At 64.8% G+C, this 51,512-nt stretch carries 45 protein-coding genes, 3 tRNA genes and 2 pseudogenes; 33 read left to right on the forward strand and 17 right to left on the reverse strand.

The annotated features are described in order from the left end of the window. The 5 genes and pseudogenes from Q0X68_RS06125 to Q0X68_RS06145 form a co-directional block, all read left to right on the forward strand. On the forward strand, positions 1 to 451 hold a 451-nt coding region (locus tag Q0X68_RS06125; protein WP_297749029.1), incomplete at its 5' end, for a terminase TerL endonuclease subunit. A 218-nt stretch (positions 452 to 669) separates the two neighbouring features. After that, positions 670 to 1,455: a hypothetical protein gene (locus tag Q0X68_RS06130; protein WP_297749032.1), complete on the forward strand. Its 786-nt coding sequence runs from the start codon at positions 670 to 672 to the stop codon at positions 1,453 to 1,455. 285 nt (positions 1,456 to 1,740) lie between these two features. Next, complete coding sequence (locus Q0X68_RS06135) at positions 1,741 to 1,926, forward strand: hypothetical protein (RefSeq protein WP_297749034.1); 186 nt, start codon at positions 1,741 to 1,743, stop codon at positions 1,924 to 1,926. 36 nt (positions 1,927 to 1,962) lie between these two features. Then, positions 1,963 to 2,223: pseudogene (locus Q0X68_RS06140) on the forward strand (phage portal protein); the annotation flags it as partial. A 52-nt stretch (positions 2,224 to 2,275) separates the two neighbouring features. Then, positions 2,276 to 3,602: pseudogene (locus Q0X68_RS06145) on the forward strand (IS3 family transposase). A 252-nt stretch (positions 3,603 to 3,854) separates the two neighbouring features. Here Q0X68_RS06145 and Q0X68_RS06150 read toward each other — a convergent pair. After that, on the reverse strand, positions 3,855 to 6,380 hold the full coding sequence (locus Q0X68_RS06150; protein ID WP_297749040.1) for an RNA helicase: 2,526 nt from the start codon (positions 6,378 to 6,380) through the stop codon (positions 3,855 to 3,857). Between the two features lie 101 nt (positions 6,381 to 6,481). Between Q0X68_RS06150 and Q0X68_RS06155 the strand changes: the two genes are divergently transcribed. Further along, on the forward strand, positions 6,482 to 6,898 hold the full coding sequence (locus Q0X68_RS06155) for a GNAT family N-acetyltransferase (RefSeq protein ID WP_297749044.1): 417 nt from the start codon (positions 6,482 to 6,484) through the stop codon (positions 6,896 to 6,898). A 62-nt stretch (positions 6,899 to 6,960) separates the two neighbouring features. Here Q0X68_RS06155 and Q0X68_RS06160 read toward each other — a convergent pair whose 3' ends face one another. Continuing rightward, on the reverse strand, positions 6,961 to 7,611 hold the full coding sequence (locus Q0X68_RS06160) for a YigZ family protein (RefSeq protein WP_366127871.1): 651 nt from the start codon (positions 7,609 to 7,611) through the stop codon (positions 6,961 to 6,963). After that, positions 7,608 to 8,087, reverse strand: a complete 480-nt coding sequence (locus Q0X68_RS06165) for a peroxiredoxin (RefSeq protein WP_297749048.1) — start codon at positions 8,085 to 8,087, stop codon at positions 7,608 to 7,610. The genes Q0X68_RS06160 and Q0X68_RS06165 overlap by 4 nt, the downstream gene beginning before the upstream one ends. Before the next feature lie 50 nt (positions 8,088 to 8,137). Between Q0X68_RS06165 and Q0X68_RS06170 the strand changes: the two genes are divergently transcribed. Together Q0X68_RS06170 and Q0X68_RS06175 are read left to right on the forward strand one after the other, a co-directional pair. After that, positions 8,138 to 8,470, forward strand: coding sequence for a DUF3618 domain-containing protein (locus Q0X68_RS06170; RefSeq protein WP_297749051.1), 333 nt, complete (start codon positions 8,138 to 8,140; stop codon positions 8,468 to 8,470). 23 nt (positions 8,471 to 8,493) lie between these two features. After that, a complete protein-coding gene (locus Q0X68_RS06175) occupies positions 8,494 to 8,790 on the forward strand; it encodes a co-chaperone GroES (RefSeq protein WP_366127873.1) in 297 nt (98 codons plus the stop codon). 118 nt (positions 8,791 to 8,908) lie between these two features. Here the strand turns inward: Q0X68_RS06175 and Q0X68_RS06180 are convergent, their stop codons facing one another. The 3 genes from Q0X68_RS06180 to Q0X68_RS06190 form a co-directional block, all read right to left on the reverse strand. Next, a complete protein-coding gene (locus Q0X68_RS06180; protein WP_297749057.1) occupies positions 8,909 to 9,817 on the reverse strand; it encodes a carbohydrate ABC transporter permease in 909 nt (302 codons plus the stop codon). Next, a complete protein-coding gene (locus Q0X68_RS06185) occupies positions 9,817 to 10,707 on the reverse strand; it encodes a carbohydrate ABC transporter permease (RefSeq protein WP_297749154.1) in 891 nt (296 codons plus the stop codon). Before Q0X68_RS06185 ends, Q0X68_RS06180 begins: the two co-directional genes overlap by 1 nt. Positions 10,708 to 10,793: 86 nt before the next feature. Beyond that, positions 10,794 to 12,095, reverse strand: coding sequence for an ABC transporter substrate-binding protein (locus Q0X68_RS06190; RefSeq protein WP_297749060.1), 1,302 nt, complete (start codon positions 12,093 to 12,095; stop codon positions 10,794 to 10,796). Positions 12,096 to 12,443: 348 nt separating this feature from the next. On the opposite strand from Q0X68_RS06190, the gene Q0X68_RS06195 reads away from it, so the two are divergent. Genes Q0X68_RS06195 through Q0X68_RS06210 form a run of 4 tightly spaced genes read left to right on the forward strand, consistent with a single transcriptional unit; the run spans position 12,444 to position 18,676 of the window. After that, entirely contained in the window at positions 12,444 to 13,172 is a 729-nt protein-coding gene (locus Q0X68_RS06195; protein ID WP_297749158.1) for a DeoR/GlpR family DNA-binding transcription regulator, read from the forward strand. Beyond that, the gene (locus Q0X68_RS06200) at positions 13,169 to 14,554 is read left to right on the forward strand and encodes a 6-phospho-beta-glucosidase (protein ID WP_297749063.1); all 1,386 of its coding nucleotides are present in this window, start codon (positions 13,169 to 13,171) and stop codon (positions 14,552 to 14,554) included. Before Q0X68_RS06195 ends, Q0X68_RS06200 begins: the two co-directional genes overlap by 4 nt. A gap of 1 nt (position 14,555) precedes the next feature. Further along, positions 14,556 to 17,669 carry a glycoside hydrolase family 38 C-terminal domain-containing protein gene (locus Q0X68_RS06205; RefSeq protein WP_297749066.1) on the forward strand — a complete coding sequence of 1,038 codons (3,114 nt, stop codon included), beginning with the start codon at positions 14,556 to 14,558 and terminating at the stop codon, positions 17,667 to 17,669. Beyond that, complete coding sequence (locus tag Q0X68_RS06210) at positions 17,666 to 18,676, forward strand: alkaline phosphatase family protein (RefSeq protein ID WP_297749068.1); 1,011 nt, start codon at positions 17,666 to 17,668, stop codon at positions 18,674 to 18,676. The genes Q0X68_RS06205 and Q0X68_RS06210 overlap by 4 nt, the downstream gene beginning before the upstream one ends. A gap of 149 nt (positions 18,677 to 18,825) precedes the next feature. Here the strand turns inward: Q0X68_RS06210 and Q0X68_RS06215 are convergent, their stop codons facing one another. Beyond that, positions 18,826 to 19,764 (reverse strand): carbohydrate kinase family protein, encoded by a 939-nt coding sequence (locus tag Q0X68_RS06215; protein ID WP_297749071.1) that lies wholly within the window; start codon positions 19,762 to 19,764, stop codon positions 18,826 to 18,828. Between the two features lie 139 nt (positions 19,765 to 19,903). Here Q0X68_RS06215 and Q0X68_RS06220 point away from each other — a divergent pair, with 139 nt between their 5' ends. From Q0X68_RS06220 to Q0X68_RS06230, 3 genes are read left to right on the forward strand one after another with little or no spacing between them, the layout of a single operon-like run. Further along, a complete protein-coding gene (locus Q0X68_RS06220; protein ID WP_297749074.1) occupies positions 19,904 to 20,581 on the forward strand; it encodes an HAD family phosphatase in 678 nt (225 codons plus the stop codon). Continuing rightward, positions 20,581 to 22,116 carry a beta-N-acetylhexosaminidase gene (locus Q0X68_RS06225; protein ID WP_297749077.1) on the forward strand — a complete coding sequence of 512 codons (1,536 nt, stop codon included), beginning with the start codon at positions 20,581 to 20,583 and terminating at the stop codon, positions 22,114 to 22,116. The genes Q0X68_RS06220 and Q0X68_RS06225 overlap by 1 nt, the downstream gene beginning before the upstream one ends. Continuing rightward, the gene (locus Q0X68_RS06230; protein WP_297749080.1) at positions 22,098 to 23,366 is read left to right on the forward strand and encodes a glycoside hydrolase family 125 protein; all 1,269 of its coding nucleotides are present in this window, start codon (positions 22,098 to 22,100) and stop codon (positions 23,364 to 23,366) included. Before Q0X68_RS06225 ends, Q0X68_RS06230 begins: the two co-directional genes overlap by 19 nt. Before the next feature lie 67 nt (positions 23,367 to 23,433). On the opposite strand, the gene Q0X68_RS06235 is transcribed toward Q0X68_RS06230, so the two are convergent. After that, positions 23,434 to 23,509: transfer RNA gene (locus Q0X68_RS06235), tRNA-Lys, on the reverse strand. 100 nt (positions 23,510 to 23,609) lie between these two features. Between Q0X68_RS06235 and Q0X68_RS06240 the strand changes: the two genes are divergently transcribed. The 4 genes from Q0X68_RS06240 (at position 23,610) to Q0X68_RS06255 (ending at position 25,889) form a co-directional block, all read left to right on the forward strand. Continuing rightward, complete coding sequence (locus Q0X68_RS06240) at positions 23,610 to 24,329, forward strand: AzlC family ABC transporter permease (protein ID WP_297749082.1); 720 nt, start codon at positions 23,610 to 23,612, stop codon at positions 24,327 to 24,329. Then, on the forward strand, positions 24,322 to 24,654 hold the full coding sequence (locus tag Q0X68_RS06245) for an AzlD domain-containing protein (protein ID WP_297749085.1): 333 nt from the start codon (positions 24,322 to 24,324) through the stop codon (positions 24,652 to 24,654). Before Q0X68_RS06240 ends, Q0X68_RS06245 begins: the two co-directional genes overlap by 8 nt. Positions 24,655 to 24,939: 285 nt before the next feature. Continuing rightward, positions 24,940 to 25,134, forward strand: a complete 195-nt coding sequence (locus Q0X68_RS06250; protein ID WP_297749088.1) for a hypothetical protein — start codon at positions 24,940 to 24,942, stop codon at positions 25,132 to 25,134. Then, a complete protein-coding gene (locus Q0X68_RS06255) occupies positions 25,131 to 25,889 on the forward strand; it encodes a DUF3800 domain-containing protein (RefSeq protein WP_297749090.1) in 759 nt (252 codons plus the stop codon). The genes Q0X68_RS06250 and Q0X68_RS06255 overlap by 4 nt, the downstream gene beginning before the upstream one ends. Positions 25,890 to 26,264: 375 nt before the next feature. Here the strand turns inward: Q0X68_RS06255 and Q0X68_RS06260 are convergent. After that, positions 26,265 to 26,340, reverse strand: a tRNA-His gene (locus Q0X68_RS06260). A 72-nt stretch (positions 26,341 to 26,412) separates the two neighbouring features. Beyond that, a complete protein-coding gene (gene orn, locus Q0X68_RS06265) occupies positions 26,413 to 27,054 on the reverse strand; it encodes an oligoribonuclease (RefSeq protein WP_297749161.1) in 642 nt (213 codons plus the stop codon). Positions 27,055 to 27,128: 74 nt separating this feature from the next. Here orn and Q0X68_RS06270 point away from each other — a divergent pair, with 74 nt between their 5' ends. The 7 genes from Q0X68_RS06270 to Q0X68_RS06300 all read left to right on the forward strand — a co-directional run bounded on the left by Q0X68_RS06270 (position 27,129) and on the right by Q0X68_RS06300 (position 35,418). Further along, positions 27,129 to 27,794 carry a hypothetical protein gene (locus tag Q0X68_RS06270; RefSeq protein WP_297749093.1) on the forward strand — a complete coding sequence of 222 codons (666 nt, stop codon included), beginning with the start codon at positions 27,129 to 27,131 and terminating at the stop codon, positions 27,792 to 27,794. A 46-nt stretch (positions 27,795 to 27,840) separates the two neighbouring features. Beyond that, a tRNA-Arg gene (locus tag Q0X68_RS06275) sits at positions 27,841 to 27,916 on the forward strand. Positions 27,917 to 28,126: 210 nt separating this feature from the next. Continuing rightward, complete coding sequence (locus Q0X68_RS06280) at positions 28,127 to 29,461, forward strand: PrsW family intramembrane metalloprotease (RefSeq protein ID WP_297749096.1); 1,335 nt, start codon at positions 28,127 to 28,129, stop codon at positions 29,459 to 29,461. Continuing rightward, positions 29,458 to 31,131 (forward strand): ABC transporter, encoded by a 1,674-nt coding sequence (locus Q0X68_RS06285; RefSeq protein ID WP_297749098.1) that lies wholly within the window; start codon positions 29,458 to 29,460, stop codon positions 31,129 to 31,131. Before Q0X68_RS06280 ends, Q0X68_RS06285 begins: the two co-directional genes overlap by 4 nt. Further along, positions 31,128 to 32,657 carry a GTPase gene (locus tag Q0X68_RS06290; RefSeq protein ID WP_297749101.1) on the forward strand — a complete coding sequence of 510 codons (1,530 nt, stop codon included), beginning with the start codon at positions 31,128 to 31,130 and terminating at the stop codon, positions 32,655 to 32,657. The genes Q0X68_RS06285 and Q0X68_RS06290 overlap by 4 nt, the downstream gene beginning before the upstream one ends. Positions 32,658 to 32,698: 41 nt before the next feature. After that, positions 32,699 to 34,378 carry an energy-dependent translational throttle protein EttA gene (gene ettA / locus Q0X68_RS06295; RefSeq protein ID WP_297749105.1) on the forward strand — a complete coding sequence of 560 codons (1,680 nt, stop codon included), beginning with the start codon at positions 32,699 to 32,701 and terminating at the stop codon, positions 34,376 to 34,378. 179 nt (positions 34,379 to 34,557) lie between these two features. Then, a complete protein-coding gene (locus tag Q0X68_RS06300; protein WP_297749108.1) occupies positions 34,558 to 35,418 on the forward strand; it encodes an endonuclease domain-containing protein in 861 nt (286 codons plus the stop codon). A gap of 73 nt (positions 35,419 to 35,491) precedes the next feature. On the opposite strand, the gene Q0X68_RS06305 is transcribed toward Q0X68_RS06300, so the two are convergent. The 4 genes from Q0X68_RS06305 to Q0X68_RS06320 all read right to left on the reverse strand — a co-directional run bounded on the left by Q0X68_RS06305 (position 35,492) and on the right by Q0X68_RS06320 (position 39,887). Then, positions 35,492 to 36,211, reverse strand: a complete 720-nt coding sequence (locus tag Q0X68_RS06305) for a hypothetical protein (RefSeq protein WP_297749111.1) — start codon at positions 36,209 to 36,211, stop codon at positions 35,492 to 35,494. 1 nt (position 36,212) lies between these two features. Then, positions 36,213 to 36,557: a PadR family transcriptional regulator gene (locus Q0X68_RS06310; RefSeq protein WP_297749114.1), complete on the reverse strand. Its 345-nt coding sequence runs from the start codon at positions 36,555 to 36,557 to the stop codon at positions 36,213 to 36,215. A 97-nt stretch (positions 36,558 to 36,654) separates the two neighbouring features. Next, complete coding sequence (locus tag Q0X68_RS06315; RefSeq protein ID WP_297749117.1) at positions 36,655 to 39,402, reverse strand: FAD-binding and (Fe-S)-binding domain-containing protein; 2,748 nt, start codon at positions 39,400 to 39,402, stop codon at positions 36,655 to 36,657. 11 nt (positions 39,403 to 39,413) lie between these two features. Further along, on the reverse strand, positions 39,414 to 39,887 hold the full coding sequence (locus Q0X68_RS06320) for a MarR family winged helix-turn-helix transcriptional regulator (protein WP_297749121.1): 474 nt from the start codon (positions 39,885 to 39,887) through the stop codon (positions 39,414 to 39,416). Positions 39,888 to 39,980: 93 nt separating this feature from the next. On the opposite strand from Q0X68_RS06320, the gene Q0X68_RS06325 reads away from it, so the two are divergent. The 4 genes from Q0X68_RS06325 (at position 39,981) to Q0X68_RS06340 (ending at position 44,547) form a co-directional block, all read left to right on the forward strand. Continuing rightward, a complete protein-coding gene (locus Q0X68_RS06325; RefSeq protein ID WP_297749124.1) occupies positions 39,981 to 41,834 on the forward strand; it encodes a long-chain fatty acid--CoA ligase in 1,854 nt (617 codons plus the stop codon). Between the two features lie 2 nt (positions 41,835 to 41,836). Continuing rightward, the gene (locus tag Q0X68_RS06330; protein ID WP_297749127.1) at positions 41,837 to 42,664 is read left to right on the forward strand and encodes a thioesterase family protein; all 828 of its coding nucleotides are present in this window, start codon (positions 41,837 to 41,839) and stop codon (positions 42,662 to 42,664) included. A gap of 153 nt (positions 42,665 to 42,817) precedes the next feature. Further along, a complete protein-coding gene (locus Q0X68_RS06335) occupies positions 42,818 to 43,765 on the forward strand; it encodes an Abi family protein (protein ID WP_297749129.1) in 948 nt (315 codons plus the stop codon). A gap of 77 nt (positions 43,766 to 43,842) precedes the next feature. Beyond that, positions 43,843 to 44,547: an NAD-dependent deacylase gene (locus Q0X68_RS06340; RefSeq protein WP_297749132.1), complete on the forward strand. Its 705-nt coding sequence runs from the start codon at positions 43,843 to 43,845 to the stop codon at positions 44,545 to 44,547. 4 nt (positions 44,548 to 44,551) lie between these two features. On the opposite strand, the gene Q0X68_RS06345 is transcribed toward Q0X68_RS06340, so the two are convergent. Both Q0X68_RS06345 and Q0X68_RS06350 read right to left on the reverse strand, forming a co-directional pair. Continuing rightward, on the reverse strand, positions 44,552 to 45,238 hold the full coding sequence (locus Q0X68_RS06345) for an exonuclease domain-containing protein (RefSeq protein ID WP_297749135.1): 687 nt from the start codon (positions 45,236 to 45,238) through the stop codon (positions 44,552 to 44,554). Between the two features lies 1 nt (position 45,239). Then, the gene (locus Q0X68_RS06350) at positions 45,240 to 47,087 is read right to left on the reverse strand and encodes a putative nucleotidyltransferase substrate binding domain-containing protein (RefSeq protein ID WP_297749138.1); all 1,848 of its coding nucleotides are present in this window, start codon (positions 47,085 to 47,087) and stop codon (positions 45,240 to 45,242) included. Between the two features lie 35 nt (positions 47,088 to 47,122). Between Q0X68_RS06350 and Q0X68_RS06355 the strand changes: the two genes are divergently transcribed. After that, positions 47,123 to 47,371, forward strand: a complete 249-nt coding sequence (locus tag Q0X68_RS06355) for a hypothetical protein (protein WP_297749141.1) — start codon at positions 47,123 to 47,125, stop codon at positions 47,369 to 47,371. A gap of 54 nt (positions 47,372 to 47,425) precedes the next feature. Here the strand turns inward: Q0X68_RS06355 and pepN are convergent, their stop codons facing one another. After that, the gene (pepN, locus tag Q0X68_RS06360) at positions 47,426 to 49,978 is read right to left on the reverse strand and encodes an aminopeptidase N (protein ID WP_297749144.1); all 2,553 of its coding nucleotides are present in this window, start codon (positions 49,976 to 49,978) and stop codon (positions 47,426 to 47,428) included. 51 nt (positions 49,979 to 50,029) lie between these two features. Here pepN and Q0X68_RS06365 point away from each other — a divergent pair, with 51 nt between their 5' ends. Together Q0X68_RS06365 and Q0X68_RS06370 are read left to right on the forward strand one after the other, a co-directional pair. Then, positions 50,030 to 50,470, forward strand: coding sequence for a ribose-5-phosphate isomerase (locus Q0X68_RS06365; RefSeq protein WP_297749147.1), 441 nt, complete (start codon positions 50,030 to 50,032; stop codon positions 50,468 to 50,470). A 94-nt stretch (positions 50,471 to 50,564) separates the two neighbouring features. After that, positions 50,565 to 51,386 carry an Fpg/Nei family DNA glycosylase gene (locus tag Q0X68_RS06370; RefSeq protein WP_297749148.1) on the forward strand — a complete coding sequence of 274 codons (822 nt, stop codon included), beginning with the start codon at positions 50,565 to 50,567 and terminating at the stop codon, positions 51,384 to 51,386. Positions 51,387 to 51,512 lie beyond the last annotated feature (126 nt).

A 51,512-nucleotide genomic window follows, 5' to 3' on the forward strand; every position in this document is an offset into this window, starting at 1 on the left:
CAACCCCTACACTGGCGGCATAACCCCGGACGTCAACCAAACCTTCAGCAGACCCTTCATCGAAGAGTTAGGTACCCGGTTTGATATTCGCGAGATCGCCTACGACCGGTGGGGAGCAGTCCAAATGAGCCAAAACCTCGAAGACGCAGGCTTCACCGTCATCCCGTTCGGGCAAGGCTTCCGCGACATGAGCCCGCCCAGCAAGGAACTGATGAAACTAGCCCTCGAAGGACGCTTGGCGCACGGCGGGCACCCAGTCCTTAGTTGGATGGTGGACAACATCCACGTGCGCACCGACCCAGCCGGCAACATCAAACCCGACAAGGCCAAATCCACCGAGAAAATCGATGGCGTCGTCGCTTCGATCATGGCCCTCGACCGAGCCATCAGAGGCGGAGGGCAAACAAGCGGGAGTGTGTACGACGGGCGGGGCCTACTGGTACTGGGATGAAACTACGCTTATCTCTTGCCTCCTCCCGGAGGCGTGTTAGCCTCGAGAGCACAATTGAATAGTTGTACGGCGTAGCAGGGTCAGACCAGAAGATCCTGTCAAGCATGAGAAGACCCAGTGACGGGTTTTGTTGTGTTCCGACACACATGACAACGTCGGGCGTGGATGACTCCCCAGGAATCACCAGTTTTCTGGAACGAAACGCAAGGAGAAACATCATGAAATTGAAGATCGCGAATATTGCGGTATCTGGTCTTTGCACCCTGGCGCTCTCTATGACGGCGGTAGGGATGGCAAATGCTTCGGGGGAACCCTTTCCAGCCGGGGCTTCTACTGAAAAACGTCAGTGTTCAGTTGCTGACAATGCACCTGATCACTCCCGCGAACTTACCGGATCGCAGAGGGAAACTGCACTCGATCAAGTGCAGAAGGACATTTCGTCAAATCAGATTGACCTCTCCTCGACCGTAGAGCAACTAAAATTTGATTCTGCTGTAGCTCTGGAGATGGAGAAACAGGGACAAAGCTTCACCACCGTCGCCGTTCCTATAGAGGGTTACAGTCCGATCAGTAATTTCACTGTGGTCTATGAAGAAGACGGTAGTCTATCCAACTATGCCGAGACTCGGTACTACGAAGGGGATAACGGCAACCTGTGGATGGATCAATGGATAGATGGCGATTTCAACCAATCTAAAGATCTCGGTGTAGAGTTCATCGATAACGACGCGATGAAAAAAGAGATGCAAGAGCTGAAAGAGGCAGGAGATGATGCTGCAGCACTCCTAGCTAAGGAGAGGTCTGTAGGCAAAATTGCCGCATGTCTAGCTGCCGCGACAGGCGTTGGAGGGGTAGCAGCATGGGCTATTGCTGGAGCATGTGCAGGCGCTTGCACTTTCCCGGAGCCTACGGCATCTAAAGTGGTCTGCGCGGCATGCATTGGCGGATACGCCACTCTGGGCGCCGGCGGGATGGCGGCAGTAGTTCAGTGTTTCCAGTTGTAGGAGATGATCCAAATGGCAACTTCTCCTAAACCGAGACAACCCTACCGAGATGCCTTGACGGTCATAGCGATCGCTATTCTTGGCGTAGTTGCAGTCATATCTGTTCCGCTCGCTTTTCTACACCAAAAGGAATGGGCATTGCTATCTTTGGTATGCATCGTCCTAATGGTGCTTTTGCGACCTAGAGGTACTGCACAATCTCGGACGTAAGGCCATCGTGCGCTTGGTCTTCCGAAGATGGTGGGTGATCCCCTGTTTACTACGCGGGATCACCCACCATTTATAGTGCGAACAGAAGGTGTCTCTCTAAATCCGAACCGATCCGGCCGGCAACCCAAACCCGACAAGGCCAAATCCACCGAGAAAATCGACGGCGTCGTCGCCACCATCATGGCCCTCGACCGCGCAATCAGAGGCGGCGGGCAAACAAACGGGAGCGTGTACGACGGGCGCGGACTACTCGTGCTCTAGACCCGAATCAGACGAAAAGGAAGGGAGGAGAGGCCAATGGGCTGGTTTGACTGGCTGCGCGGCACCAACACCCGCGAGGCAACTGATCACGCGCTGGGTAGTTCGTACTCTTTCTTGTTTGGCCCCACCACCGCTGGCGGCAGGCCTGTGACGGAACGCTCCGCGATGCAGCTCACCGCCGTATACAGTTGTGTGCGGATTTTGGCTGAGGCGGTCGCTGGCCTGCCGCTACACGTGTATAAGACGGATGCTTCTGGGTCGCGGGTGAAAGCCACCGATCATCCGTTGTATCGGCTTTGAATCGCCCCGGGTCTGGTGGAGGCTCTCAAGCCAGTGAAGGATGAGAGTTATGGCACCACCGAGGAAGTACAGCGTCGAGCTGCAGCAGCGGGCGACGCGGATGGCGTTGGACGCGCGGAAGGACCCGGAGACGAGTCGTGGAGCGATCCGGCGCGTCGCTGACCAGTTGGGGGTCCACCCCGAAGCGCTGCGCAACTGGGTCCGCCACGCCGAGGTCGATGACGGTCTTCGTCCTGGGATCACCACCGATGACCAGGCCCGGATCACAGAGTTGGAACGCGAGGTCCGGGAGTTGCGGCGGGCCAACGAGATCCTGAAGACCAGCGCAGCTTTTTTCGCGGCTGCGGAGCTCGACCGCAAGATCAGGTAGCGGCTCGTGAGGTGCCGGTCGCGGTGGTCGTCGACTACATCGATGCCCACCGTGGCCGCATCGTGGAGGGCCGTGAACTCGGAGTCGAGCCGATCTGTCGGATCCTGCGGGAAGCAGGCGTGCAGATCGCTCCGAGCACCTACTACGCCAACAAGCACCACACGCTCCTCGGCGCGCGCAGTCCGCGACGCTGCACTGGTCAAGGAGATCCGAACCGTGCACAGCCGCAATCTGGGCGTATACGGTGCCAGGAAGGTCCATGCCGAACTCCGGCGGCAAGGCCAACAGGTGGCGCGCTGCACCGTTGAGCGGCTGATGAGGGCTGAAGGGTTGCGTGGCATCACCCGCGCCAAGACCCTCCACACCACCCGCTCCGACGGCGCGGAGACGCCCCGCCCGGAGGACCTGGTCGAGCGGCAGTTCGTCGCCGAGGCCCCGAACCAGTTGTGGGTGGCGGACCTGACCTACGTCCGCACCCACGCCGGCTGGGTCTACGTCGCGTTCGTCCTGGATGTGTTCTCCCGGATCGTGCTGGGCTGGCAGGTCTCCACCTCCCTGCGCACCGATCTGGCCCTGGATGCCCTGGACATGGCCTTGTGGGCGCGCCGACGCACTGGAGCCGACCTGACCGGCCTGGTCCATCACAGCGACCGCGGAGTCCAGTATCGAGCCATCCGCTACACCCAGCGCCTCGCCGAAGCCGAGGCTGTCGCCTCCGTGGGCAGCAAGGGCGATTCCTACGACAACGCGATGGCCGAGGCGCTGAACTCACTGTTCAAGGCAGAGTGCATCCGCAACCCAGCCATGCGCCCCGCAGGCGGCTGGAAGAACGTCACCGACGTCGAGATCGCAGTGGCCGAGTACATCGACTGGTACAACCACCGACGACTCCACGGAGAACTCGGCCACGTCCCCCCCAGCGGAGTTCGAGACCAACCACTGGTCCGAACACCCGACCACCCACTACCCTGAGAACAAGGTCCTCACCAATACCGGAACCAACTAACCGAGTCTCCACCGAACCCGGGGCGATTCAAAGAAACCCCGCACGAAACTTCAAAATCCGTACGCAGATTGATCAAACCCTCTGATTTTGGGGGGTTAAGCGCATCTGCGTACGGATTTTGAAGTTTTCTTCATGCGTCTCGATACGGCGCTTCGCGCCTACTCGACGAGCGGGGGAGTGTGCGCCGCCTACTCGACGATCGGGGGAATGCAGGCCGCCTACTCAATCATCGGGGAGCGGCCAGGCCACACCTCAGTCCTGGCGGGAGAAGCTCAGCGACTGCATCACCAGCTCGCCGGCGTCGTCGCTGGCGTCGAGGTCGACGCGCGCGGTGACCGACCAGTCGTGGTTGCCCTCCGGGTCGTCGATGATCTGCCGGACGAGCCACACGCGTGACCCCTTCTGGCGCTCCACATCGAAGAACTGCGGCCCGCGGGCGTCGGCGTCGGTATACAAGTCGTCGTGCTCATCCCAGTACTCGCCGAGCGCCTCGTCCCACGCCATCTTCGTCATGGGGCCGCCCGCATCCAGCGCGGCCAGCGCGTCGACGTCGTCGGCAGACATAAGCTCAACCCGCCGCCACATCGCGTTGCGCACGAGCACCCGAAACGCCCGCTCATTACCGGTGACGGGGCGCGACGGCGGTGCCGGCGCGTCGACCATCTCCAGCTCGGCGCCTGACATAGCCGTGAGCTGCGCCCATTCGTCGAGCAGCGACGAATCCACCAGTCGCGTGAGCTCGCCCAGCCACGCGATGAGATCGGACAGCTCCTCGGTACGGAACCCCTCGGGCACGGTTTGGCGCAACGCGCGGTAGCAGTCGGTGATGTACCGCAGCAGCAGACCCTCCGAGCGCTGAATCTTGAGGTGCGCAACGTACTCGGCGAACGTCATGCCGCGCTCCACCATGTCGCGCACAATCGACTTTGGGCGGATCGGGGTCTCCAGCAACCACGGATGCTTCTCGCCAGCTTCCCGGTGCGCCTGCTCCAGTTCCTCGCCGAGTGGCTTTGGCCAGGTCACCTCCTCGACGATGCTCATGCGCTCGTCATATTCCACGCCGTCGGCCTTGAGCTCACGGATCACCTCGCCACGCTCACGGTGCTGCTGGGCCAACAAGATGGTGAGCGGGTCTTCGAGGGTTGCTTCGATGACGCTGATCGTGTCCAGCGCGTAGCCTGGCTCGGTATCGTCCATCGTCTCCATGTACGCCAGCGCGAGCGCCGACAGCGGCTGGTTCAGCGCAAAATCGTTCTGCAGATCGACATCGAGCTGGTAGACGCGCCCGCCCGGCTGAGGATTCGGCACCCGGGTGATGATCTCCGCCGCGAGCAGGGAGCGCGTGAGCGACACCGCCCGGCGCAGCAGACGCCGCCGCATGGCCTTGTCGGGAGACACCGAATCCACCAGACGAATCACCGCCTGGCTGATGTCGTCGTCACGCTCCAACAAGTTGAGTATGAACGAGTGCGTGATCCGCATCCTGGGATGCAGCTCTTCCGGCGCAGATTCGATGAGCTTCGTGAACGTCGCCTCCGTGTAGTTGACGAACCCCTCCGGCGGCTTCTTGCGCCGCACCGATTTCAGCTTCTTCTCGTTGCCAGCAAATTTCTTGAGGATGCGCTCGTTCTCCACCTCGTGCTCGGGCGCCTGTGCGATGACGTAGCCGATGGAGTCGAAGCCCGCCCGCCCAGCCCGCCCCGCGATCTGGTGGAACTCGCGCGAGCGCAGATGGCGCTGACGGCGCCCGTCGAACTTCGTCAACGTGGTGAACAGCACTGAGCGGATGGGCACATTGATACCGACGCCTAGGGTGTCGGTGCCGCAGATCACCTGCAGCAATCCTTGCTGCGCGAGCTGTTCTACCAGGCGGCGATACTTCGGCAGCATGCCCGCGTGATGCACCGCGATGCCCTGCAGCAGAAGCTTCCTCAGCGTCGTGCCGAAACCACTCGAGAACTTGAACCCCTGGAGGGCTGCCTTGAGCTGTTCAGCCCGTTCTTTCGATGGTTTCGCCGCCCCCAAGCTGAGCACCGACTGCGCCTGCTCAACCGCGAGAGACTGCGTCGAATGCACGATGTAGACCGGCGCCTTCTGCTCCTCGACCAGCGTTTGGATGGTCTCGTGGATGGGTGTCGTCTGCCACGCGTAGGTGAGCGGCACGGGGCGCCTAGCGTCGGAAATCTCGACGATGTCCCTTCCCGTGGTGCGGGTCAACGTGGATTGCAGCGACGTGGTGTCGCCCAGGGTGGCCGACATGATGATGAACTGCGCCTGGGGGAGTTCCACCAGCGGCACCTGCCAGGCCCAGCCGCGGTCGGGGTCGGCGATGAAGTGGAACTCGTCCATCACCACCTGGTCGACGTCGGCGTCGCGGCCTTCCCTGAGCGCGATGTTCGCGAGGATTTCCGCGGTGCAGGCGATGATGGGTGCCTCAGGGTTCACCGACGCGTCTCCCGTCACCATGCCCACCAGATCCGCGCCGAACTGGTCGACGAGCGCGAAGAACTTCTCGCTCACGAGGGCCTTAATGGGGGCCGTGTAGTACGTGCGTCCCCTGCCGGCGAGCGCCGAGAAATGCGCGGCGGTGGCGATCATCGACTTGCCCGAGCCCGTAGGTGTCGTGACAATCACGTTCGCACCCGACAGGATGGCCAGCAGCGCCTCGTCCTGGTGCGGGTACAGGCTGAACCCGCCCTGCTCCGCCCAGCCCACGAACGCGTCGTAGAGCGCGTCGGGTGTGTTGGGGGTGTGTTCGAGCAGGCTGGTGAGAGTCATGGTGCCTCCATCGTCCCATGCCCGCGCCCGCGGGGAAAGCAACGGCGAGGATGGCCCATGCTCGCGGATACCGAGCGGTGGCAAGCGCATAGACTCCCGCCATGACGAATTTCCAGCTTCACGCCAATGACATCCCAGCCCGGGACGAGGTGCTTCGCCTCTACGACGCGGTGGGCTGGAGCGCCTACACGAACGACCCGGAGAAGTTGATGCGCGGGCTGCACCACAGCCTGCGTGTCGTCACTGCCCGGGCCGATGGGAGACTCGTCGGGCTCGCGCGGGTGGTGGGCGACGGCGAGACCATCGTGTATCTGCAAGACATTCTGGTGCTCCCTAACATGCAGAGAACGGGGATCGGCAGGCGACTGTTCGAGGCCGCGTTTTCCCCCTATACAGGTGTGCGACAGCACGTGCTCATCACCGATCAGGAACCGCGCCAGCGTGCCTTCTACGAGGCGATGGGGTTCAAGGAGATTGGTGAGGCTGACGGCCGAGCATTCGTGCGCTACCAACACTGACTCCTCGAGCGCACGCCCGCACGCTGGGCTGCTTCCGATGCTGCGGTTGGAGGCCTGCGTGCTCACCCGATCCAGCGCTCGCCCGCGGGCTGCGCGTCGAGCGAGCCAGCGGAGAGGGTTTGCAGCGCGGCGTGGAACTCGTCGACGCACTCCGCGTCGACGCCGACGGTGATGTGGGCCTGGTTGCCCCACGCCACGTCGGTCACCTCGACGGGCCTGCCGGAGGGCAGCTGGAGGGTACGCAGCTGATTCTCGACGGTGCCCGCATCGGCGTAGGGCACGTCGACGCGCAGCAGGCGGGCGAGCCGCACCTCGCGCACGCCGGCCGCCTCAATGCCTTGCTGGACCGCGTCGGAGTACGCCCGAACGAGCCCGCCGGCGCCGAGCTTGATGCCGCCGAAATAGCGCGTGACGACGGCCACCACGTTGGTGAGGTTGTTGTGCTGCAGGGTGGTGAACATGGGCATGCCGGCAGTGCCGCCGGGTTCGCCGTCGTCGGAGCTGCCGCCGGTGCGCCCGTCGGGGCCGAGGATGAACGCCGAGCAGTGGCGGCGCGCGTCGTGCATGGCGGCGCGACGCTCCTCGACGATCTTGCGCGCGGAGGCTTCGTCGTCGACGCGGCGGATACGGGTGAGGAACCGGCTGCGTTTGATTTCGAGTTCGACGTCGACCCCGCCGCCCAGCGGGGCGTCGACGGTGCGGTAGCTGGTCAGACGCCCAGCTCCCGACGCAGTTTCGCGACGTGCCCCGTCGCCCGCACGTTGTACTGGGCCACGCGCACCGTGCCGTTGCCCTCGTCGTCGACGTCAATCACGAATGTGGAACGGATGATGCCCTCGATCTCTTTGCCGTACAGCTTCTTGGTGCCGAACGCGGCGTAGGCGTTGGTGACCTCAAGGCTGGGGTCGGCGAGTAGCGTGACGCTGAGCTCGGATTGTTCCGTGAACTTGGCAAGCTTCTCGACCGTGTCCGGCGAGCAGCCGAGCACCGCGTAGCCTGCGCTGGCGAGCTCTTCGAGCGACGCGGAGAAATCGACGGCCTGGGTGGTGCAGCCGGGCGTCATTGCTGCGGGGTAGAAGTAGAGGATGACGGCTTGGCTGGCGAAGTCGGTGAGCGACACCTCTTCCCCTCGTTGATTCGGCAGGGTGAATGCCGGTGCGGGGGATCCATGAGTCAGACGAGCAACCATGTGTCCAATTGTACGGCTAGGCTGGGGTAACCAACGTTGAAGGAGTGTTGATGGCTAAGGAGCGCACCGTCGAAGACATTCGCGCTGAGCTCGCCGGGACGCGAGCGAACTTGAAGTCTTCGGTTGCGGGATTCCGTGAATCCGTCGAGCCGAAGAACGTCGCCAAGCAGAGCGTGGCTGACGTGAAGCAATTTGCTCAAAACGAGTTCAACGAGGCGAAGAAACAGTTCGTGCACGAGGATGGCCGTATCCGCACCGAGCGCATCCTCGCGATTGCCGGCGCGGTTGTTGGCGTCGTGGCGTTTGCGGTGACGCTCAACGCGCTGTCCAAGCGCGGCCAACTCAACTCGGCCAAGGCAAAGAAGGCGATCACGGCCAAGTGAGCGACGCCCAGCTAGCCATTCGGATGCTGCACGATCGGGTGCTCGTCGATGCCGAATCCGGCGATCACGAGCGCACAAGCGGTGGAGGCATCCTGATTCCAGCCACCGTCCAGATGGGCAAGCGCCTGGCCTGGGCGAAGGTGGTGTCCGCCGGGCCGAGCGTGCGCGCCGTCGAAGTGGGGGACAGAGTGCTGTTCGACCCCGAAGACCGAGCCGAGGTGGAGCTGAACGCCCGCCGCTACGTGCTGCTGCGCGAGCGCGACATCCACGCCGTCGCCGCCGAGCGCCTCGACGACGCCGGCACCGGGCTGTACTTGTAACCCGTAGCAATCACAACGCTCGACGGAGCGCACTCCAGATGCCGATTCTGGCCCCTCAGGGGCGGTTTTCGCCATCTGTTGTGCGCTCCGTCGAGCATTGGGGAGCGATGAGCGTTCGTTATCCCTTGACTGCACCTTCAGTAATGCCGGCAATGAACTGCTTCGAGCCGAGCGCGAAGATGATGATGAGCGGCACGACGGAGATGAGCGACGACGCCATCAGCATGCCGTAATCGGTGCCGTGTGCGGTCTTCAACTGCGACAGTGCCACCTGCAACGTGAGCTTGCTGGGATCGTTCAACACAATCAACGGCCACATGAAGTCGTTCCATGCGCCGATGAACGAGAACATGCCCAGGAACGCGAGAGCAGGGCGAATGGTGGGGAGACACACGTGGAGGTACTGCCGCCAGAATCCGCAGTTATCAATGCGGGCGGCTTCCAACAGCTCGCGCGGAATGGCATTCGACGCGTACTGACGAAGCCAAAACACACCAAATGCGCTCGCCAGGGAGGGAAAGATGAGGGCCTTGAGCGACCCAACCCAGCCAAGTTTGCTCATGAACAGGAACTGGGGAATCGTCGCGAGCTGCGCCGGGAGGAGAAACGTCGCGAGCACGATACCGAACAGAAGCCGTTTGCCCGGGAACTCGTACTTGGCAAAAGCGAACGCTGCCAGCGACGAAATGAAGAGCACGAGGAAGGTCACGCTAATCGCCACGAATGCGGTGTTCGACATGGCCGCCCAGATGTTGATCTTGTCCATGATCGCTCCGACGTTGTCGTCGAGGCGATCACCGGGCGTCATAACCGGCGGGAATTTGTAGATCACCGATGAGGGCTGAGATGCCAATACAAACATCCAGTAGAAGGGGAATACGGAAACAAGTGCGCCCAGGATGAGCAGGATGTGGCGCACGACCGCACCCCGGCGGCGGCGCCACGACGGCCTACGCTTCGGGCGACCGCCCGTTTCGATGGCCGCGCCTGCCAGAGCTGCCGGCACTGCGCGCTGGTTGATAGACATCAGCCCTTCACCTTTCGTTCGCGGGTGACCAGCCAGTTGATGATGGAGAAGAACATCACAACGACGAACACACCCCATGCGATCGTCGCGCCGTAGCCGTAGCGGTTCTCCTGGAACGCGACGGAGTAGAAGTAGAGCACCATCGTCATACCTGAGTTGCCGACGCCGCCCGCCGCGGCCGCGCCAGACGCCTGCGACGAGGTGAGCACCTGGGATTCGGTGAAGCTCTGGAGTGAGCCGATGGTGGACATCAGTGTGATGAACAACACAATGGGGCGCAGCTGAGGCAGCGTGATGCGGAAGAACGTCTGGAAGCCGTTCGCCCCGTCGATTGCAGCGGACTCGTACTGCGTCTTATCAATGGCCTGCAAACCAGCGAGGATGAGCAGGGCGTTGTAGCCCACGAATGACCAGGTGGTGAGGGCAGAGATAGCAATCTTGATGCCCCACTCGTTTTGTAGCCAAGCGATGTTTTCGAACCCAAACAGGTTGACGATCACGTTGGCCAAGCCAAACTGGCTGGAGAACAGCGAGCTAAACAGAATGCCCATCGCCACCATGGAGGTGACGTTGGGAATGAGGTAGACCACGCGGTACGTGGTGGAGAAGCGCATCGTGGAGTTCAGCATGAGCGCGACGATCGTGGCCAAGACGAGCGTCGGCACCGTGCCCATCACCCACAAGATGAGCGTATTGACCAACGACTTGTAGAACAGTGGGTCAACGATGAGGTACTTGAAGTTCTCAAACCCGATGAACTTGATGTCGCCGAGCCCGGACCAGTTCGTGAACGCCAGCGCCATGGTGAACACCATGGGCATGGCGCCGAACATGAAGAAGAAGAAGAAATACGGGGAAACCGCAAAGTATTGCGGAAGTGAACGCTTCATCCGTTTCCCCAGCGACGGTGTTCTCACCTCAGCAATGGGAGGGAGGGTGGCGGTGGCGCCACCCTCCCCGGCAGTTGTTCCCGGATTCATCGAACCGTGAGCCCCACTTGCTTTGCGATTCGCTTCGCCTGTGTCACGGCGTCGTTCCAAGCCTTCTCACGATCCTTCTTCGACGACTCGATGAGATCGATCTCGGCGAGGAAAGGCGCCTGCACAGCGCTGGACTGCGGGTCTTCGTACAGCGGGCGTACGGTCTCCGCAGCGTGGCCGAACACCTCGGCAGCTTTCTGTCCACCCAGGAACTCGACGGGGCCAGCCACTTCCTCCATATCGAAGGATTCCGGCGTTGCCGGGAAGTTGCCCTTGTCCTGGTACTCGTAGGCCTGGTTCTTCGGGTTCAGGATGTACTTGATGATCTCGAACGAAGCCTCCGGATCCTTCGCGCCCTCGGGGATGGTGAGGAACGAGCCACCGCTGTTGGTGGCTTCACCCGGGTGCTCACACACGCGCCACTTGCCTGCAGTTTCGGGCGCATCCACCATGAGGTCTGCCAGGTGCCAGGACGCACCGAAGTCGGCGGGCAGCTTGCCCTCGTTGATGGCAGCGGCGGAGTCGGCGGTGTTCGACTCGATGCTCGCGACGATGCCGGCGTCGTAGGCCTTCATCATGGTGTCCCAGGCGCTACGGATGTGGTCCTGGTCGCCGATGAACACGCCCTCTTCGTCGATGAAGCCCATGCCGGATTGCGGCCAGACGGTGTCAAACAGGCTGGCGCAGTTGCGGATGAGGTAGGTGTCGGGCTTCTTCGAAAGGAGCTGCTTGCCGAGCTCGAAGTAGGCCTCCCACTCGCGGATTTCCTCAGCAAGCTTCTTCGGGTCGTAGGTGAGACCGGCGCCCTCGAACACGTCGGCGCGGTAGAACAGCGCGGTGGGGCCGATGTCGATCGGGATGCCCAGCTGCTTGCCGTCCTTTGTGGTGGCCTGGTCCCACTTGTACTCCAAGTAGGTGTCCTTGATGTCCTTGGCGCCAATTGAGTTGAGGTCGACGAAGTACTTGTCCTGGGAGAGGAAGAAGGGGATGTCCTGACCCTTCACGCCGGTGATGTCCGGCAAGCCGCTGCCAGCTGCGAAGGTGGTGGTGAGCTTCTGCTTGAAGTCGCCGCCAATCACGTCCTGGCGAAGCTTGTACTGCTTCAGATCCTTTGCGACGCCCTCCAGCACCTTCTTGCCAAAGCCCTCAGGCCAGGTCCACAGCACCATGTCCTTCACATCGCCGTTGCCAGAGGAGCCTCCGCCGCCAGTGGAGCTCTGGGTGGAACATGCGGAGAGCCCGAGCAAGCCGAGCGTGGCAGCCCCTCCGCCGAGTAGGTGTCGCCGTGACAAGTTCATTGTTCGCTCCTTGAGGTAGCTCGCCGTGGTTCCCCTTCCATGGTTGTCACGGCGTTGTGTCTAGTCGATCAAATTGCTTCAACAAAGCGTGATGGGGAGTGCTGGCCTGGGCTTCGTGTCGCAGGGTTTGCTCCGTTGCGACGCGACGTCGGAAGATGTGATAACCCTCCAAATACCCTTTGACAAGCATATTCATGTCTTCGGATCCGCCTTGATCGAGTGTGTGAGACTCAATCTAGCACCCCGGCGCCTGATTTGAAAGAGAGTGAGCGAGTTGTGCAAAACTGAGCGAAATAGGTTTGCCTGCGCTACGATGTATCTGTGTTGAAAGCATCTCGGCAGGAGTCAATGTTGCGCCTCTTGGAGGTGCGACGTCGTGCTGGCATCGTCGATATTGCGCGCGAGCTTCAGGTCAGTGAAGCCACCGTGCGACGCGACGTTGCTGAGCTCGAAGAGCAAGGCATGGTGACACGCTCTTGGGGTGCTGTGGAGCTTGCCCACACTGCCGACGACCCGTTCCATGAGACTCTCGCACGCGAAGGCTTGGCGAAAGAACGCATTGCACGCGCGGCTGCGAAGCTGGTGCAGCCTGGCCAGACCGTCATCCTCGACATCGGCACGACCGTGCATTACTTGGCGCTGGCGTTGCAAGAGATGCCGCTCACGGTCATTACCCCTTCACTCGCCGCATTCGAGGTGTTCCGCAACCAGCCCAACATCTCTGTGGTGCTACTGGGCGGACGGTGGTCTGAGCCGTATCAGTGTTTCGAGGGAGACCCCGTCGGGGATGCGCTCGCTCGCCAACAGGCAGATATCGCCTTCCTGGGATGTTCAGGAGTGGGGGATACCGGACGAATCCGAGACACGTCGTACACCCAGGCCGCCATGAAACGGGCCATGCACGCGGCAGCGTCCCGCACCTATTTGCTCGCCGATGCCAAGAAATTCCCTGGGCAAGGCAACAGTGCCCCCTTCGACCTGGCTGTCGTTGACGGGCTCATCACCGACTTAGACCCGCTCCCAGAAAAACTGGCCGAGCAGGTTGCAGCGATCGACTTGGAGGTCATTCACGCATGAAACTCACCATTCTGGGCGGCGGCGGTTTCCGTGTGCCCCTCGTGTACAAGGCGCTCATGGAAGACGAATCCGACGAACGCGTCGACGAGGTGCGCCTCTACGACACCGATCCTGTGCGACTCGCGGCCATCAACACAGTGCTCGAAGAGCTTGCAGCCACGTCAGCCGACGCGCCTCGCGTCGTCGCGACCACTGATCTCGCGGAAGCCCTTGCCGGGGTGGATTTCGTGTTCTCCGCCATGCGCGTGGGCGGCGCTGAAGGGCGGGCCGCCGACGAGCGCATCGCGCTCCACAACGGCGTCATTGGCCAGGAGACGGTGGGAGCGGGCGGCATCTCGTACGCCCTGCGCGGCATCCCCGTCGTCATCGGTTTGGTAGAGCAACTGCGCAAGCACGCACCCGACGCCTGGGTGATCAACTTCACCAACCCCGCAGGTGTCATCACTGAGGTGATGCAGCCATCGCTGGGCGACCGCGTCGTCGGAATCTGTGACTCCCCGGTGGGCCTCGCCCGTCGCGTGCTCACCACGCTGCAGGGTGAGGGAATCGTCGCCGACGATGTGCCCCCGCTCACCGCTGCCGACGGGCGAGTACGCCTCGACTACGCCGGCCTCAACCACCTGGGCTGGCTGACGGGCCTGCATGTGGACGGCGAAGACGTGCTGCCGCGGTTGCTCGAGCGTGCCGACCTCATCGAATCGTTCGAGGAGGGTCGCCTCTTCGGCGCGCCGCTCGTACAGGCGCTGGGCTGCCTGCCCAACGAATACCTCCACTACTACTACTTCTCGCGAGAAGACCTCCTCCTGGACAGCAAATCAGAAGCCACGCGCGGGGTGTTCCTCGCCCAGCAACAGCGTCGCTTCTACGAAGCAGCGACGAACGCGACTGGCGACGTCCACGCGCTGTGGGAGCAGTGCCGGCTGGAGCGTGAAGCAACCTACATGGCATCAAACCGAGACGCAGCCGGCGGCTTCGAGCGAGACGTTGCCGACCTCGAGACCGGGGGATACGACAAGGTGGCGTTGGCGATCATGCATGCCATCGCCAACGACGTTCCCGCCCGGCTCATCCTGAACGTAGCCAACCGGGGCATACTGCCCGACCTCGACGACACCGCGGTGGTGGAAGTTCCCTGTGACGTCGACGGCAACGGCATCCACCCACTGCCGGGGGCCGCGCTGCCCGACCATGGGCGAGGCATCGTCGTGAATGCGAAGTATGTGGAGCGGCGCACCATTGCTGCCGCACTCCACGCATCCCGCAGCGACGCGGTGCTGGCGCTCGCGCACCACCCGCTCGTGGACTCCGTGAATGTGGCACGCGACATCCTGGACGACCTCGTCGAGCACTTCCACGAACTCGCCTATCTGGAGAAGCACTGACATGCATGACGACCGCAAGCTTGTAGAAGAGCGCATCGAGGATCTGCGCGAGCGCCTCGTCGGAAAAGAGTATGTAACGCTCGCCCAGCTCAACGTTGAGGCGTGGAAAGCGCCAGACGAGCCCGTCCCCTTTGCGGAGGCGGCCAGTCAGCAGTACGAGCCATTCCCCGTCGGCACCTGGTGGGGGCCGGCATGGAGCACGTGGTGGCTGCGGCTCGACGGCATCCTCCCCGACGATGCCCCCCGCGAGCGTGTCGAACTCCGCGTTGACCTGGGCTTTTCCGGTGACTGGGCGGGCAATCAGTCGGAGGGGCTTGTGTACACGTGCGACGGGGTGCCGCTGAAGGGCCTCAACCCCATGAACCGCACCGTGCCGCTCACCTTCGGGTCGATCGCCGAACAACTTGAGCACGAAGGTTCGCCGCTGGTGGCGGCCGACGGCTCTGTGCGGCTGGTGGTGGAAGCCGCCGCCAACCCCAACCACGGGGAAGACATGGCCAAGTACGGCGACAAGGCCACTATGCCCATCGAGCCCATGTGGCAGTTCAAGGCCGCGGAACTCGTGACGCGCAACGACGACGTCTGGCACCTTCAGCTCGACCTCGAGGTGCTCGACGGGCTCATGCGCGAGCTCCCCGTCGACTCCACCTGGCGCGCCACCCTCCTTCGTGGGCTCGAGCGAGCCGCCGACGTCATCGACCAGGGCAGCATCGAGGATCAAGCAGCCGCCGCGCGCGCCGTGCTCGCGCCCTTGCTGACCAGCGGCCCCCACGGTTCCGCGCAGCGCATGACCGCCGTCGGACACGCGCACATCGACTCCGCTTGGTTGTGGCCCATCCGGGAGACCCGTCGGAAGGTGGTGCGCTCGCTGTCGAACGTCGTCGCGCTCGCCGATGAATACCCAGACTTCCACTTCGCCTGCACCGCTCCCCAGCACCTTCAGTGGTTGAAGGAAGACGCGCCGATGGTGTTCGAGCGGATGCGCGAGGCCATCCAGCGCGGCCAGTGGCACATGGTGGGCGGCACCTGGGTGGAGCCGGACGCCAATCTCCCCGGCGGCGAGGCGATGGTTCGACAGCTCACCAGTGGCCTGAGGTGGCTTCGCGACGAGCTGGACGTCACCACCGACTGCCTCTGGCTGCCCGACTCGTTCGGCTACTCCGGCGCGCTGCCGCAGATCGCCAAACTCGCCGGCATGCGGTGGTTCTTCACCCAGAAGATGAACTGGAACCAGACGAACACACTGCCGCACCACACGTTCTGGTGGGAGGGCATCGACGGCACGCGTATCTGGACGCATTTCCCGCCCGTCGACTGCTACGACTCCATCCTTTCCCCAGATCAGGTGAAGTTCGCCGAGCGGAACTTCAAGGAAAAGGGCGTTGCCAAGGAGTCGCTGTTGCCGTTTGGGTACGGAGACGGTGGTGGCGGCCCCGTGCGCGAAATGGTGGAACGTGCCCGTCGGCAGAGCAACCTTGAGGGGTCGCCGGTGCTCACCATGGGCAGCCCGCAAGACTTCTACGACGCGGCTCGCGCCGAGCGCGATGAGCTCCCCGTCTGGGCCGGCGAGCTCTACTTCGAGTTCCACCGCGGTGTCCAGACCTCGCAACTGGCCTTGAAGCAAGGCAACCGACGCGTCGAGGCCGGCCTCGCGGCGCTGGAATGGCTTGGCACGCTGGCGATGCTTCGCGGGTATGCGTTCGACGCCGAGGGCGTCGAACAGCTCTGGCGACGCATGATGCTGCTGCAGTTCCACGACATCCTCCCGGGCAGCGCTATCGCCTGGGTGAATGAAGAAGCGCGCGAGGAGTACACGTCGCTGCTGCAAGAGATTGAGGAACGTATCGACGCGCTGCGTCGTGCCGTGTTCCCGGGGGAGCAGCGGGCCGTTGCGAACCCGGCGCCGTTCGCGAGGCGGGAGCTGATCGAGGTAGAGGGGCGACGGGTGCTCGTCGACGTCGGCCCGCTCAGCGTTGTGCCGCTTGCCGACGCCGAAGCATCCCCGACGCACCCCGTCCAGGCCCAGCGCCAAGACGAGGGCATCGTGCTCGACAACGGTTTGGTGCGCGTCGTCGTCGCGCCCGACGGAACGCTGACGAGCCTCGTCGACGTGGAAGCCGAGCGCGAACTGCTGCTCCTCGGCGAGCGGGCCAACCTGCTGCGCCTGCACCCCGACCACCCCAGCTGCTTCGACGCGTGGGAGCTCCAGGCGCAATACCGCCACCATGTGTGGGAGCTCGACGACGTCGAACAGGTTGCGCTGGTGGAGGACACTCCGCTTCGCGCCCAGGTGGATGTGGTTCGGACCTTCGGCGACTCCCGGGTGACGCAGTCGCTGTGGCTGGATGCGGACAGCAAGACGGTGCGGTTCGCCATCGATATTGACTGGCACGAACGCTCCCGCGTGCTGAAGGTGGCATTCCCGCTCGCGGTGAAGGCCACCCATGAGTCGTCCGAAATCCAGTTCGGGCACGTGCGGCGCGCGTTGACGTCGAATACGAGCTGGGATGAGGCGCGCTTCGAGGTGCCCGTACACCGGTGGACGCTGCTCGACGAGCCCGGCTATGCGGTGGCGCTGTCGTACGACTCTTCCTACGGCCACGACGTGGAACCCGCCGGCGCCGGTGAACACGCGCCCACCACAGGCGTGGTGGCGAGCTACACGTTGCTGCGGGCGCCCCTGTCGCCGGATGAGGAATCGGACCAAGGACAGCACCGCATCCAGTACCAGCTCACCGTCGACGCCGACGTGCGCGTGGCGAGCGAGGCCGGTGTCGGGCTGAATCAGCCACTGCGTGTGCTGGACGGTGCGGGTGCGAGCGAGGCCGCCGTGGCGTCGCTGGAGATGCTCCGCGGGCATGCGGTGATTGATGCGGTGAAACCGGCATTCGACGAGTCCGGTGACGTGGTGATCCGGTTGCACGAGGCTACGGGTGGGCGGTCGCGCGTGTGGCTGCATCTCGGGTTCGACGCTGAGGGCGTTCACGAGGTGGATCTCTTGGAGCAGCCGGTGGCCGAGCCCACCCAGGAGCGTCTGGGAGACCTGCGCGATGGCGCGGTGGAGCTCACGATTCGTCCCTTCCAAATCCTCACGCTGAAGGTGTGTGCCAAATGAAACTCCTATTGATCTGCCTCGACGGTGTGCGCGCCGACTTCGCATTGCCCGAGGAGGTGGCGAGCAACCCGGATTTCTCCCAACCCTCGCACCCAGCCGACCCCAGATTCAGCGTCGGCGCTCCGGACCACACCGTGCAGGATTTCCCAGCGGGGCTTGCCCCGACGCTCGCCCGCCTCGCCCGCGGGGATGAGGCGTCGGATGGCGTGTGCCTGCCCATGTGGATGACGCCGCCCACCGACTCGGGGCCGGGGTGGTCGTCCATCCTTACCGGCTCCACCCACGAGGAATGCAACGTGTGGTGGAACGAGTTCGTCGGCCACGACATGGCTAGGCGCCCCGACCTGCTGTCTCGGGTTTTTTTCGCCAACCCGCGTGCTCGGACGCTTGCAGCGGCGACCTGGACTGCCTTCACCGTAGGCGTCGGCCCTGGGCCCATCTTGCAGCAGCGCGTCGACCAGCAGCGCACGGGGCAACACGCCGTGTTCCAACCCGATCTCACTAGCGGCATCGAGGCGGCTGACGACGCAGTGTGTACGTGGGCGTGCCACAGGCTGCTGCACGAGGGTCCAGATGCATCGGTGGTGTACTTCGAGAGCGTCGACGCCGCCGGCCATGCCGCAGGCTCGGACAGCAAGGAGTACCGCGAGGCCATCCAGCGCGTCGACGAGCGAGTGCGTTACCTAGTCAAGGCAGTCGCGGAACGGCACGAACAGCTCGGTGAAGACTGGCTCGTGGCCGTCACCACCGACCACGGACACAAGCCCGAGGGTGGGCACGGCGAGGACGAAGTCGAGGTGCGCCGAAGTTTCCTGATCCTGCACCGCATCGGTAGCCAGCTGCCCCCCGATATACGCGAGCGGGGCGCGCTGCGCAGCGAAGACGTCATGTGGCTCCTGCTGGACCTCATGGGCGCGCGGCAGGGCGAGATGGAAGGAGACGACATCGGCGTGCTGAAGGACATCGAGCCGTTGGGGCCGACGCGGGACCTGCGTTTCGAATGGTGACACATCCGGCGGTTGCATCCGCTGGATGGGCAACCCGTCGAGCTAACCCGATATCCACATGCGTTTGCCAAAACGCCCCAAAAACGCCGGTTCAGCGAAACGCGTGTGGATATTGGGTTAGCAACGGCGTGGTCCCGGCTGGCTGGCGGCTACTGGGCCAGCAGTTCCGCGACGCGGCGAGCGCGAGGGTCGTCGTGAGCGCGGGCCGCTTGGAGTACCTCGGCCAGGCGCAGCGGATCGGCGGCTCCGCTCTCGCCAGCCAGGATGGTGCTGGCGACGAACGCCGCGACGAGAAGCTGCTCTTCGAGGACATCGGTGAGGCCCGAGGCGACGGCAAGCGCAGCGAGCGTTGCGTCGCCGGCGCCGGTGGTGTTGCGTGGGTGCACGGGGAAGGCAGCCACGCTGGCTTCCTGTCCGGTGGTGGCGTCGACTGCAACCATGCCGTCCGCGCCGCGTGTGACGACGACGGTAGGCACGCGGCTGGTCAACTGCCGGGCAGCATCAATGGGGTCGCTCAGCTGCGTGAATGCGCGAGCTTCCAGGTCGTTCAGCATCCACACATCGGCGCCTTCGATGCCTGCGAGTTGCTCGTCGCCCCACGAACCCGTTTCGTCGAAGCCCCTCGACGCAAACACGCGCGCGCCGCGACGGCGTGCGTCGACGAGCCAGGGGAGTGTCGAATCACGCAAGTCGATGACGATGGCGTCCGTATCCACGTCGCTGAGGGAATGTCCCACCGGCTTCGCAGGGGGATGCTCGACCGTCACCATCGCGCGGTCAGCGCTGGTGGCGAGGGCCACCGTCGTGGGGAGCTGCCAGTTGGCGTAGTGCTCGCAGTGGCTGGTGTCGACGCCCTCGAGGTGCAGACTGCGCAGCAGCCGCCCGCTCGCTTCGTCGTCGCCGACGGGGGAGCACAGCTCAGTGCTCACGCCGAGTCGAGCTGCCACTCGCGCCATGGTGGCCACGCCTCCCCAGCCCTCGTACAGCCCTGTGGCCTGCAGCTCTTGGCCGGGCACGGGCATCGCAGGAACGCCGGTCATGATGATGTCGCGGTATGTGATACCGACGGTCAGCATGCGTGTGGGCACGGCACTCCTTCTCACGGACGAACAAGCCAAAGTCTTGCACAGACGCATCCGTACGAGCACCTGGGTAGGGTGGTCGTGCGCTGTCTGAGCTCCATATCCAACGAAGTAGCCGGCATACCGGCATGGAGGTGTTGATCGAATGAATCGTGCTCTCCCGCAGCACATCGGCGCAGTATTGTTCGACATGGACGACACACTCGTCGACTCCGAGCAAGCCTGGTTCGATGCCACCCGTCAACTCTGGGAAGAGAACGGGGTATCGAAGGGCTTCGACGATGAGGTTACTGATGAGCTTCGAGGCGGCACGATTGAGGATGTCGTCGCGTTGTTCAGCCGCGTGCACACGGGCGTAGAGGCCGACGTAGCGGAACGCCGAATGCTGCAGCTCCTGCAGGAACACTTGGCGGACGGTGTGGAGCCAATGCCGGGGGCGGAAGCCCTGCTCGAGGCGCTCTCCGGGACGATACCGATGGCCGTGGCCTCGAACTCGCCGTCGGCCATCGTGAAAGCCACGATGCATTCGCTGGGGTGGCAGCGTTATTTCGTTGCGATGCTGGGCACCGAGGACGTGGAGCGTCCCAAGCCAGCGCCTGATCTGTATCTCGCCGCAGCGGAGCGTTGCGGCGTGGCGCCGGAGCGCTGCGTCGTGGTGGAAGACTCCCGCACCGGCGCTACGGCAGCCAGAGAGGCCGGCGCGTTCGTCGTCGCCGTTGGCCCATTCGCCGCAGATTTGGGGCATGTGCATGTGCCCTCGCTCGATCATCCGTTGCTGCAGTCTTGGCAGCCTCAACCAATCGCACGCGCGAAGGAGCTGTGATGCCCACCATCATCCCCACGCCCGCTCACGTCGACTGGGGGCATGGTTCGTTCCTGCTGCCCAACCCCCTTCCGGTGCGTGGCGGCGGTGTTCCCGCTGAGGTCCTCGCCGAGCGTCTCAGGCGGTCGGCCGGCGTGCAGGTGCTTGCCGACGGGGTCGGCGCCGGCGTGGACTTCATCGAAGATACTTCGCTCCCCGACGAGGGGTACCGCCTCAGCGTCGACGCGGACGGTGTGCGCATTGGGTATTCCACGCAGGCCGGCGCGTCGTGGGCAGTGCAGACGCTGTTACAGCTGTTGCCGCGCGAGGTGCACACCAATGACCCCATGGACCCGGCCTCACTCGTCGTGCCGTTCGTGGAGATCGTCGACGAGCCGGCGCTGGCGTGGCGCGGCTCCATGGTGGACGTGGCAAGGCACTTTCTGCCGCTCGACGGGTTGCTCAGGCACCTTGATGTGATGGCCATGCACAAGCTCAACGTGTTGCATCTCCACCTCACCGACGACCAAGGCTGGCGCTTCCCCGTGCCCGGTTGGCCGAAGCTCACGGAGGTGGGGGCGTGGCGGCCTGGCACCCTCGTCGGGCATCAGCCACCTCCCGACGAGAACGATTGCGACGATGTGGCTGAGCACGACGGCATCCCGCACGGCGGGTTCTACACGGCCGAGGAGATCAGCAGGCTCGTGGAGCACGCGAACCGGCTCGGCATCACCGTGGTGCCGGAGGTGGATATGCCCGGCCACATGGAGGCTGCGGTAGCGGCCTACCCGGAGCTGGGCGCGTCGGGTGTGCAGCATCCGCGCACGTGCTGGGGTATTTCCGAGCATGTGCTGCGGCTGGATGACACCGTGATTCAGTTCTGCAAGGACGCGCTGGACGCCGTCATGGATCTATTCCCTGACTCGCCCGTGCACGTCGGGGGCGACGAGTGTCCGGGGTCGGAATGGCTCGCCGACGAACGCTCGCAGGCCACGATGCGTCGGGAAGGGCTCTCTACTCCTGCCGAGGGGCAGGCGTGGTTCGAGCGCATCGTGTGCGAGCACGTGCTGGCGCGTGGACGTCGCGTGATTGCGTGGGACGAGGTGCTCGAAGGCGGTGTGCCCGACGACGTCACCATTGTGGTGTGGCGCGACGCGGCACAGGTGGGGGACGTCATCAGCAAGGGCTACGACGTGCTGGCCGCGCCCACCCAGTACACCTACCTCGACTACTGCCAAGGCAAGTGGGCTGACCACCCCCACAACTACGGGCAGTACACGCCCCTGGAAAAGACGCAAGGCTTTGCTGACATGCTCGGAGCGCTCCCGGATGGGCCGGGGCGCCTGCTGGGCGGGCAGTTCCAACTGTGGGGAGAATATGTGCGTGACTGGGCGAAAGCCGAGTACATGATGTGGCCTCGAGGCACCGCACTGGCCCAGCAGTTCTGGGCGGGTAGCGCGGCTTCGGAGAGTGAGCTGGGAGTCCTGCTCCGCAGGCTCACGGTTATGGGTATCAACTGGTGTCGGGAAGGAATGGCATGGACGAGCGAACAGTGACGAACCCCGTCGGAGAGGAGCTGCAGGCCCGGCTGGATGCGGAGGCTGAGCGCATTGCCGCGACGGTGGGGGAGTCCGCCGCGGAACGGTTCCGCGCCATGATGGTGAACACCTGGACGACGACTATGACCCGTCGCGGTGATCGCACCTTCGTCATCACCGGCGACATTCCCGCGATGTGGCTGCGTGACTCGTCGGCACAGGTGTGGCCGTTCCTGCGGATGACTGACGTGGACGAGGTGCGCGAGGTGCTGCTGGGCATGGTGCGCGAGCAGTGGCGCTGTATCGGCCTGGACCCGTACGCGAACGCGTTTAACGAGTCGGAGAACGACGCGCATCACGATGCCAATGACCTCGATCTCCACCCGGGTGTGTGGGAGCGCAAGTACGAGATTGATTCGCTAGCGTTCCCCGTGATGCTCGCGCACCGCCTCCGGGGGCTCGAGGGATGGGACGACGAGCTCGACGCTGCCCTGCGCGAGGGCTGCGGGAGGATCGTCGCGTTGTGGCGGCTGGAGCAAGACCACTTCGGGGCGTCCACCTATCGTCACGTGCGCGAATCGGAGCCGTGGGACACCTTGGGCGACGACGGACGCGGCACGCCCGTGGCCATCACCGGGATGACCTGGAGCGGGTTCCGGCCATCCGACGATGCTTGTCAGTACGGGTACAACATTCCCGCGCAGCTCATGGCTGTGCACGCGCTCGGGATGATTGGGGAGTTCGCGCGCGATTGGGGCGACGAGGAACTGGGCGCGTCGGCTGGCAGGCTGGCGCAGGAGATCGGTGACGGTGTCGAGCGCTACGGCATGGAGGGGGAGCGGTACCTGTACGAGGTGGACGGGCTGGGCGGCCAGCTGGCCATGGACGACGCCAACATGCCGTCGTTGCTCTCCTTGCCGCTCACGGCTGGGTTCGCGCTCGACGACCCGCGGTATCAGGCCACCCGCGCCTGGGTGCTGAGCGACGAGAACCCGTTCTTCTACGCGGGTGAATTCGCGTTGGGGGTGGGCAGCCCGCACACGCCGGAAGGCTACGTCTGGCATATCGCGCTGGCGGTGCAGGGGCTTACGGGCGACGAGGCCGAGGCCAGGCGGTGCCTCGACGTGATCCTCGCCACCGACGGCGGCACGGGGCTGACGCACGAGAGCTTCGATCCGAATGATCCGACGCAGTACACTCGGCCATGGTTTTCTTGGTCCAACTCCATGGCGTGCGAGCTCATGCTGCGCATTGCGGAGGGAGTGTAAGCGCGTCGTGGCGTTGCCGGGTCGGGTGGACGAAGAAGGCCGCCGGTGAGGGCGGCCTTCTTTCGTTTGGTACACCACCAGGGACTCGAACCCTGAACCCGCTGATTAAGAGTCAGCTGCTCTGCCAGTTGAGCTAGTGGTGCTCGCAGCGGAAACTAAACTTACTACGCCGCTCACGAAATGGGAAATCGAGCGCAGTGCCGGTGCCGCGGTGCCTGTCGACGTGCTGTTCAGGTGATGGACGTGGCCCTCACAGGTGGGGTGGTTGACGCCAAGATAGCAGGCGTGCGAAACCGGGATGCTCTCGAAGTTGCTCGCCTGAGTTTGGGAGGCGGGCTCGGGTTGATCCCACTCGGCATCGCGTTCGGCATGATGGTGATCCAAGCGGGTTTTCCCTGGTGGGTTGCGCCGGTGCTGTCCGTCGTCGTCTATGCGGGCTCGGTGGATCTGCTGCTGGTGAGCCTCATCGCTGCCGGCACGCCGGTGCTCACCGTCGGCCTCACCGTGCTGCTGGTGAACGTGCGGCATGTGTTCTACGCCTTCAACTACCCGATCGACCGGGTGCACGGCCTCGCGCGAGTGTACGGCGTGTACGCCCTTACCGACGAGACGTACGCGTTCATCGCGAGGGGTGAGGAGCACTGGACGGGAAGGCGGATCATCTGGCTCCAAGTGCTGCTTCAGGCGTACTGGGTGGGCGGCGGACTCATCGGCGTGGCCACGGCATTGTCGCTGCCCAGGCCCATCGAGGGGTTGGAGTTCGCGCTCGTCGCGCTGTTCATCGTGCTGGCGCTCGACGCCGCCCGCACCCGGCGGGAGGTGCCGTCGGTGGTGATGGCGGTGGGTTGCTTCGGCGTGGCGCTCCTCGTAGCGCCCGGTGCAGCCCTACTGACATCGATGGTGCTGTTCACCGCCGCGCTGTTCGTCCGTCACCTGATGCGCGAGGGGAGCCGGCATGCCTGACCTCGGATATTTCGTGGCCGTCGTGGCAGTGGCCGGCGCGATCACCGTCGGGCTCCGCGCGGTACCGTTCCTGTTGCTTGCGCCGCTGCGCGAGTCGACGCTGGTGCGTCGGATTGGGGTGTGGATGCCGGCTGGGATACTCACCATCTTGGCGCTGGCTACGCTAGTTTCTGCTTTCGACGGGGGACGCGCTGCGGCAGCCCTCGTCGCGGCGGGGGTGACCGTCGGGGTGCATCTGCTTTGTGGCCGACGCTCACTGCTCAGCATCTTCGCTGGCACGGCCTGTTTCGTCGCGCTGGTGAACAGCGGTTGGCTTGGTGGGTGAAACACACCGGGCCGTGGATGCGTTCTGCAGGGGATGCTCCTGAGGGCATCCGGGATTTGTCACAGCTGGCGGGTACCATGCTGACTACCGGCAGGTGGTGTTTGACTTTCGGTTCGACGTGAGATGGGGAGGTGGCTTGATATGACCACCACGTCACTCACGAAGATCACGAGCGGAGCTGGCTACGTTCAGGGCAGTCAGCTCGGCAAACTCGGCGCAGGGCTGCAGTGGCCGTCTGGTACTGCAGCGTGAATCCTCCGAGGTGGGCTAGCCCTCACCTCCATCGTGGACGTCTCTGATGAAAAGCTGCCTGCCGAGGTTGCTCGCAGGATGCAAGGAGAGCCGAAGGACGCTGGCAATGCTGAGGCTGAGAAGAGCCCAGTCAGGTCGCTCGACGAGCACCGATGCACCAAGCTGATCGCCCATGCGCAACAAGTCGAGACGGCTGCCGCGCCGGATGGCCCGGAGGACGAGGAATGAACGGAATGCAGGACGCCCTCATCCCCGAATCGGGGGATCTTGCCGACATCCCTTTTTGTCTCCCCGACGACGTTCCGGTCTCAAGCCTGTTCCTAGACGAGAGTGGATCTATGAATCCTAACGGTGGCCTCTTCGTCGTTGGGTTCGTCAAATGCCGGGACACTGCGTCTATCGATCGCGAGATTCGGCAGCTTCGACAGCAGTTCAAGTTCTTCGGTGAGATCAAGTTCGGTCGTATCACGCAAGCCACTGAGCGCTTCTACATCGAACTCGTGGAGTATCTCGCCACATGCGACGTTCGGATTGGCGGTTCGGTCTACGAGCTTTCCCCCACGGACTCAGCGAAGAGGCGATCCTGGGAGACACAGGCGGTAATGGCGCGTCGACTCGTCGTCGCTAACGTGAATCAAGGCGAACTGGTCAACGTCTTCCTTGACCTCATCCAGACACCCAAGGGGCGCGTTCTGGCTGATGAAGTGCGGGAGCGGGCCAATGAGCAGCTTGGTACTCGTCGTGTTCTTGGATGCTACGACCTGAACTCGGAATCGACGAACCTCCTGCAGGTGGCGGACGTGATCGCTGGCGCGATTGCGTACGATCGGCGAAAGTGGGTAGGGGAGGTTCCCGATGCTCCGGCATCGGAATCCACACCCAAGGGTCGCGTGGCGGGACGCCTTCGTCGCGCCTTCGGACTCGACAGCTTCGGTGACGTGCGCCGTGGGAGAGTGAACATCCTGACTATGAACCGGGTATAGCGATTTTCTTGTGCGGATCCGCGATTTGGGGCAAGATGGAGACACCGAACGGCTTTGGGTTCCGTTCCCAGTACCCGGTCGGTGGGGCGTGAAGTTTCACGCACCCATGCGTGTTTAAAGGTCACGCTCACATACTTGCCCCGTGGCGACCACCCGGTTACCACGGGGCTTTGTGTTGGTCGGCTCGGTTCTGCCGCACGTCGCTGCAACCCTGATTGGTATGGAGCCAAGTCGATCTAGGAATTGGATGCGTCAGCGGACGCTTTCATCGCGGCGTTTCGCGGGCTCGGGGGATGACCATGCGGAAGATTTCACCGGGTTGTAGCCGCGAACGTAGCCGCAAACCGTGATGGCTAGGGAATTCCCTAGCCGCAGTGGGGTGAGTAACGGGGCTTGAACCCGCGACCTTCTGGACCACAACCAGACGCTCTACCAGCTGAGCTATACCCACCAAGGTCGTTCATGACGACGACCAGCGATCATAGCGCACCTTGCCGCACTAAGGGAAACCGACGGCGCCTCGTCACTCGCAAGCGTTCTCGTCCGGGGCGGCGGGGGCCTCGTCGGGGCGGTGACCCGTCAGTGCGCCGCAGTGTTTCGTCGCGATCTCGCTGAGTTCCTCCGACGACGGCCCCGGCTGAGCGACGAACAGGGCGTCGCGGTAGTAGCGCAGCTCTTCGATCGACTCCTGGATGTCCGCGAGCGCGCGGTGGTTGCCCGTCTTCGCGGGGGCCTTGTGCTGCACGCGGGGGTACCACCGGCGTGCGAGTTCCTTGATGCTGGAGACGTCGATGTTGCGGTAGTGGAGGTGCTGCTCGAGCTCGGGCATGTACTTGGCGAGGAACGCGCGGTCGGTGCCGATGGTGTTGCCGGCTAGCGGCGCCTTGCGGGCGGTGGGGCAGTGCTCCTGCACGTACGCGAGCACCTGCTGCTGCGCGTCCTCGAGCGTGGTTCCCTCCGCGAGGAGGGGGAGGAGCCCCGATTTGGTGTGCATCTCGGTGACGAACTCGCCCATGTGCTCCAGCTGGGCGTCGGTCGGCTTGATGACGACGTCGACCCCTTCGCCCAGTACGTTGAGCTCCGAGTCGGTGACGAGCGCAGCCACCTCGCACAGCCCGTCGGCCTCCAAATCGAGGCCGGTCATTTCGCAGTCGATCCACACCATGTTGCTATTCACGTCTCCCGAGCCTACCGCGTGCGTGCTCCGGCTTTAGATGGTGGTTTTATAAGCTTGCCCTCATGAGGAACGCATGCCGTGCCGCCGCTGTGGCGCTCGCCCTGGTGCTCACCGGGTGTGGAGGAGCCGCCGACGAGCAACCCAGCCAGCAGCCTGCTCCGGAGCCCTCCGAGGTGGCTTCCGGGCCAATCCAGGCGCCGAGCCCCGTCGAAACCATGAACGAGGAACAGGCTTGGGACGACTGGGGCGACGAACTGCCCGCGCCCGGTGACGTCGACGGTGTGGTGCAGCTGGTGCGTCTTACGTTCACCAGCGAGGACGACATCCGCGCTCACCTGCGCATCGCAATCCCGGAGCAGATGATCCAAAGCGACGAGGTCACCTTCTGCGAGGAAGGCGACGTGCCCGGTGACATGGTCGGGTTCGGATCGAATTGGCACGCGAAGCGCAGCGACGTCCCCGGCTTCCACGTCTGCGACACCACCGCGCAGTTCACCCTCGAGCAGTGGGGCGACGAGGAGTGGGCGCCCCAGCCGACGCTGGAGGACGGCGTCTGGCGCGTCAACCTTGGGGCAGTGCTCGCGCCGGAGGACACCGTCGGGCTGTATCGGATGCGGCTCGAGTTCGGGGGCGAGGTAGTGAAGGCCTCCGACGGCGGCCAGATCGACGGCGAATCCGTCACGTGGCGGTCTGCCGCACCCGTCACCGCCGAGGCGAAGCAGCGGTGACTCACGTCGCGCATCATGGCTGGCAGCGACTACACTGTTGCGCCGAGCGCCCGTAGCTCAATGGATAGAGCACCGGCCTTCTAATCCGTAGGTTGCAGGTTCGAATCCTGCCGGGCGCGCCACACCGGCGGGGGCGTCGCAATAAAGAATGCTGGAACCCACCTGTTTCGGTGGGTTCCAGCATTCTTTATTGCGACGTAGCGTCGTCGACGGTGATCTGCGAGCGGCGCGCGGGCTAGTGAGCGTGGGTTGGGAGAAGAACCACAGCATTGCTGCGACGACGCCTCGTCGCCGGAGTGTTTTGTCAGACCCACCTTGTAGGCTATGCAACTATGAGCCAGGTAGCGATGCGCGAGCGCCGTCTAGCCGGCATCGCGTCCTCCGAGCACGTGGCGTGGTGGCGGCGGTTGCTTCGTTGCCCCGAACTGTGGCTCGCGGTGGTGTTGCTGCCGGTGTATTTCCTGATGCTTCGCGATCAGTGGCATATGTTCACCACCCCGGAAACCTTCGAGGACGGCACCCAGACGCTCGCGTTCACGAAACAAACGGTGAAGCAGGCTGCGCTCCTCGCTGCGCCCACGGCGGCGGTCTACGTGCTGTTGTTCGTATGGCTCGACCGCTTCCGGCCGCAGCAGCCACTCATCTGGTTGCTGGTGTTCGGGTGGGGCGGCGCGGCTTCCACGTGGTTCTCCCTCCACATCAACACGTGGATGGGGCGCATGATGGCCACCACCGCTGCAGATTCCGACACGGGCTCACGCGCCGCAGTGTTCTCCGCGCCGTTCAGCGAAGAGGTCACGAAAGCGACGGTGCTGTTCCTGCTGATTATTCTGCTGCGGCGCAAGGTCGTGTCCAGGCTGAGCGTGGTGATGCTCTCCGGGCTGTCGGCAATTGGGTTCGCCTTCGTCGAGAACATCATCTACTACGGACGCGTCATCACCTACGCCCTGCACGACGTCTCTGTCGCGAACCCCGAAGAAGCGGTCAACGAGCTGGTGATGCTGCGCGGCGTGTACACGTCGTTTGGCCACCCGCTGTTCACCATGATGACGGCGACGGGGCTCGTCGTTGGCATCACCGCACGCTCGAAACTCGTGCGTGTCATGGCGCCGCTCGGTGGGTTCCTGCTGTCGGTCGGGGGGCATATGCTGTTCAACGGGTTGGCCTCGACGCGGCCGCCCGAGGCGCTCATGACGCAGTGGATTATGGCGCTCGTGCTGGTGGGGCTGCTCGTCATCTCGCTCATTGTTTCTGTGGTGCAGCAGTCACGCCTCATCCGCCATCGTCTCACCGATTTCGCCGCGCAAGGCTGGGTGAGCGAGCGCGAGGTCGAGCTGTTTTCCGGCCCGTTCCGGCGCGTGCGCTACCTGTTCGTCGCGTTCTTTTGGGGCCCCAAACGCTGGTGGTACACGGTTCGCTTCACCCGTCGCATGACGGAACTGGCGTACCTGCGCTCCGACCTCACCCGCGGCCTCATCAGCAACGGCGCCGAGCACCGCATCCACGAGATCATCGAAGAGCTGCCCGCGCTGCGCAGCAAGGCGCTGCCCACAGCTCCGGGCGTGAAGCTGCTGGGGTGGCGCAAACCCAAAATCCGACGTGCCCCCGCACCCCAGGCGGTGTACCCCGGCCCGAGCGGTCTCGGCGGAAACTGGCCGCAACCATGAGCCTCGAATCCGCGCTGGCGGGCCTCCTCTCCGAGCTTGAGGCGCTGCGCTTCCCGCTGGCATTACCCTCCTCCGACGAACACTCGCACCGTGCACGGGCAGCGGCGGGGCAACTCCGCGACTATCTGCTCCCACGCGCGGCCACTATCGACGCGCCGCTGCTCGCCGTCGTCGGGGGGTCGACGGGCGCCGGGAAATCCACCCTCGTCAACTCCCTGTTGCGCCGTCACGTCACTCGGCCCGGCGTGCGCCGCCCGACGACGAAGTCGCCCGTGCTCATCTGTCACCCGTCGGATGCGCCGTGGTTCCGCTCCGGCAGTGTGCTGCCAGAGCTCACCCGCACCGATGTCGAACTTGAAGATACCCGCGCGCTGCACATCGTCGAGGTGCTGTCGATGCCGGAGGGCCTCGCACTGCTCGATGCGCCCGACGTCGACTCGGTCGACGACGCTAACCGCACCCTCGCGCGCCAACTCCTGCTGGCCGCCGACCTGTGGCTGTTCGTCACCTCCGCCGCCCGTTATGCCGACGCGGTGCCCTGGGAGCTGTTAAAGAGCGCTGCCGCGCGCGAGCTGTTCCTCGGCGTGGTTATCAACCGGTGCCCGCCAGGTAGCGCCCAGGAGGTCGGCTCAGACTTGGCGAGGATGCTCGTCGACGAAGGCCTCGGCGCCGCGCCGCTGTTCGCCATTGAGGAAACCCCGCTCGAAGACGGCATGATGCCCGACGTCGCCGTCGCGCCCATCCGCGGCTGGCTGGGTGGGCTCACCTCACAGCAGGAGGCGCGCGTCGAGGTGGTGAAACAGTCGCTCACCGGGGCGCTTCGGCAGCTCGACGTCGAGGTGGAGGCGTTGCGCGAGGGCGTCGAAGCGCAGCAACGCGCCGCCGACGACCTACGCGGCCAAGCCACCGGCGAATTCGAGGGCGCGGCCGAGCAGATCGGCGTCATGCTGGGCGACGGTTCCATGCTGCGCGGCGAGATTGTCAACCACTGGCACGACGTCGTCGGCACCACGCAACTCATGCGCGGTCTCGACGAGAAAGTGGCATCCCTGCGCGCCACGGCCCACCGCTGGTTCCGCGCCGAACCGAAGGCGGAGGAAGCCAACGAAGAGGTCTCCACTCAGCTCGCCCGTGTTATCACCGCCGCCGCCGACGAGGCATGCGACGACATCGCGCAGGCCTGGTCGCACACCGCGTGGGGGCGCAGCCTGCTCACCGACGACCTGCGCGCGGCATCCCCCGATTTCCACGACCGCGCCTCGGCCGCGGTACGCGGCTGGCAACAAGATGTGCTCGGGCTCGTCAGCGAGCAGGGCAAGGGCAAACGCTTCCGCGCGCGCATGTTCGCATTCGGCACGAACGCGCTCGGTCTCACGCTCATGATCGCGGTGTTTGCGTCCACCGGCGGGCTCACCGGAGCCGAAGCGGGCATCGCGGGTACCACGTCGGTGTTGTCCCAGCGCGTGCTGGAATCCGTGTTCGGTGCCGGCGCCGTCGAACGCCTCACCACTGAGGCGCGCTCCCTGCTCGATGCGCGCGTGCAGAGCCTCCTCGTCGAGGAAGCAGCCCGCTTCACTAGCGTCGTCGACGAGGCGTCCGTCGCGCCCGATGTCGCGGAACGGCTCGCAGCAGCGGCTGCGCAGGTGCGGGAAGCGAGGACCCAGCTGTGATCGAACAAGCGCTGAGCGAACTCGAGGAGTACCTGCAGCTCGCAGGCGGCAAACTCCCACCAGATTTGGAGGAACGCGCGCGCCAAGTCTCGGCGTTCGCCAACCGACGGATGCGCGCCGGCGAGCAGACCGTCGTCGCGCTCTCCGGAGCCACGGGGTCGGGCAAATCGTCACTCTTCAACGCCATCTCCGGCACGTCCCTCGCGCAGGTGGCGGCGCGCCGGCCCACCACGTCGCAGCCCCTCGCCCTGAGCTTTTCCGCCACGAACGAGGCCCTGCTGGAGCTCCTCGCCATCGGGCAGCGACGCGAGGCGCGTCCGCCCATCCCCGATTTCGCCGACGTCGTCTTGCTCGACCTGCCCGACCACGACTCCATCCGCGACGCGCACCGCGAGGAAGTCGACCGCCTGGTGCGCATCGTCGACCAATTCGTGTTCGTCGTCGACCCGCAAAAGTACGCCGACAACCTGCTCCACGAGCGCTACCTGCGCCCGCTACGCGAGCACAGCGACGTCATCACCGTCGTGCTCAACCACGCTGATGTGCTCACCGACGGGGCGCCGATCTACCCCGACTCGCACGGTATGGACGAGCGGGTGGAAGACGTGCTCGCCCACCTCCGGACGCTGCTCGAGGCCGACGGGTTGCAGGGGGTGCCTGTGTTCGCGACGAACGCGCGCGAAGGCGAAGGTGTCGATTTGTTGCGGCGGCACCTCGGGCGGGTTGCCGCCCACAAGCGCGCCACCCGAGAGCGGCTCACTGCCGACCTGCGCGGTCTGGCCCACGAGCTGCGCCAAGTGAGCGGGCAGAGCGTCGGCATGGAGGAAGCCGCCGTCGACGAGCTGAAGCGCGAGGTTCGCGCGGCGGCGGGCGTGGAGCGTCGGGCAGAGGGCATCCGACGAACGGTGCGCAGCAGGGGAGCCATGGTGCAGGGCTGGCGCGGAGCGAAGGGCGCCGGCCCCCTCGAGCTACCCAGCCACCAGGTGGCCTCCGCTGCCGACGACGCCCGCGCCACGTCGGCCGTGCGACGATTCCTCTCCACCCAGACTGCGGCGTTGCCCGAACGGTGGCGCGACGATGCACGTCGCCGCATCATGTCCGGCTCCGCAGCCACGCTCCCTACCCGCCTCGACCACGTCATGCGCGACGTCGACCTCTCCGACATGGACGCACCCTTCGGATGGGGCCTGGTGCGCGGCCTGAAATGGCTGCCCGTCGTGGCACTCGTCGGCGTTGCAGGCTGGGTGGTGTACCAATTCGTCTGGGCCACCGGCGAATTCGCGCCCAAAGTGGTGACGGTCATCGTCGCCACACTCGTGGCGCTCGTGCTCATCTCCCTCTCCGGCGACGCCATCCTCCGCCTCACCGCCAACCGCGCCGGGCGGCAGACCGCCAAACGCCTCGGGAGCGCCGTCGACGAAGAACTCGAGGCCACCGTGATCGCCGACGTGCAAGCAGAACTCGACGATCACCAGCGCGCAGCAGCCGCATTGGCGCGTTTGGATGGCATACTTGCACGCGATTAGGTCCGCCTCGCGGCCTCCAACGTCTTCCAGAAGGGATCCCCGTGGCTGAGTTCATCTACACGATGCACAACGTCCGCAAAACGGTCGGTGAGAAGGTCATCCTCGACAACGTGACGCTGTCATTCTTCCCCGGCGCCAAGATCGGCGTCGTCGGGCCCAACGGCGCCGGCAAGTCGACGATGCTCAAACTCATGGCTGGTCTCGACAAGCCCAACAACGGCGAAGCCATGCTGCAGAAGGGCGCCACCGTCGGCATTCTCCTGCAGGAACCACCCCTGAATGAAGAGAAGAACGTCATCGAGAACATCGAGGAGGCCGTCGCCGATACGAAGGCGAAGCTGCGCCGCTTCGACGAGGTCTCCGCCGAGATGGCAGACCCCGACGCCGACTTCGATGCGCTCATGGCCGAGATGGGGGAGTTGCAGACTCAGCTCGACCACCTGGGTGCCTGGGATCTCGACTCCCAGCTCGAGCAGGCGATGAACGCGCTGCAGTGCCCGCCGCCGGATGCCGACGTCACCAAGCTCTCCGGTGGTGAGCGGCGCCGCGTCGCGCTGTGCAAGCTGCTGCTCGAACAGCCCGACCTCCTGCTGCTTGACGAGCCCACCAACCACCTCGACGCGGAATCCGTCGACTGGCTGGAAGGCCACCTCAAGACGTACCCGGGCGCCGTGCTCGCCGTCACCCACGACCGCTACTTCCTCGACAACGTCGCGGAATGGATTTGCGAAGTCGACCGCGGGCGCCTGCACCCTTACGAAGGCAACTACTCCACCTACCTGGAGACGAAGCGTCAGCGTCTGCAGATCGAGGGCAAGAAGGACGCCAAGCGGGCCAAGATCCTCGAGAAGGAGCTCGAGTGGGTGCGCTCGAACCCGAAGGCGCGTCAGGCGAAGAACCGGGCGCGTCTCGCTCGCTACGAAGAGCTGGCAGCGGAGGCCGAGAAGCGTCGCAGCGTTGACCTCGCCGAGATCAACATCCCGCCGGGCCCACGCCTGGGTTCGGTGGTGCTCGAGGCCAACAACCTCACCAAGGGATTCGGTGACCGCGTCCTCATCGATAACCTCTCGTTCTCACTGCCGCGCGCGGGCATCGTCGGCATTATCGGCCCAAACGGTGTGGGTAAGTCCACGCTGTTCAAGACCATCACTGGCCAGTACGAGCCCGACAGCGGCTCCCTCAAGGTTGGCGAGACGGTGCAGTTCAGCTACGTCGACCAGACCCGCGAGGGCCTCGACGACAAGAAGAACGTGTGGGAAGTGGTCTCCGACGGGCTCGACTACATCAAGGTGGCCAACTTTGAGATGCCCTCGCGCGCGTACGTCGCGTCGTTCGGATTCAAGGGGCCCGACCAGCAGAAGATGTCGGGCGTGCTCTCCGGCGGTGAACGCAACCGTCTGAACCTCGCGCTCACGCTGAAGCAGGGCGGCAACGTGCTGCTGCTTGACGAGCCCACCAACGACCTCGACGTCGAAACCCTGCAGTCGCTCGAAGACGCGCTGCTCGAGTTCCCCGGCTGCGCCGTCGTGATTTCCCACGACCGCTGGTTCCTCGACCGCGTCGCCACCCACATCCTCGCGTGGGAGGGCACCGACGAGAACCCCGCCAAGTGGTTCTGGTTCGAGGGTAACTTCGCCGACTACGAGGCCAACAAGACCGAGCGCCTCGGCCCCGAAGCTAACCGCCCGAAGTCGACCGCGCACCGCAAACTCATGCGCTGACCCGGCGCCCAAACTTCACAATCCGTACGCAGCTTGAGGTAACCCCCTGATTTCGGGGGTGAGAACCCATCTGCGTACGGATTTTGAAGTTTTTCGGGCGTGTAACCCTCCCGCAGGAGTTTTCCACAGGTGGCGATGAGGGTCTTCCCTTGCGTTCCATCTTGGGGTGAGGTGGTGCCATGCACCCCGAACTCCAGCGACTGCTCGCGGCCGACGGCGCCGTCTCTCGCCGCGAGCACCCCGAGCTCGCCAATGCCATCCGCCATGCGCTGCGCACCGGCGCGCTGATTGCGCTGTTGCCGGGCACCTACTCCTTCGAGCGGTCGTTCGAGACTCTCGTCGCGGCAGTGAAGCCCTGGGATCCCGACGCGGTGTTCACCGGCGCCACCGCTGCGAAGCTGAGCTGGTGGCCAGAACTCGAGGTTCGGGAGGTGACGGCAGTGGTGCGGCGCGCGAGCGAGCGTGCGGTTCCGGGTTTGCGGCTGAGTCGCGGAGACATAGACCCCGACCTCGTATTCGAGCAGTACGGTTACCGGCTCGTGCATCCTGCCTGGTGCGCACTGGAGCTCACCGACACGCTGGGCGGCGAGGCCATCGACCAGGCGCTGCGTCGACGTGCGACCAGCCTGAAGGCGATGCGCTGGGCCATTGGGGTGATGGCCAGGCGAGCGGGCAACGTCGAACGGCGACGGTTACTGCTGGAGTCCCGAGACCAGCCGTGGTCCGAGCTAGAGCGCGACGGCCACCGGATGTTGCGTCGAGCCCGAATCAAAGGGTGGAAGGGCAACCAACGGATTGTGCTGCCCGATGGCACGGTCCGCTACTCCGACATCGCATTTCGTGGGCTGAAGCTCGCGGTGGAGCTGGATTCGTGGGAACACCACAAGTCGTACGAAGCGTTCGTCGACGATCGACGCAAGGACGTCGAGCTCATCTTGCAGGGCTGGACGGTGCTGCGTTTCACCCATGCGACGCTGCCCGACCTGGTGCCGACGATCCAGGCACTGCTCCAGAAACTTCACAATCCGTACGCAGCTTGAGGTAACCCCCCTGATTTCGGGGGTGAAGAACCATCTGCGTACGGATTTTGAAGTTTTCGGCCTGGTCAAGGCGTCAGAACGCGAGCTGGATGGCCGCGAGGATGGCGGTCATGACGGGCACTATGAGACTGGGTGCCATGACGCCCAGCAGGTTGGCAGGCTTGGCGATCTCGTTGGGGCGGACGATGGGATCGGTGTCGACGCCGCGCACCGCGCGCTCGATGCCGAGTATCACCCCGATGGCCAGCAAGGCGATCCCAACGCCCAGGACCCACCACCCGGAGACGGTCGCGAGCGTCCCAGGGGTGAAGCAGGCTCCGATGCACGCCGCGAAGAACGCTGCAGCGCAAGCAGCTCCGACGACCGGCCGGCTGGTTGCCATGCGCAGGATGGGTGTCGGCCACGTGGCCAACGCCACGTATCCGGCGACCAGTAGTGCTGTCATGACGAGCAATCCGACGGTGAGCGGCACCCCGTCGCCGTCCCGCAGCGGCCACACCGCCTGCAGCACAGCGAGCATGCCGAAGACCTGTAGCGCGGGCGGGAGAATCACCTTGGCGAAGCCGGTTCCGGCTGCCGCGTCGACGGGGAGATGGTGCGCGTAGTCCTTCGGGTCTCCGAACGCCTCCTCAGCGCTCTGTCCGGAATCGACGACGTGCGCGTCCACCTCTGCCAGCGCGTCGCCGATGACGGTTCCGAGCACGCCGCGCAGGCGCGCCTCGAGGATGAACGCCTCGCTCCAGGCGGGGTCGATGTGCGGAGCCAGACGCTGCTCGAAGGAGTGATCAGCCATGTCAGTGGTCCTTTCCGATGGGGGAGACGTGGTTGGTGACGGCAGCGGAGAAGCGCCGCCAGACGTCGGCGAGCTCATTTCGTCGCGTGCGGCCCAGCTCGTTGAGCTCGTAGAACTTGCGCCCGGGCCCGCCCTCACCCGGGCGCCATTCGACGACGACCAGCCCGCCCTGCTCGAGGCGCTTGAGCAGCGGGTACAGCGTCCCGCCCTTGACCTCGCCCAGCCCGGCGTCGGCCAACTTCGAGGCGATGTCGTAGCCGTAGGTGGGGCCGTCGCCGATGATGCGCAGCACGCACAGCTCGAGGATGCCGCGCTGCCAGTCGGCTGGCCACTCGTTCGTTTCCATAACTAGAGTGTAACACTATCTAGATAGATAGCCAATCTAGATGGGCGGCTGTTGGCCCTCAAGGCGGAGTTTGTCTGTCGCGCGGCTCGCCGGCGCTTCAGTGCGTGGCGAGTAATTCAGCCAGGGACATGGAGCTGCGGTTCGACAGGGAGCGCATCTGGGTCTGGCAGGAGAATCCATCGGCGAGGACGATCGCGTCGGGGTTGTGCTCGAGCGCGGGCTGCAGGTTCGACTCGTACACCTTCACGCTCACTTCGTGGTGCCCGCGCTCGACGCCGAAGTTGCCGGCCAGCCCGCAGCACCCGCCGACGACAACCAGCTCTGCGCCCGTCGCATCCAGCAGCTTGCGGTCTTCGCGCCAACCGATCACCGATGCATGGTGGCAATGCGGCTGCGCGACGATCGTATGGCCGGAGAGGTCCGGGGGAGTGAAGTCAGGATCCTCGGCGAGGAACTCCGCCAGCGTCCGCACCTTGCCCCGAAGCGCTGCCACATTCTCGTCATCCGGCAACAGATCAGACGCATCCCCGCGCCACACCGCCGTGCAGCTCGGCTCCACGCCGATGATGGGGATGCCATCCGCGACGAACGGCGCCAGCACCGCGGCCGCCTTCCGCAGCTGCGTGCGAGCGCCGTCGAGTTGCCCGGTGGAGATCCAGGTGAGCCCGCAACACGCGGTGCGGTCGAGCACGGTCGGCTCGTAGCCCAGTCGGCTCAGCACCTGCACCAACGCGGCGAAGGTGTTCGACTCGAAGCAGTTGGTGAACGAATCCACCCACAGCAGCACCCGCCCCTTGTCAGTAGGTGTTTCCGGCGACGAGGCCTCTTGCAGCGCCGACGTGGCGCGCCGCTTCGCGAACCGCGGAATCTGCCGCCGCCCGTCCACGCCCGCGGCCCACTTCAGCGCGTTCCCCACGACGGGTGCCGCGCCGACGGCGTTCACCACACGCCCCAGGCCGGGCACCGACGTGATCAGCCGCCCCCACCGCGGCAGCCAGCCCAGCGCGTAGTGATTGCGCGGACGGAGCCTGCCCTTGTACCGCTCGTGCGTGACGCGCGCCTTGTAGGCCGCCATGTCGATGCCGGTCGGGCAGTCGCGTGCGCAACCCTTGCATGACAAGCATAAATCCAGTGCCTCGGCGACCTCGGGAGAGCGCCAACCCTGCGTAATGATCGACCCGTTCACCATCTCCTGCAGCACCCGCGCGCGACCCCGCGTCGAGTCTTTCTGCTCGCGCGTGGCGTGGAAGCTCGGGCACATCACCCCGCCCGACGGCGCATTGTCGGCGAGGCACTTCCCGACGCCTGTGCATTGGTGCACCTGCCGCACGAAGTCCGGGTCGCTCAGGTTCAGAGGCGACGAAGCCGCCGCCACCATGCGAGCGTCGGCCTCCACGGGGAGCGGGTCGACGAGGATGCCTGGGTTCAGCAGATTCTGCGGATCAAACAGATGCTTGACCTGCGCAAACAGCTCGAGCGCCTCGTCGGAGTACATGTACTTCAGCAGCGCGGAACGCGCCCGCCCGTCGCCATGCTCGCCGCTCATCGACCCACCGAACCCCGCGACGATCTGCGCGGCCTCTTCGACGAACGCCCGGTAGCGCTCCGGACCGTCGGGCTCGTCGAGCGGGAAATCAATGCGGCAGTGCACACATCCGTCGCCGAAGTGCCCGTAGGGGAGACCCTGCAAACCGTGGCGTTCGAGGCACGCGTCGAACGCCCGCAGGTAGTCGCCAAGGTGCTCCGGCGGCACCGCCGAGTCCTCCCAACCGGGGTACGCAGGCTTCTCCAGCGACACCCCAGCCAAGCCCGCACCGTCGGCGCGAATCTGCCACAGCCGGGCAGCCTCGACGGGGTCGTCCACGATCCACCCGTCGCCGGCGCGAGCGGTGCCGAGAAGCTGCTGCGCTCGGGACCGAAGCCGGGCGGGATCGTCGTCGGTGAGTTCGAGCAGCATCCAGCCGTCGCCAGCAGGCAGCGCGCCCACGGCGTCGGGGCCGTTCTGGCGGATAACCACGTCGACAATGCGCCGGTCGAGCCCCTCACACGCGGTGGGGGAGAGCTGGAGCAGGTTGGCGATGTCGTCGCCGGCATCCGCCATGGTGGGGTAGCCGAGCGCCACCATCAGTTTGTGTGGCACGTCCGCGACGAGCTTCACCGTCGCCTTCGTGATCACTCCGAGCGTGCCCTCGGTGCCGGCGAAGAACTTCGCGACATCGAAGCGATGCTCGGGCAGCAGGTGCTCCAACGAGTAGCCAGACACCTGCCGCGTGAACCGCCCGAACTCCGTACGGATCACGCCCAAATTGGCCGCCACAAGGGCTTTGAGTTCGGGGAACTCGTCGCGGCCCAGCGTGCGCAGCTCGCCAGTGCCGTCGATGATTTCCAGTTCGACGACGTTGTCGGCCATGCGCCCGTACCCCAGCGCACGCGGCCCGCAGGCGTTGTTGCCGATCATGCCGCCGACGGTGCATCGCGACGACGTCGAGGGGTCGGGGCCGAGACGCAGCCCGTAGGGCGCGGCAGCCCGCTGCAGCTGGTCTTGTACGACGCCGGGGTCGATCACCGCAGTGCGGGCATCCGCGTCGATGGAGTGAATGCACGTCAGGTGGCGCGACACGTCGACGATCAGCCCGGTCCCGACGGCGTTGCCAGCACACGAGGTACCCGCACCGCGCACAGTGATGGGTAACTGTTCGCGGAGTGCCCAGCGCACCGTTTCAATCAGCTCTGACGTGGTGCGTGGCGTCGCCACAGCGGTGGGCTCAACTCGGTAGAGGGAACCGTCGGAGGTGTAGAGCGCACGCGTGAGCGGCGAAGAATCCAGGTTGGGCACGCACTCCATCCAACCACCTCTTACCGGTTGCCGGTGGCCTCGTCCGCGACTGTGAGGATCGCCTCCATGCACCGACCGAATGCGGCGAGATCCTCAGCAGACACGGCGTCGATGAGCACTTCGCGCACGGAGTCGACGTGGTGCGGCGCGGCCTCGCGCAGCACGTCGAAGCCCTCGTCGGTGAGCACTGCCTGGACGCCGCGCCCGTCGCTGGCGGTTGGCTCGCGGCGGACGAGGTTGCGCTTTTCCATCCTGGCGATGGTGTGGGTGAGCCGGGAGCGGGAGTGGCGGACGCTCTCGGCGAGCTCACCCATGCGCAGCGTGGTGTCAGGCGCTTCGGACAGACGAACGAGCAGCTCGTATTCTTCGAGGCTCAATCCGTACTGTCTGAGGACGTGGTCGAGGTATTCGCTGATTCTTGTCTTGGCAAGGAGCGAATTTCGCCAAATTTTTTGCTGATCTTCTGTCAACCAGCCACGCTGGGGGGTGCTCATGGAGGCCCATACTATGCGGTGGGCAGGCGCCAGAAGCAGGCCGGGGCGGGTTAATGTCCCAAGTCATCGAATGATGGTCGTATAGGCTGCCAAGTGAGCATTTCGCAGGAGGAACTGATGACCACCTACTCGGACGAATTGGAGCGCGTTTCCAAGAGCTTCGGTGACTACTTCCGCTGGCGCGTAGCGGAAAGCCCGGATTCCTTGGCATTCAGCTGCCCCGACTACACCGCGGAGGGCCCGAGCACGTGGACGAAGTTCACGTGGGCTGAGTCGCGCGTCATCGTCGACGAGCTCGCTGCCGGTTTCCTGGCGCGCGGCATCAAGCCCGAAGAGCGCATCTCCATCTGCTCGTCCACCCGCCTCGAGTGGATCTTCATCGACCTCGCCATTGCCTGCTCGGCGGCTGCTACGACGACGATCTACCCCAACACGGGCGACGACGAGATGCAGTACATCATCACCGACTCCGATTCGAAGATCCTCGTCGCTGAGAACGCCACGCACCTCGAGAAGGTGCTGCACGACGACGCCATCACCGAGCAGGTGCACACCGTCGTGATGTTCGACACCGAGGGCGTCACCCTCGACGACCGCATCATTAGCTACGCCCAGCTGCGCGAAGCCGGCCGCAAGCTGCTCGCCGAGCAGCCCGCCGCCGTCGACGATGTGCTGGCCACCGTGCAGATCGACGACCTCTCCACACTGATCTACACCTCCGGTACGACGGGGCGCCCCAAGGGCGTACGGCTGCCGCACCGCTGCTGGATGGCGGAGGCCGTCGGCTCCATGGAGCGGCATCTGCTGCCGCACGACACCACCATGTACTTGTGGCTCCCGCTCAGCCATGTCTTCGGCAAGACGCTGCTGGCATGTTCCATGGCCTACAACATTCACAACGCCGTCGACGGGCGGATCGACCGGATCGTCGACGGGCTGCAGGAAACCAAGCCCGACGTGATGTGCGGCGTGCCGCGCATCTTCGAGAAGGTGCGCGCCGCGGTGATCACCGGCAAGGGCATCAAAGGTCGGATTTCCCACTGGGCCTTCGCCGTCGGCCGCGACGCCATGGCCGCGCGTGAGAAGGGCGAGCTGAAGGGCCTGCTGAAGTGGAAGCATGCGCTGGCTGACAAGCTGGTGTACTCCAAGTTGAAGGAGCGCCTGGGCGGCAACATTCGCTACATGATCTCGGGTTCCGCGAAGCTGAACCCGCAGGTGCAGACTTGGTTTGAGTCTGCCGGCATCCGCATCATCGAGGGGTACGGGTCGACGGAAACCTCCGCCATCGCCACCGTGGATGACCCAGATAATCCGCGACTAGGCACCGTCGGGCTGCCCCTGCCGCGCGTGGAGACGAGGCTTGCTGAGGACGGCGAGCTCCTGTTGCGCGGCCCGTCGCTGTTCGACGGCTACCACAACCTCCCCGAGAAGACCACCGAGGTGCTCGAGGCCGACGGTTGGTACCACACCGGCGATATCGCGGAGATCGACGAAACTGGGCGCGTGCGCATCACCGATCGCAAGAAGGATCTCTTCAAGACCTCCGGCGGTAAGTACGTCGCGCCGCAGAAGGTTGAGGCGGCGATCACGACGAACATCCCGTACGTGTCGCAGGCCATCGCGGTGGGTGAGGGGCGCAAGTACGTGTCGGCGCTCGTCGTCATGGAGCCTGCCCTGCTGCGCGCCTGGGCGGAGAAGCGCGGCATGGGCGAGCTGAGCTACGCGGAGCTCACCCAGCGTCCCGAGATTTATGGGTCGGTGGAGAAGCAGATGGCGAAGGCCAACGCGCGCCTGGAGCACTGGGAGACGGTGAAGAAGTTCGCCATCCTCGACCACGAGCTCACCGTTGAAAACGGTGGCACGACGGCGAACATGAAGATCCGACGAGGCATCGTCGCGCAGGAGTACCAGGACATCGTCGACGGGCTATACCCGAAGGAAGACTGAGCGTGCACGCGCCCATCCAGCTGCGCTGGTCGGACATGGATGCGCAGCGCCACGTGAACAACGCGCGCATCGCCGACTACCTGCAGGAGGCGCGCGTGCACCTGCTGCGCGACTCCGGCATCCTCGAGCAGGGCGTCGTGGTCGTGGGGCAGCAGGTGATGTTCCGACGGTCAGTTGAGTACTCGCCCGAGCCGCTCGATGTCGAGCTCGTCATCACCGACGTCGGCGCGGCACGCGTGCAGATTGGCTACGTACTTCGGCAATTCGACGAAGTGGTCGCCGAGGCGCGCACGGTGCTGGCGCCGTTTGATTTCGATGCGCAGCGCCCCGTGCGCCTCGCCCCGGACATGCGCACGTACTTCGACCGACACCGGGCCTCCTGGGATCCGTTCTCGGAACTCACAGCCCCGGCGCTCGACGGGCGGGGGATCGCGACGCTGCACCACACCAGGTGGACCGACCTCGACCGCTACGGGCACGTCAACAACATGCTCGTGTTCGAGTACTTGCAGCAGGCGCGTATCGAGGTGTCACCGCAGTGGAGCCCGACGTTGGCTCGCCCCGGCAGCGGCGAGGCCGAGTACAACTGGCTCGTCGTTCGGCAAGACGTCGACTATCTGGCTCAGATTCACCACAGCTTCGAGCCCCTCACCGTGCGCACGGCGCTCACTCATCTTGGGCGCACCTCGCTGACGTCGGCTGCTGAGGTGTGCTCGCCCGACGGAACCTTGCTGGCGCGCGGGCGGACCGTCGTGGTGTGTACGGATGCGGAGTTTCGGCCATGTGCGTTGCCGGATCGGGAGTCGCTGGAGCAGCACCTGGTGGCGTGATTCGTGCCAGGATGAGGCCATGGCACGTACCGTTTCCTCTGGTTGGGAGACACCAGTGCTAGGAGACGAGTGTGATAAAATTACTACAACCGTTCAGCCCGCCTCGACTCCGCTCGAGAGTGGGCTGGATCTCTTTCTAGGCTGGTAACTGTGGTGACCAAACCAGTAAAACAAGCAGCAACTATTCCCGAACACATTGCGCTGCTGCGCTCTCGCGGCATGGAAGTTGAGAGCGAATTGGCGCACCAATGGTTGAGCTACGTGAGCTACTACCGGCTGTCGGCGTATTGGTATCCCGCTAGGAAACTGGGCCGCTGCGGCAACCGAGATGATGAATTCAACCCCGGCACCAGATTTAGCGATGTTGTTGCGCTCTATGAAGCGGACAGGAAACTACGCACACTCGTGCACGATGGCATGGAACGTATTGAAATTGCTATGCGCACTCGCGTAGGCGAAGCTCTCATCGATGGCGATCCCCTTGCCTACGTTGATCCACGACGGTTCCGCCCCACCTTTGACCACGAACGATGGATGAGAACCATCACGAGACGCGTTGACCGCGCAGGCCGTAACAATGAGGCAATCCGGCATTATCAGGCGAAATATGACAGCCAATACCCTTTCTGGGTGCTTGCTGAAGTGCTCGACTTTGTCGATATTTCACGCCTGTATGAAGGGTTGCCGGTTGCGGACCAGCGTCGTGTTGCCGAAGAGCTGGGGATTGTCGTCGACTTGGCAGACTTATCGAAAAATCAGCAACGCAAGGTAAAGCTCCAATCACCGCTCGTACGGTGGATGGAGCAGCTTACGATTGTTCGCAACATTTGCGCACATCACGCTCGATTGTGGAATAAGTCATTTGCGCCAGCTCCCACCGCAGCGTTGCGAACACAGTCAGGTTTCACGGGGTTACCTGATGGGCAGAGCGAACAAGTGTTTGGCGTGCTCACCATGATGGCGCACCTCATTCGAGTCGCATCACCTGGGACAACTTGGCCTAGGAAAGTTGTAAATCTCGTCAGCGGGAGTTTCCTCCCCAATCCGCTCGTAGCTCCTTCCGCCTTGGGCTTACCGGAGCCCTGGGCAGGCACCTTCTAGGCCGTTAAGGCCCGTGTCGCAGGCCGCGCGGGTGCACGGGAGGACCGTCGTGGCGTGATTCATGCCAGGATGAGGCCATGGCACGTATCGTCATTCTGACGGGCGCGGGTGTCTCGGCGGAGTCGGGTATCCGCACGTTTCGCGACGCGAACGGACTCTGGGAGAACCACGACATCACCGACGTCGCCACGCCGGAGGGGTTCGAGGCCGACCCAGCGCTCGTGAACGAGTTCTACAACCAGCGCCGCCGACAACTGTGTTCCGATGAGGTGCGCCCGAATGCTGCGCACGAGGCGCTCGCTCGACTGCAGCGCGAGCTTCCCGGCGAGGTGCTCATCGTCACGCAAAACATTGATGACCTGCACGAACGCGCCGGCGCCACCGACGTCGTACACATGCACGGCGAGCTGCTCAACCAATGGTGCTTGGCGTGCGGCGAGCGCACGCGTACCCGTGACGACATCGCCGAACACACCTCGTGCCCTGCCTGCGGCGAACGGGGAAGGCTACGCCCCGACGTCGTGTGGTTTGGCGAGGCGCCCTACGAGATGGGCCGAATCAGCAACGAGCTCGAGCGCTGCACGCTCTTCGCTGCCATCGGCACCTCAGGGGAGGTGTATCCCGCCGCCGCATTCGTGCAATACGCAGTCGCAGTAGGCGCGCACACCGTCGAGTTGAACCTCGACGCATCGCGAGCCTTCAGCTACTTCCACGAAGTCCGGCGGGGGCTCGCGTCGGTGGAGGTGCCGAAGTGGGTCGACGAAGTGCTGGCCGGCAGCTGACCCCTCAGCGCAGCACCTGGCGCGCCTTCGTGAGCCCGAGCTCCGCAGTCAGCGCGAGGTAGAGCTCCGCACACGCGAGTGCATCGCCGAGTGCATGGTGAGCTTTATAGGTCGGCAGCCCGAAGCGCCGACGCAGTGCCCACAGCCGGAGCGCACCGCGCGGCACCGCCCCGTGGCGATGCAGCACGAGGTCGTGGCCGAGTTGCATCGTGTCCGCGACGGGGAACACCGGCGCGGCGCCAAACACCTGGTGACAAGCCCGGGTGATGAACTCCACCTCTACCCGGGCGTAGTGGGCGAGCAGCACCCGCCCTCGGAGCGCCGCGAGGGTGATCTCGAGCGCTTCCCGCAGGCTCATGCCGGCGGTGAGGGCGTCGTCGGTGATGCCGTGGAGCGTGGCGGAAGCACCCACCGACGACACCTCATCGGGGCATATCAGCACGTGCCGCGCCCCACCAAGAGTGATCGCGTCGCCGTCGACGGGGACAAACCCGATACTGAGGATCCGGTCGTCGGCGGGGTCCAGTCCGGTGGTTTCCAAGTCGATGGCCAGCAGCGGTAGGGTTGCCAGGGGGAGGTTCGCCGTCGGGAATGGCGCGGAGAGGAAATCGCGCACCGGGCCTTCGGGGGTGCCGGCGAGTCGCCGGCGACGTTGCGCGTCGGGGGATCTGCGGAAGAGGTTGAGCGCCATGTCACTGCATCAGGTGGGTGCGGAATTGGTAGGCGAGGGTTTGCTGCGCCTGTTTCACAACAGCGAACGCCTCACGCAGGTTGCGGCGCTCGGTGGGGGTGAGGGCGTCGGGTGCGATGAAATTGTCGGGTTGGTCGTCGCGTGTGGCCAGCTCGATGTGGCGGCGCAGGCGGAGCAGTTGCATGAAGCTGAAGGCATCGGTGAGTTCGGTGGCCTGCTCGGCGGTGAGCTGACCGGCGGCCTGGATGGCCTCGATCCGGGCCAGCGTGGTGGTGGCAGTGATCTCCTGCGACAGCGCGAGCACCCGAACCAGCTCGATCACAGCGTGAATGCCGCCCGCTTTGATGTCGAGCCGATCCGCGTGCTCGCCGGAGCGTTCCACCACGAATCCCCGGAAGAACCCCAGCGGCGGCTCGCGACGCACGGCCATCGTCGCGAGATGCCCGAGGAACCGCTGCGACGACGCCGCCTCAGGCCAGATGGCTGCCCGCAGCGCCGTATAGAGTGTCTCGTCGCCATGCGTTGGGTGCATGTCGAAGAAGATCTGCGAGTGCAGCACGGCCTCCGAGGTGGGCTGCGCCACCCAGTTCCGCATCTGCTGCTTCCACTCATCGAGCGGCATGCACCAGCGGGTTGCCATGGTGTCGCCGGGGCAACGAGGGTAGCCGCAGCGCTCCAGCCCGGCGGTGACGCGCTCGGCGAGGGCGTGGTACCAGGCGAGATCGGTGGCGCCGTTGGCGACGATGATGGCGTGATCCTGATCTGACCCCAGCGCGTTTTCCCGACGCGCCTGCGACCCGAGACTCACCCAACACCACGGATGCGGGGCAGCGCCGAGTTCATCTTCGGCGAGTTCGATCAGCCGGGTCGTTGTTGCGTCAGCGACGGTGGTCAGCACGACGGAGACCTCGTCGGCCGTTGCGCCTCTGGCAAGGAGTTGCGCTGCCAGTTTTGATCGACGGGCGCTGACGTCGGCGAGCCCATCGACGGTGCTTTGTTTGGAAATATCGCCGACGAGATAGACGGGGTTGGAGGTCTCGAGGCGCATGATGTCGCCTGCCGACACCAGCCCGAGCACCTCGCCGTCGCGGATCACGGGCAGATGGTGCACATGCTGTTGCGTCATCACCATGAGCAGCTCGAATGCCTTCGCGTCGGGTGCGACGGTGGCCGGGCGGGTGGTCATCACGTCGCCGATGGGCTGGCGAACGTCGGTGCCGGTGAGCACGACGCGGGAGCGAAGATCGCGGTCGGTGACGATGCCGCGCAGGCGCTGGTGCTCGTCGGTGAGGAGCAGAGCCGAGACGCGCGCCGAGGTCATCGTGTGCGCCGCCTCTTGGATGCTGATCGTGGGCGACGCCGTGACGGGCGGCCGGGTGATGAGATCCTTCGCGCGCAACTTCACTATGGGGGAGACGCCGGCGTGCAGGGCCTCCGTGGCGCGGCGTAGTCGGCCGCGTTGGCGCGGGGTGAAGTGCTCGGCCACCTGCTGATGGGATTGGAACAGCTCGACGAAGTGCTCGCCGGGCAGGATGAGCGCCAGGGTGTCCTCGATGGCGGTGGCGGTGTACGTCGACGGTTGCCCACCCATCACCGATAACGAGCCGAACGTATCGCCTGGGGCATTGCGGTCGATGAGGAGCCCGTCGCGGTCGGTGAGGTCGACGGCGCCGGAGCGGATCACCAACAGGCCCGGAGCCACCGCGCCAAAGGCGAGCAACACGCTGCCGCGTCGGAAGTACTGCATGCGCATGCTGCGAGCCAGCTTGGCGCGATCGGCGTCGGGGAGCGCGTCGAAGGGGGCGTGTTGGGCGAGGAAGTCGACTACCTCAAAGACTTCGATGTCCATAGACACCATGGTGGCCGAGCGGCGGCGGCGATACGGTGAGTTTCGCGGAAAATGGGGTGGTGGCGCAGTTCGACGACCGACGGTGGCACGTTGCGAGCGCTGCCTGTGCGGCGTTCTTCGGGTACGATGCAGCCATGATCCTCCTCGAAGCACTTCCTGGTTGGCCTGAAGCTGAGCCGTTGTCCGCGCTGTTCTACTGGCTGCTGCTCGTGATCGGGCCGCTGGCATTCGGAGCGCTCATCACGCTGCTCGTCTTCGCCAAAGACTGGAGCAAATCGGAGTAACGCACATAGCCCAGGGCGATGTGCTCCGGGCCATGTCGTTCAGCGTTTCGTCACTCAGCGCTTGCTGGTTTCCTGTGCTCGCAACGCGCGCCTCGCGTCGTCGAGCTGTTCCAACACCAGACGCAGCACCTGCTGCGCGGGCTGGTGCTCATCAACCCACTGCTGAATGCGGTCGATGACCTCCTGGGTGGCGACCGGCGTCGGGAACAACCACCTCACTGCGGCAGCGATGGCCGCGTAGCCGCGCTTCTCCCACGAACCAGTACGGTTCGACACCGCGTCCAACAGCTCGAGGTAGTGGTCGGTGTAATCGACGTCCTGACCGTACTGCCAGAACCCCGCACACACCTGACGGTGCGTCTCATTCGGGATGTCCGGCTCCTCCGTGGCCCGCTGCCAGGCGAGCGCCTTCTCCTCCGCGCTCGGCAGCGCAGCGCGCGCGCCGGCAGCCTGCTCGGCGCCGGCGGAGGTGTCGTCGTGCTCCGCCTTCTCGCGCTCGATGTCGTCGGCGGAAACCTTGCCGAGGCTAGCGAGCGACTTCACGATCGTCCAGCGCATCGCCGTGTCGATCTTGAGCCCTGCGGGCACCTCTTCGCCGGCAAGCCAGCCCTCGATCAGGGTGACGGCCTCGTCGGAGTTGACGCTCGCGATCAGCGCCTTCGCGAAGAGCACCTGCTTGTCAGAGCCCGGTTCGCTGTCGCGCAGCAGGCGGGCGAGGCCTGCGACGAGGTGTTGGTTGAGGTCGTCGCGCAGCTCCGGCGACGTGTACGCCGACGCGGCGGTGCGCGCCTGGTTGAGCAGCGTCGACGTGGCTGCCATGTCCGTCTCTACGGGGAGCCCTGCGAGCACCAGGTTGATGTAGTCGCGCGAGGGCAACTCACCGTCGCGAGTCATGTCCCACAGCGCGGTCCAGCTGACGGCGCGAGCAAGCGGATCGCTCAGCGGCGTGCGCAGCGCTTCGAGGGTGGCCTCGTCGAGGCGCACCTTCGCGAACGTGAGGTCGCCGTCGTTGACGAGCACCACCTCTTCGCGCGGCTTGCCGACCAGCGCCTCCACGGGGGTGCGCTCGTCGCGGACATCAACCTCGACGTACTCCTTGCGCTCATCGCCGGAGTACAGGCCGATGCCGACGCGGTGCGTGCGCAGCGTCGGCCACTGCTCGGGAGCGCTCTGCACGATCTCGAAACGCGTGAAGCGGCCCTCGTCGTCGACGTCGAAATCGGCGCGCAGCGTATTGACGCCCGACGTTTCGAGCCACTGCGAGGTGAACCAGGAGAGATCCTTGCCGGAGGCGGTTTCGAGCTCGGTGAGAAGGTCGCCCAGCACCGTATTATCGTAGGCGTGCTTCTTGAAGTACTCGCTCACGCCGGCGATGAACGCTTCCTGACCGACGAAGCTGACGAGCAACTTCAACACCGACGCACCCTTGGCATAGGTGATGCCGTCGAAGTTCTGCTCCACCTTCTCGATGTCGGAGGAATCGGAGGCGATGGGGTGCGTGGTGGGGTACTGATCCTGACGGTAGGCCCAGGCCTTGCGCTCATTGGAGAACGTCACCCACGGGTTGGCGTCGCCGCCGTGGCGCTTCTGGATTTCCACCTGCGCGAAATGCGACGCCCACTCGGCGAACGACTCGTTCAGCCACAGATCGTCCCACCACTGCATCGTGACGAGATCGCCGAACCACATGTGGGCGAGCTCGTGGAGGATAGTGTTGTCGCGCGACTCCATCTCGCGGGCCGTCACCCGCGAACGGTAGAGGTACTCGTCGCGGAACGTGATGCAGCCGGCGTTCTCCATGGCGCCGAAGTTGTACTCGGGCACGAAGATCTGGTCGTAGGTGCCGAACGCGTAGGGGACGCCGAAGGTCACCTCGAACACCTCGAACCCGCGCTGCGTGGTTTCCAGGATGCGTTCGTGGTCGAGGTACTGCGCGAGCGACTGGCGGCAGGCCACCTGTGCGGGCACCTCGCCGGCCGCCGACTGGATAGTGGAGGAGACGACGTGGTACTCGCCGGCCACCACTGCGGTGATGTAGGTAGAAAGTGGCTTCGTCGGCTCGTGCGTCCAGCGCGAGAACCCGTCGCCGATCTCCTCGGGCTGTGCCGCCGGGGCGTTGCCGAAAACCCGCCAGTGCGACGGGGCGTCGACGGTGAGCTGGAACGTCGCCTTCTGGTCGGGCTGCTCGAAGTTGGCGTAGACGCGTCGGGCGTCGGGCGCCTCGAACTGCGAGTAGAGGTAGACGCGGTTGTCGCTGGGATCGACGAAGCGGTGCAGACCCTCGCCGGAACGTGAATACCGCATGACGGAGGTGGCCTTCAGCACATGCTCACCCGCGCTGACGCTGAGCGGGAGGCGGTAGCCGTCGAAACGAGAGGTATCGACGTCCGTGCCGTCGAGCGTGGCCTGGCGCACCTCGTCGCCGATGAGGTCGACGTGGAGCTCACCGTCCTTCGAATCGAACGAGAAGGTCGTGTGGGTGATGAACTGACGCTCGGCGTCGGCGACGCCGCGCCCGGTGAGGTCGATGTGCACCTCGTAGGAACGTGCGGTGGCCAGCTCTGAGCGTGCGCGAGCCTCGTCGCGGGTGATATTGGCTGTGGACATGAAGGCCAGCCTAGTGCAGTCGGCATAGTTCGGGCATGCCATAGTTAAGCCATGCGCGTACATATTGCTACTGACCATGCTGCGTTCGAGATGAAAAACTACCTCGCCGGGCGTCTGCGAGACGCTGGGTACGAGGTGGTCGACCACGGTGCCACCACCTACGACGCTCTCGACGATTACCCCACCTTCATCATTCCCTGCGCCGAGGCGGTGGCTGCTTCCGGTGAGCTCGGCGTCGTGCTGGGCGGTTCCGGAAACGGTGAGCAGATCGCGGCTAACAAGGTGAAAGGCGTGCGCGCGGCGCTCGCGTACAGCCCCGAGATTGCCCGGCTCTCGCGTGAGCACAACAACGCCAACGTGCTGTCGATCGGCGGGCGCTTCCACGAGGAGGAAGAGGCCTGGCAGATCGTGCGAGCCTTCCTCGAAACCCCGTTCTCCCGTGACGAACGCCACCAGCGTCGCATCGACGCCGTAGGGGCGTACGAAGCCTGAGCTAACCCAATATCCACACGCGTTTGCTGAAATGGGCCGTTTGAGGCGTTTTCGCAAACGCGTGTGGATATCGGGTTGGTTGCTCGAAGTAACCATGCCTGAAGGTCACGTCATCCACCGCCTGGCGCGCGAGTTCACCGACGCGTTCGGCGGCCGCGAAGTGCGCGTCAGCTCTCCGCAGGGGCGATTCGCCGTCGAGGCCGCTGCCCTCGACGGTGCCGAACTCATCCGCGCCGAAGCAGTGGGCAAGCACCTGTTCTTGCAGTTCGACGTGCCCGGGCCGCAGTACGTACACATTCATCTGGGGCTCATCGGCAAGCTGCGGCTGCATCCCGTCGCGCCCTCGCAGGGAGTGGTGCGGCTGCGCATCTCCGACGGCACCACCGCCGCGGATCTCCACGGGCCGCAGTGGTGCCGGCTTGTGGACGAGGAACAGTATCTGGGGGTGCTGGCGTCGTCGGGCCCTGACCCCATCCGCGATGACGCGGACCCTGATGTTGGCTTTACGCGGTTGCGCCGCTCGGGGAAGTCGCTCGCGGCGCTGCTGATGGACCAGCGGATTGCGGCGGGTGTCGGGAACATTTTTCGTGCGGAAGTGCTGTTTCGCCTGGGGCTCACGCCGACGACGCTGGGGCGCGAGGTGCCTCGTCGGACGTGGGATGCGGTGTGGACAGACCTCGTGGAGTTGATGCGGGCGGCGGTGGTCGTCGGGCGGATCGATACGGTGCGGCCCGAGCATTCGCCCGAGGCTCAGGAGCGGGAGCCGCGGGTGGATGCGCATGGGGGCGAGGTGTACGTCTACCGTCGCGCCGGTCAGCCATGTCTGGTGTGCGGCACCGAGGTACGCACCCGGGTGCTCGAGGGTCGCAATCTGTACTGGTGCCCGCGCTGCCAGCGTCGCAAGACCCCTCGGTGACGCGCGCCTGCGGCGGCCCATCGCCGTTCTCTCCTGCGCCGGGCACACGTAACCTGTGCGGCTCTGTCCCGGAACAGGTGTCACCTGATTCCGCGCGGCGAGGCGTCGTCGGGAGGCAGGTGACAC

Origin of the sequence: uncultured Tessaracoccus sp., from assembly GCF_947286155.1 — a bacterium.
In the GTDB taxonomy this organism is placed as follows: domain Bacteria; phylum Actinomycetota; class Actinomycetes; order Propionibacteriales; family Propionibacteriaceae; genus Arachnia.

Coding starts and splice junctions, on each gene's coding strand:
- Q0X68_RS06370 (WP_297749148.1), top strand. CDS start 50,565: ATGCCTGAAGGTCACGTCATCCACCGCCTGGCGCGCGAGTTCACCGAC.
- Q0X68_RS06365 (WP_297749147.1), top strand. CDS start 50,030: ATGCGCGTACATATTGCTACTGACCATGCTGCGTTCGAGATGAAAAAC.
- Q0X68_RS06345 (WP_297749135.1), bottom strand. CDS start 45,238: ATGGCGCTCAACCTCTTCCGCAGATCCCCCGACGCGCAACGTCGCCGG.
- Q0X68_RS06350 (WP_297749138.1), bottom strand. CDS start 47,087: ATGGACATCGAAGTCTTTGAGGTAGTCGACTTCCTCGCCCAACACGCC.
- Q0X68_RS06150 (WP_297749040.1), bottom strand. CDS start 6,380: ATGACTCTCACCAGCCTGCTCGAACACACCCCCAACACACCCGACGCG.
- Q0X68_RS06245 (WP_297749085.1), top strand. CDS start 24,322: ATGCCTGACCTCGGATATTTCGTGGCCGTCGTGGCAGTGGCCGGCGCG.
- orn (WP_297749161.1), bottom strand. CDS start 27,054: ATGGTGTGGATCGACTGCGAAATGACCGGCCTCGATTTGGAGGCCGAC.
- Q0X68_RS06285 (WP_297749098.1), top strand. CDS start 29,458: ATGAGCCTCGAATCCGCGCTGGCGGGCCTCCTCTCCGAGCTTGAGGCG.
- Q0X68_RS06190 (WP_297749060.1), bottom strand. CDS start 12,095: ATGAACTTGTCACGGCGACACCTACTCGGCGGAGGGGCTGCCACGCTC.
- Q0X68_RS06180 (WP_297749057.1), bottom strand. CDS start 9,817: ATGTCTATCAACCAGCGCGCAGTGCCGGCAGCTCTGGCAGGCGCGGCC.
- Q0X68_RS06155 (WP_297749044.1), top strand. CDS start 6,482: ATGACGAATTTCCAGCTTCACGCCAATGACATCCCAGCCCGGGACGAG.
- Q0X68_RS06130 (WP_297749032.1), top strand. CDS start 670: ATGAAATTGAAGATCGCGAATATTGCGGTATCTGGTCTTTGCACCCTG.
- Q0X68_RS06210 (WP_297749068.1), top strand. CDS start 17,666: ATGAAACTCCTATTGATCTGCCTCGACGGTGTGCGCGCCGACTTCGCA.
- Q0X68_RS06340 (WP_297749132.1), top strand. CDS start 43,843: ATGGCACGTATCGTCATTCTGACGGGCGCGGGTGTCTCGGCGGAGTCG.
- Q0X68_RS06165 (WP_297749048.1), bottom strand. CDS start 8,087: ATGGTTGCTCGTCTGACTCATGGATCCCCCGCACCGGCATTCACCCTG.
- Q0X68_RS06280 (WP_297749096.1), top strand. CDS start 28,127: ATGAGCCAGGTAGCGATGCGCGAGCGCCGTCTAGCCGGCATCGCGTCC.
- Q0X68_RS06185 (WP_297749154.1), bottom strand. CDS start 10,707: ATGAAGCGTTCACTTCCGCAATACTTTGCGGTTTCCCCGTATTTCTTC.
- Q0X68_RS06225 (WP_297749077.1), top strand. CDS start 20,581: ATGCCCACCATCATCCCCACGCCCGCTCACGTCGACTGGGGGCATGGT.
- Q0X68_RS06230 (WP_297749080.1), top strand. CDS start 22,098: ATGGACGAGCGAACAGTGACGAACCCCGTCGGAGAGGAGCTGCAGGCC.
- Q0X68_RS06205 (WP_297749066.1), top strand. CDS start 14,556: ATGCATGACGACCGCAAGCTTGTAGAAGAGCGCATCGAGGATCTGCGC.
- Q0X68_RS06175 (WP_366127873.1), top strand. CDS start 8,494: ATGCTGCACGATCGGGTGCTCGTCGATGCCGAATCCGGCGATCACGAG.
- Q0X68_RS06200 (WP_297749063.1), top strand. CDS start 13,169: ATGAAACTCACCATTCTGGGCGGCGGCGGTTTCCGTGTGCCCCTCGTG.
- pepN (WP_297749144.1), bottom strand. CDS start 49,978: ATGTCCACAGCCAATATCACCCGCGACGAGGCTCGCGCACGCTCAGAG.
- Q0X68_RS06320 (WP_297749121.1), bottom strand. CDS start 39,887: ATGAGCACCCCCCAGCGTGGCTGGTTGACAGAAGATCAGCAAAAAATT.
- Q0X68_RS06270 (WP_297749093.1), top strand. CDS start 27,129: ATGAGGAACGCATGCCGTGCCGCCGCTGTGGCGCTCGCCCTGGTGCTC.
- Q0X68_RS06195 (WP_297749158.1), top strand. CDS start 12,444: ATGTTGCGCCTCTTGGAGGTGCGACGTCGTGCTGGCATCGTCGATATT.
- Q0X68_RS06315 (WP_297749117.1), bottom strand. CDS start 39,402: ATGGAGTGCGTGCCCAACCTGGATTCTTCGCCGCTCACGCGTGCGCTC.
- Q0X68_RS06220 (WP_297749074.1), top strand. CDS start 19,904: ATGAATCGTGCTCTCCCGCAGCACATCGGCGCAGTATTGTTCGACATG.
- Q0X68_RS06170 (WP_297749051.1), top strand. CDS start 8,138: ATGGCTAAGGAGCGCACCGTCGAAGACATTCGCGCTGAGCTCGCCGGG.
- Q0X68_RS06255 (WP_297749090.1), top strand. CDS start 25,131: ATGAACGGAATGCAGGACGCCCTCATCCCCGAATCGGGGGATCTTGCC.
- Q0X68_RS06310 (WP_297749114.1), bottom strand. CDS start 36,557: ATGGAAACGAACGAGTGGCCAGCCGACTGGCAGCGCGGCATCCTCGAG.
- Q0X68_RS06300 (WP_297749108.1), top strand. CDS start 34,558: ATGCACCCCGAACTCCAGCGACTGCTCGCGGCCGACGGCGCCGTCTCT.
- Q0X68_RS06305 (WP_297749111.1), bottom strand. CDS start 36,211: ATGGCTGATCACTCCTTCGAGCAGCGTCTGGCTCCGCACATCGACCCC.